Source organism: Citrobacter braakii (assembly GCF_002075345.1).
Lineage (GTDB): Bacteria > Pseudomonadota > Gammaproteobacteria > Enterobacterales > Enterobacteriaceae > Citrobacter > Citrobacter braakii.
The window spans coordinates 1-57,120 of sequence record NZ_NAEW01000013.1; the positions used below are offsets into that span (position 1 = coordinate 1).

51 protein-coding genes, 1 rRNA gene and 1 pseudogene (1 of these 53 only partly in view) are annotated in these 57,120 nt (G+C 54.1%); 32 read left to right on the plus strand and 21 right to left on the minus strand.

The genetic code is table 11. The features are described from left to right. The first annotated feature begins 9 nt into the window (after window positions 1–9). Together rrf and BZK42_RS20770 are read left to right on the plus strand one after the other, a co-directional pair. A 5S ribosomal RNA gene (rrf, locus tag BZK42_RS20765) occupies window positions 10–125 on the plus strand. Between the two features lie 284 nt (window positions 126–409). Then, complete coding sequence (locus BZK42_RS20770; RefSeq protein WP_016154060.1) at window positions 410–1,708, plus strand: MFS transporter; 1,299 nt, start codon at window positions 410–412, stop codon at window positions 1,706–1,708. Here the strand turns inward: BZK42_RS20770 and BZK42_RS20775 are convergent. The 5 genes from BZK42_RS20775 to trxC form a co-directional block, all read right to left on the minus strand. Beyond that, entirely contained in the window at window positions 1,705–2,040 is a 336-nt protein-coding gene (locus BZK42_RS20775) for a YfiM family lipoprotein (RefSeq protein ID WP_202633508.1), read from the minus strand. The genes BZK42_RS20770 and BZK42_RS20775 overlap by 4 nt on opposite strands. 32 nt (window positions 2,041–2,072) lie before the next feature. Further along, window positions 2,073–3,428 carry a CDP-diacylglycerol--serine O-phosphatidyltransferase gene (gene pssA, locus BZK42_RS20780; RefSeq protein WP_003835350.1) on the minus strand — a complete coding sequence of 452 codons (1,356 nt, stop codon included), beginning with the start codon at window positions 3,426–3,428 and terminating at the stop codon, window positions 2,073–2,075. A gap of 114 nt (window positions 3,429–3,542) precedes the next feature. Next, window positions 3,543–6,203 carry a bifunctional acetate--CoA ligase family protein/GNAT family N-acetyltransferase gene (locus BZK42_RS20785; RefSeq protein ID WP_016157179.1) on the minus strand — a complete coding sequence of 887 codons (2,661 nt, stop codon included), beginning with the start codon at window positions 6,201–6,203 and terminating at the stop codon, window positions 3,543–3,545. Between the two features lie 36 nt (window positions 6,204–6,239). Beyond that, window positions 6,240–6,938 (minus strand): tRNA-uridine aminocarboxypropyltransferase, encoded by a 699-nt coding sequence (tapT, locus tag BZK42_RS20790; protein ID WP_080860009.1) that lies wholly within the window; start codon window positions 6,936–6,938, stop codon window positions 6,240–6,242. Between the two features lie 69 nt (window positions 6,939–7,007). Beyond that, window positions 7,008–7,427 (minus strand): thioredoxin TrxC, encoded by a 420-nt coding sequence (gene trxC / locus BZK42_RS20795; RefSeq protein ID WP_003037559.1) that lies wholly within the window; start codon window positions 7,425–7,427, stop codon window positions 7,008–7,010. A 207-nt stretch (window positions 7,428–7,634) separates the two neighbouring features. On the opposite strand from trxC, the gene BZK42_RS20800 reads away from it, so the two are divergent. Beyond that, window positions 7,635–8,714, plus strand: a complete 1,080-nt coding sequence (locus tag BZK42_RS20800) for a tRNA/rRNA methyltransferase (protein ID WP_080860011.1) — start codon at window positions 7,635–7,637, stop codon at window positions 8,712–8,714. Window positions 8,715–8,747: 33 nt separating this feature from the next. Here BZK42_RS20800 and ung read toward each other — a convergent pair whose 3' ends face one another. Next, window positions 8,748–9,437 (minus strand): uracil-DNA glycosylase, encoded by a 690-nt coding sequence (gene ung, locus BZK42_RS20805; RefSeq protein WP_016154055.1) that lies wholly within the window; start codon window positions 9,435–9,437, stop codon window positions 8,748–8,750. 317 nt (window positions 9,438–9,754) lie between these two features. Here ung and grcA point away from each other — a divergent pair, with 317 nt between their 5' ends. Then, entirely contained in the window at window positions 9,755–10,138 is a 384-nt protein-coding gene (grcA, locus tag BZK42_RS20810; RefSeq protein WP_003037563.1) for an autonomous glycyl radical cofactor GrcA, read from the plus strand. A 112-nt stretch (window positions 10,139–10,250) separates the two neighbouring features. Here grcA and srmB read toward each other — a convergent pair whose 3' ends face one another. Continuing rightward, entirely contained in the window at window positions 10,251–11,579 is a 1,329-nt protein-coding gene (srmB, locus tag BZK42_RS20815) for an ATP-dependent RNA helicase SrmB (RefSeq protein ID WP_016157176.1), read from the minus strand. A gap of 130 nt (window positions 11,580–11,709) precedes the next feature. On the opposite strand from srmB, the gene trmN reads away from it, so the two are divergent. Then, the gene (trmN, locus tag BZK42_RS20820; RefSeq protein WP_016154053.1) at window positions 11,710–12,447 is read left to right on the plus strand and encodes a tRNA(1)(Val) (adenine(37)-N(6))-methyltransferase TrmN; all 738 of its coding nucleotides are present in this window, start codon (window positions 11,710–11,712) and stop codon (window positions 12,445–12,447) included. Here trmN and nadB read toward each other — a convergent pair. Further along, window positions 12,432–14,054: an L-aspartate oxidase gene (gene nadB, locus BZK42_RS20825; RefSeq protein ID WP_080860013.1), complete on the minus strand. Its 1,623-nt coding sequence runs from the start codon at window positions 14,052–14,054 to the stop codon at window positions 12,432–12,434. The two genes, trmN and nadB, sit on opposite strands and share 16 nt — an antisense overlap. 305 nt (window positions 14,055–14,359) lie before the next feature. Here nadB and rseD point away from each other — a divergent pair, with 305 nt between their 5' ends. From rseD to acpS, 12 genes are all read left to right on the plus strand, one after another. After that, window positions 14,360–14,482, plus strand: a complete 123-nt coding sequence (rseD, locus tag BZK42_RS28420; protein WP_223306697.1) for a rpoE leader peptide RseD — start codon at window positions 14,360–14,362, stop codon at window positions 14,480–14,482. Further along, window positions 14,479–15,054, plus strand: a complete 576-nt coding sequence (rpoE, locus tag BZK42_RS20835; protein ID WP_003037573.1) for an RNA polymerase sigma factor RpoE — start codon at window positions 14,479–14,481, stop codon at window positions 15,052–15,054. Before rseD ends, rpoE begins: the two co-directional genes overlap by 4 nt. A 31-nt stretch (window positions 15,055–15,085) precedes the next feature. After that, window positions 15,086–15,736: an anti-sigma-E factor RseA gene (gene rseA, locus BZK42_RS20840; RefSeq protein ID WP_019077408.1), complete on the plus strand. Its 651-nt coding sequence runs from the start codon at window positions 15,086–15,088 to the stop codon at window positions 15,734–15,736. Continuing rightward, on the plus strand, window positions 15,736–16,692 hold the full coding sequence (rseB, locus tag BZK42_RS20845) for a sigma-E factor regulatory protein RseB (RefSeq protein WP_016154050.1): 957 nt from the start codon (window positions 15,736–15,738) through the stop codon (window positions 16,690–16,692). The genes rseA and rseB overlap by 1 nt, the downstream gene beginning before the upstream one ends. Then, window positions 16,689–17,153, plus strand: a complete 465-nt coding sequence (rseC, locus tag BZK42_RS20850) for a SoxR-reducing system protein RseC (RefSeq protein WP_080860016.1) — start codon at window positions 16,689–16,691, stop codon at window positions 17,151–17,153. Before rseB ends, rseC begins: the two co-directional genes overlap by 4 nt. A gap of 215 nt (window positions 17,154–17,368) precedes the next feature. Continuing rightward, window positions 17,369–19,168: a translation elongation factor 4 gene (lepA, locus tag BZK42_RS20855; RefSeq protein WP_003037577.1), complete on the plus strand. Its 1,800-nt coding sequence runs from the start codon at window positions 17,369–17,371 to the stop codon at window positions 19,166–19,168. Window positions 19,169–19,183: 15 nt separating this feature from the next. Continuing rightward, entirely contained in the window at window positions 19,184–20,158 is a 975-nt protein-coding gene (gene lepB / locus BZK42_RS20860) for a signal peptidase I (RefSeq protein ID WP_016154048.1), read from the plus strand. A 269-nt stretch (window positions 20,159–20,427) separates the two neighbouring features. Further along, entirely contained in the window at window positions 20,428–21,108 is a 681-nt protein-coding gene (gene rnc, locus BZK42_RS20870; RefSeq protein WP_003037579.1) for a ribonuclease III, read from the plus strand. Next, a complete protein-coding gene (era, locus tag BZK42_RS20875) occupies window positions 21,105–22,010 on the plus strand; it encodes a GTPase Era (protein WP_003037581.1) in 906 nt (301 codons plus the stop codon). Before rnc ends, era begins: the two co-directional genes overlap by 4 nt. Window positions 22,011–22,142: 132 nt before the next feature. After that, window positions 22,143–22,871 (plus strand): DNA repair protein RecO, encoded by a 729-nt coding sequence (gene recO, locus BZK42_RS20880; protein WP_016154047.1) that lies wholly within the window; start codon window positions 22,143–22,145, stop codon window positions 22,869–22,871. Between the two features lie 15 nt (window positions 22,872–22,886). Next, window positions 22,887–23,618 carry a pyridoxine 5'-phosphate synthase gene (pdxJ, locus tag BZK42_RS20885; RefSeq protein ID WP_016157172.1) on the plus strand — a complete coding sequence of 244 codons (732 nt, stop codon included), beginning with the start codon at window positions 22,887–22,889 and terminating at the stop codon, window positions 23,616–23,618. Further along, window positions 23,618–23,998 (plus strand): holo-ACP synthase, encoded by a 381-nt coding sequence (gene acpS / locus BZK42_RS20890; protein ID WP_003037588.1) that lies wholly within the window; start codon window positions 23,618–23,620, stop codon window positions 23,996–23,998. The genes pdxJ and acpS overlap by 1 nt, the downstream gene beginning before the upstream one ends. A 40-nt stretch (window positions 23,999–24,038) precedes the next feature. On the opposite strand, the gene BZK42_RS20895 is transcribed toward acpS, so the two are convergent. Together BZK42_RS20895 and BZK42_RS20900 are read right to left on the minus strand one after the other, a co-directional pair. Beyond that, window positions 24,039–24,299, minus strand: a complete 261-nt coding sequence (locus BZK42_RS20895) for a YfhL family 4Fe-4S dicluster ferredoxin (RefSeq protein ID WP_003037590.1) — start codon at window positions 24,297–24,299, stop codon at window positions 24,039–24,041. A gap of 55 nt (window positions 24,300–24,354) precedes the next feature. Beyond that, complete coding sequence (locus tag BZK42_RS20900; RefSeq protein ID WP_016154045.1) at window positions 24,355–25,203, minus strand: MurR/RpiR family transcriptional regulator; 849 nt, start codon at window positions 25,201–25,203, stop codon at window positions 24,355–24,357. A 117-nt stretch (window positions 25,204–25,320) separates the two neighbouring features. On the opposite strand from BZK42_RS20900, the gene murQ reads away from it, so the two are divergent. The 4 genes from murQ to tadA are packed head-to-tail and all read left to right on the plus strand — an operon-like array spanning window position 25,321 to window position 28,781. Then, complete coding sequence (gene murQ / locus BZK42_RS20905) at window positions 25,321–26,214, plus strand: N-acetylmuramic acid 6-phosphate etherase (protein ID WP_016154044.1); 894 nt, start codon at window positions 25,321–25,323, stop codon at window positions 26,212–26,214. Window positions 26,215–26,223: 9 nt separating this feature from the next. Next, window positions 26,224–27,588, plus strand: a complete 1,365-nt coding sequence (locus BZK42_RS20910) for a PTS transporter subunit EIIC (protein WP_016157168.1) — start codon at window positions 26,224–26,226, stop codon at window positions 27,586–27,588. A gap of 3 nt (window positions 27,589–27,591) precedes the next feature. Then, the gene (gene yfhb / locus BZK42_RS20915) at window positions 27,592–28,227 is read left to right on the plus strand and encodes a phosphatidylglycerophosphatase C (protein ID WP_080860018.1); all 636 of its coding nucleotides are present in this window, start codon (window positions 27,592–27,594) and stop codon (window positions 28,225–28,227) included. Window positions 28,228–28,244: 17 nt separating this feature from the next. After that, window positions 28,245–28,781 carry a tRNA adenosine(34) deaminase TadA gene (tadA, locus tag BZK42_RS20920; RefSeq protein WP_080860020.1) on the plus strand — a complete coding sequence of 179 codons (537 nt, stop codon included), beginning with the start codon at window positions 28,245–28,247 and terminating at the stop codon, window positions 28,779–28,781. A gap of 48 nt (window positions 28,782–28,829) precedes the next feature. On the opposite strand, the gene mltF is transcribed toward tadA, so the two are convergent. Beyond that, complete coding sequence (mltF, locus tag BZK42_RS20925) at window positions 28,830–30,380, minus strand: membrane-bound lytic murein transglycosylase MltF (RefSeq protein WP_080860023.1); 1,551 nt, start codon at window positions 30,378–30,380, stop codon at window positions 28,830–28,832. Between the two features lie 257 nt (window positions 30,381–30,637). On the opposite strand from mltF, the gene purL reads away from it, so the two are divergent. From purL to glnB, 5 genes are all read left to right on the plus strand, one after another. Then, window positions 30,638–34,525, plus strand: a complete 3,888-nt coding sequence (gene purL / locus BZK42_RS20935; protein ID WP_080860025.1) for a phosphoribosylformylglycinamidine synthase — start codon at window positions 30,638–30,640, stop codon at window positions 34,523–34,525. 578 nt (window positions 34,526–35,103) lie between these two features. Beyond that, window positions 35,104–36,534: a two component system sensor histidine kinase QseE/GlrK gene (qseE, locus tag BZK42_RS20940; protein ID WP_049282310.1), complete on the plus strand. Its 1,431-nt coding sequence runs from the start codon at window positions 35,104–35,106 to the stop codon at window positions 36,532–36,534. Between the two features lie 22 nt (window positions 36,535–36,556). Continuing rightward, the gene (gene qseG, locus BZK42_RS20945) at window positions 36,557–37,300 is read left to right on the plus strand and encodes a two-component system QseEF-associated lipoprotein QseG (protein ID WP_049041523.1); all 744 of its coding nucleotides are present in this window, start codon (window positions 36,557–36,559) and stop codon (window positions 37,298–37,300) included. Then, entirely contained in the window at window positions 37,300–38,634 is a 1,335-nt protein-coding gene (glrR, locus tag BZK42_RS20950; RefSeq protein WP_304412487.1) for a two-component system response regulator GlrR, read from the plus strand. The genes qseG and glrR overlap by 1 nt, the downstream gene beginning before the upstream one ends. Window positions 38,635–38,694: 60 nt before the next feature. Continuing rightward, on the plus strand, window positions 38,695–39,033 hold the full coding sequence (gene glnB, locus BZK42_RS20955; protein WP_002914032.1) for a nitrogen regulatory protein P-II: 339 nt from the start codon (window positions 38,695–38,697) through the stop codon (window positions 39,031–39,033). Here glnB and BZK42_RS29725 read toward each other — a convergent pair. Continuing rightward, a pseudogene (locus BZK42_RS29725) lies at window positions 39,030–39,125 on the minus strand (hypothetical protein); the annotation flags it as partial. The gene glnB and the pseudogene BZK42_RS29725 overlap by 4 nt on opposite strands. Window positions 39,126–39,128: 3 nt before the next feature. Next, the gene (gene hmpA / locus BZK42_RS20960) at window positions 39,129–40,319 is read right to left on the minus strand and encodes an NO-inducible flavohemoprotein (protein ID WP_019077398.1); all 1,191 of its coding nucleotides are present in this window, start codon (window positions 40,317–40,319) and stop codon (window positions 39,129–39,131) included. A 326-nt stretch (window positions 40,320–40,645) separates the two neighbouring features. Between hmpA and glyA the strand changes: the two genes are divergently transcribed. Next, entirely contained in the window at window positions 40,646–41,899 is a 1,254-nt protein-coding gene (gene glyA / locus BZK42_RS20970) for a serine hydroxymethyltransferase (RefSeq protein WP_003835277.1), read from the plus strand. A 78-nt stretch (window positions 41,900–41,977) separates the two neighbouring features. Here glyA and hcaD read toward each other — a convergent pair whose 3' ends face one another. From hcaD to hcaE, 5 genes are read right to left on the minus strand one after another with little or no spacing between them, the layout of a single operon-like run. Next, window positions 41,978–43,180, minus strand: coding sequence for a phenylpropionate dioxygenase ferredoxin reductase subunit (gene hcaD / locus BZK42_RS20975; RefSeq protein ID WP_080860027.1), 1,203 nt, complete (start codon window positions 43,178–43,180; stop codon window positions 41,978–41,980). Between the two features lie 9 nt (window positions 43,181–43,189). Next, entirely contained in the window at window positions 43,190–44,002 is an 813-nt protein-coding gene (hcaB, locus tag BZK42_RS20980) for a 3-phenylpropionate-dihydrodiol/cinnamic acid-dihydrodiol dehydrogenase (RefSeq protein ID WP_019077395.1), read from the minus strand. Continuing rightward, complete coding sequence (gene hcaC / locus BZK42_RS20985) at window positions 43,999–44,319, minus strand: 3-phenylpropionate/cinnamic acid dioxygenase ferredoxin subunit (RefSeq protein WP_016154025.1); 321 nt, start codon at window positions 44,317–44,319, stop codon at window positions 43,999–44,001. Before hcaC ends, hcaB begins: the two co-directional genes overlap by 4 nt. Continuing rightward, window positions 44,319–44,837 (minus strand): 3-phenylpropionate/cinnamic acid dioxygenase subunit beta, encoded by a 519-nt coding sequence (gene hcaF, locus BZK42_RS20990; protein ID WP_016154024.1) that lies wholly within the window; start codon window positions 44,835–44,837, stop codon window positions 44,319–44,321. The genes hcaC and hcaF overlap by 1 nt, the downstream gene beginning before the upstream one ends. Further along, a complete protein-coding gene (gene hcaE / locus BZK42_RS20995; RefSeq protein ID WP_046275229.1) occupies window positions 44,834–46,195 on the minus strand; it encodes a 3-phenylpropionate/cinnamic acid dioxygenase subunit alpha in 1,362 nt (453 codons plus the stop codon). The genes hcaF and hcaE overlap by 4 nt, the downstream gene beginning before the upstream one ends. A 135-nt stretch (window positions 46,196–46,330) precedes the next feature. Between hcaE and hcaR the strand changes: the two genes are divergently transcribed. Next, complete coding sequence (gene hcaR / locus BZK42_RS21000; protein WP_046275228.1) at window positions 46,331–47,224, plus strand: DNA-binding transcriptional regulator HcaR; 894 nt, start codon at window positions 46,331–46,333, stop codon at window positions 47,222–47,224. A 3-nt stretch (window positions 47,225–47,227) separates the two neighbouring features. On the opposite strand, the gene BZK42_RS21005 is transcribed toward hcaR, so the two are convergent. Beyond that, window positions 47,228–48,421 carry an ROK family transcriptional regulator gene (locus tag BZK42_RS21005; protein WP_046275227.1) on the minus strand — a complete coding sequence of 398 codons (1,194 nt, stop codon included), beginning with the start codon at window positions 48,419–48,421 and terminating at the stop codon, window positions 47,228–47,230. A gap of 114 nt (window positions 48,422–48,535) precedes the next feature. Between BZK42_RS21005 and BZK42_RS21010 the strand changes: the two genes are divergently transcribed. The 4 genes from BZK42_RS21010 (at window position 48,536) to BZK42_RS21025 (ending at window position 55,393) form a co-directional block, all read left to right on the plus strand. Then, entirely contained in the window at window positions 48,536–51,802 is a 3,267-nt protein-coding gene (locus BZK42_RS21010) for a DUF5107 domain-containing protein (RefSeq protein ID WP_080860029.1), read from the plus strand. A 72-nt stretch (window positions 51,803–51,874) separates the two neighbouring features. Beyond that, entirely contained in the window at window positions 51,875–53,314 is a 1,440-nt protein-coding gene (locus BZK42_RS21015) for a sugar porter family MFS transporter (RefSeq protein ID WP_046275225.1), read from the plus strand. Further along, on the plus strand, window positions 53,314–54,156 hold the full coding sequence (locus tag BZK42_RS21020; RefSeq protein ID WP_080860031.1) for an aldose 1-epimerase: 843 nt from the start codon (window positions 53,314–53,316) through the stop codon (window positions 54,154–54,156). The genes BZK42_RS21015 and BZK42_RS21020 overlap by 1 nt, the downstream gene beginning before the upstream one ends. 88 nt (window positions 54,157–54,244) lie before the next feature. Next, a complete protein-coding gene (locus BZK42_RS21025; protein WP_016154017.1) occupies window positions 54,245–55,393 on the plus strand; it encodes a 3-phenylpropionate MFS transporter in 1,149 nt (382 codons plus the stop codon). On the opposite strand, the gene csiE is transcribed toward BZK42_RS21025, so the two are convergent. Then, a complete protein-coding gene (csiE, locus tag BZK42_RS21030) occupies window positions 55,388–56,665 on the minus strand; it encodes a stationary phase inducible protein CsiE (RefSeq protein WP_080860033.1) in 1,278 nt (425 codons plus the stop codon). The genes BZK42_RS21025 and csiE overlap by 6 nt on opposite strands. A 247-nt stretch (window positions 56,666–56,912) precedes the next feature. Beyond that, window positions 56,913–57,120: the 3' end of a KpsF/GutQ family sugar-phosphate isomerase gene (locus BZK42_RS21035; RefSeq protein WP_047358248.1), read on the minus strand. The gene runs 392 nt beyond the window's last position; the window shows 208 of its 600 coding nt (coding positions 393–600); its start codon lies off the right edge, out of view — the gene reads right to left on this strand; it ends in the stop codon at window positions 56,913–56,915.

Sequence of the window (57,120 nt, forward strand, 5' to 3'; positions counted from 1 at the left end):
CAGAATTTGCCTGGCGGCTGTAGCGCGGTGGTCCCACCTGACCCCATGCCGAACTCAGAAGTGAAACGCCGTAGCGCCGATGGTAGTGTGGGGTCTCCCCATGCGAGAGTAGGGAACTGCCAGGCATTAAACAAGTGAAGAAGCCCATCCTGCCGGATGGGCTTTTTTGCGTCTGCAGGGAATGAGAACTGCCGGATGCAGCGTACCATTTTATCCAGCCCATAAAAGCCCACTCTATTTCAAACCGATTTTTCTCTTTCTCGAACATATCTGAATCCTTTCTCTGCTAATGAAAACCGTGATCTTTCTCTCATAATAAATTATAACAATTATATAACATTTATTTCACCAAAAAAGACACAACCACCATTGATAAATTAATGCAATCGTTGGCAGGGGTACAATTCTAATGGCTGATAGCAGTGTAACTGAGAACGGGGCGCTGGCAGACGGCGATACTCGGCGTCGTATATGGGCGATTGTCGGAGCATCATCAGGGAATCTGGTCGAATGGTTTGATTTCTATATCTATTCTTTCTGCTCTCTCTATTTTGCTCATATCTTTTTTCCATCAGGAAACACCACCACGCAACTCTTACAAACAGCCGGAGTTTTTGCTGCAGGCTTTCTGATGCGACCGATTGGCGGCTGGCTGTTTGGTCGCATCGCGGATAAGCACGGGCGTAAAAAGTCGATGCTGCTGTCAGTTTGTATGATGTGTATGGGATCGCTGGTGATCGCTTGTCTTCCGGGATATGAAACCATCGGTACCTGGGCTCCTGCTCTATTGCTGCTGGCTAGGTTATTTCAGGGGCTGTCTGTCGGTGGTGAATACGGGACCAGCGCTACCTATATGAGTGAAGTAGCCGTTGAAGGGAAGAAAGGTTTTTATGCTTCCTTCCAGTACGTGACGTTAATCGGCGGGCAGTTACTGGCACTGCTGGTTGTGGTCATATTACAGCAAACGTTAGAAGACTCAGCGCTAAGATCGTGGGGTTGGCGTATTCCATTTGCGTTGGGCGCCGTACTGGCTATTGTTGCGTTATGGCTGCGTCGACAGTTGGATGAAACCTCGAAACAGGACGTTCGCGCGCTGAAAGAAGCTGGTTCTCTGAAAGGTCTGTGGCGTAATCGCAAAGCCTTCATCATGGTGCTTGGCTTTACCGCTGCTGGCTCGCTGTGTTTTTACACGTTCACAACCTACATGCAGAAGTACCTGGTTAACACTGCCGGTATGCATGCCAACGTAGCCAGTGGGATTATGACGGCGGCACTGTGTGTGTTTATGCTGGTGCAACCGTTGTTCGGTGCCTTGTCAGATAAAATTGGCCGACGTACTTCAATGCTGTGTTTTGGCGCGTTGGCCGCGATTTTCACCGTCCCCATTCTGACAGCGTTGCAAAGCGTGACGTCCCCGTATATGGCGTTTGCTCTGGTGATGTGTGCCTTGCTGATTGTGAGTTTCTATACGTCAATCAGCGGTATTCTGAAGGCCGAGATGTTCCCGGCACAGGTGCGCGCTCTGGGGGTTGGATTATCTTATGCGGTGGCCAATGCTCTGTTTGGTGGCTCAGCCGAATATGTTGCGTTATCCCTGAAGTCTGTCGGTATGGAAACAACATTCTTCTGGTACGTTACAGCACTGGCAATAGTCGCATTTTTGGTATCGCTGATGCTGCATGGGAAGGGGAAAGGTCTGCGCCTCTAGTGATGTGCCAGTTGCCAGACCGCATAACCGGTAGACGCACCTGCAACATCCCAGGCGAAGTCTTTCCAGCTCCAGCCGCTCCCAGCGGGACGGCTGTCCCATAGCTCTTTTGACGCGCCCAGGCTGACTGAGAACATCAGGCCGATAGCCGCGCTGCGATCGCGGCTGTTGCCCTGATGTTGAGCATATTCGTTTCCAGCTGCGGAGAGCATAGCGGAGGCGATAAAGTGTTGAGCCTTGTCTTGTCCGCTCCAGCGGTCGTTTGCCATGTGGCTGCAGCCAGAAATGGCCATGATACTGAAAAGAATAAACAAGCGCACCGTTGCCTCCATAGGAAAAACCCCGTCACTGGACGGGGTCTTGGTTACAGAATACGGCTAATTAATCTGTCGATACGGATACGGCGTAGTCGACGGATGAGCTTACGCACTTTGACTGGATAGTCGGCAATGCTTTGCAGGTCGCGATAGTGCTTAACGACGGTGGTATGCGTGCGAATAAGCTCCAGCTCTTTATCGCGCTGGGGAGTCAGCTCTTGCTTCGGATCGTGGATAAGGATGGCGTTTTCCAGATCCAGACGCCAGGCGCGAGGGTTAAGGTTGTTGCCGGTGAGCAGCATCCATTTATCATCAACCCACATGCCTTTCAGATGATAGGTGTTGTCATCATCTTTCCATAAGCGCACGACCAGTTGGTCGGTATTCACATAATATTGCAGTCTGCTCAGGAAACGGCGCAGGTTAATTTCATACAGGTAGGGCAGCGCGCCGATGATTTTAAATGGCTCATCTTCTGGAATGAAAAAGTCGTTGGCGGTTTTATCACCGACAATGATCTCGACCTTTTTGCCTTCACGCAGCAGCTGAATGATATTGCGCACCAGTATAGCGGGCAGGTTGAAATAAGGGGTACAGATTGTGAGCTTGTGCTCCGCGCAGGGCATAAGGTGGAAAATGGTCTTATTTAACAGACTGGATTTTCCAAGGCCTACCAGAGGCGTTACCGAGAGCTGTTCATTATCCGCATCACCCTGAAAATGGAATGACGCATCGCGCAGTTCCTGACGGTAAAGGCGGATGTCGTTTTTAATTTCCGGGCTTTTAGGGCGATTAATATCATCAAGGCGATTAACGCCGCGACCGTTCATCAGGTTCTGCGTGACCCAATCGAACATGATATCGGCCATTTGAGCATTGCGAATCAATTGATAACGGTCATAGCGATATTTATCATGCTGATGCAGATAAACATCATTCAGGCTGGCCCCGCTATACAGGACGCTGTCATCGATGATAAAGCCTTTAAAATGCAGGACGCCAAGCGCTTCTCGGGTGTTAATCGGAACACCGTAGACAGGAATATCAATACCTGGGTTTTCTTGTGCCATTCGGCAATACCAGTCAGCGTTGGTATTCGATGCCGCAGCACCAATACGTCCGCGCTGGGCTCGGTGCCAGTCGACAAGCACCCGGACATCCAGTTCAGGACGCTGCCGTTTTGCCGCATAGAGCGCGTCGAGTATGCCTTTGCCACCGTCATCCTGTTCCAGGTACAGCGCAATAATGCAGATCCGTCGCGTCGCGCTGGCTATTTTTTCCAGCAGAGTCTCCCTGAAATTAGCGGGAGCATAAAAGAAATCTACATCATCAACTGACTGAGAAATCTTGGGTAGTTGGGCAAGGTGTTGTTGATGTTTATTACGCTTAAATTTTGACAACATCACAGTGCATTTCTTCTCTGTTCATTGAAGGGTCCTCTGTGCTATGCAGACGACATAAGCGTGTAATGATACCACCAGTACCTATTAATGTGGTCAACATTTCCAGTACCTTACTCACGATTCCTCAAATTGGGCCAGATTAAGCGTTAGCCCAACAATTCCCTCTTCGAGTTGGACGTCAACAGCGAACCCGAGTTTCCGGGCCAGGGCGACCATCCCACGATTGTTTGGCATCGTAATACCATTCAAACGTCTAAGTCCGTGATCTCGGGTATATGCAATTAATTTTTCCATCAACCGGCGACCCAGTCCAAGCCCTTTGAGATCTGAACGAACCAGCACGGCGAACTCGGCGTCAATGTTATCAGGATCCGAGATTGCTCGCGTTACGCCGAGGATCTCTTGCTGATTGTTTTTACAGCGTACCGCAACAAAGGCCATTTCCCGATCGTAGTCGATCTGCGTCATATTGGCTAAATCTTCGTGGGTAAATTCGTTGATCTCACTGAAATAGCGATAATAAAGATCTTCTTTTGTTACCTGAGAAATGAACTGCTGCAGATGAGGTTCATCCTCGGGCAAAATAGGGCGGAACAAGCAACGCTCGCCGTTCTTCAACTCCACCCATTCTTCAAGCTGATGGGGGTAGGGGCGTATAGCCAGCCTGCTTTCGTTATCGCCCGTGAAAGGGGCAATGTCCAGCGTGACATCCAGCGCGGTAAATTCACCGGCGGAGGCCAACAGCGGATGAATATCCAGACGCTGAATTTCCGGACAATCGACGATCAGATTGGAGACCTGCACCAGAAGCTGACTTAACCCGGCGATATCCAATGGGCGTAATGCGCTGCGAGCGCGGATCTTTTTATTTTTGATCCCCTGGATCACCAGATAACGCGCCAGATTCATGTTCAATGGCGGCAACGCCACCACGGCTTGCTCTTCTGGTCGCCACTCAACTCCGCCTTCACCAAGCATAATCAACGGGCCAAATACCGGGTCATGTTCAACGACGACGCGCAGCTCCTGAGCGCCAGCGCGATTCGCCATACTTTGTACTAATAAACCGTGAATGCGCGCCTGCGGCCAGGCCATTTTTACCCGATCAAAAATCGCATTGGCTGCCTGCTGCACCTCTGTTGCCGTTCGCAGGTAGAGCATTACCCCCTGAACTTCTGATTTATGTGGGATATCAGGAGAACGCAGCTTTAGCGCCACCGGGTAACCGATTTGCTCCGCGATGTGTACGGCTTCAGCGCTGTCGCTGGCGATCCACGTCGGCAGTGTGTGTAAGCCATAGGCTTGTAAAATCGGCTGCACTTCATGGGTATCCAGCGACGTTGCTCCTTCAGCAATCGCCTGCTGTAACAGATTATGCGCCTCGGCGGTATTGGTGGTCAGGTAGTCGGGCAGCGCAGGGGTTTCCCGCAGTTGCTTCTGGTTACGCCGGTACTCCACCATATGCATAAACGCGGTGATGGTGCCTTCTGGCGTGCGGTAGGTAGGTAATCCGGCTTCGCTAAACAGTCTACGGGCTTCCTGGGAGGAAAACTCTCCGCACCAGTTGGTCAGTAACGAGACGAACTTACCGCGGGGATGACGTTTTACCGCCTCGATTAACGCTTGCGCGCTTTCTGTTCCCGGGGCGGCTGCGCTGGGTGAGTGAATCACCATCAGTGCGTCGAAATCCTGGCTGGCGAGCAAGATATCCAGCGTCTTAACGTAGTGTTCGCTGCTGGCGTCGTCACGCAGATCCAGTGGGTTGGCGATATCAATATGTTCAGGTAGCGCATCGCGTAATTTCTGGCAGGTATCTTCACTCAATGTCGCCAACTTGCCATTTTTTGACCACAGCTCATCTAATGCCAGTGCGGCAGGCGCGGCCCCATTGCTGATGATCATCAGCCTGTCGCCGCGCAGTGGACGCATGTGGCTCAGGGTTTCTACCGCAGAGAACAGCTCGTGAGTGTCTTGTACGCGTAATAAACCGGCGCGCTGGATAGCTGCGTCCCACGCAGGGTCCATCCCTGCACTGGTATGCAGTAAACGCTGTGCAGCCGGACTGCGACCACTCTTAATCACCAGAATGGGTTTATTGCGCGAGGCGCTACGGGCGGCGGAGACAAAGCGCCGGGCATCACTTAAATGTTCGAGATATAGCAATATCGCGCTGGTTTTACTGTCGCGCGCCAGGTAATCCAGTAGTTCATCAACGTCGATATCCAGGCTGTCGCCCAGCGCGATAAACCAGGAAAAACCCATGTCGCGCTGCTGCGCCCAGTCCAGAATGGTGTTGGAAATCGCCGCTGACTGGGAAATAAATGCCAACTTACCGCGCTTGATGGGGACGGGGGAAAAGCTGGCGTTAAGCCCCTGCCAGGGCGCGAGAAGTCCCAGGCTGTTGGGGCCGAGGAGACGTATGTTGTAGCGTGCGGCGCAGGCCAACAATTCCAGGTGCTGCGATGCGGGAGCTGAAAGAATAATGCAGGTTTTACAGCCTTTCTCGCCAAGCGCTTCGAGTAATGCCAGGTTGCGGCTGGCATTGGTGCACAACACGGCAAGGTCTGGGCTAAAAGGCAGGCTGTTGATATTGGGCCAGGCCAGGACGCCCAACACCGCTTTCCATGCTGGCGTCACTGGTAAAACAGGTCCATTGAAACCGCCGGCAAGCAGGTTACGCATCATCAGGTAACCTGCGCGATTAGGCTTCATTGACGCCCCAATCACCGCAATGGATTTCGGTCGCAGTAGTGCTTCCAGACCACGCTGACTCATATCGGCTTCCTTAATGACACCAGTGACCGAATGATTTTAAACGCTTTCTGGCGAGTCTGCTGTGACGCTTCCCTGATGTTGAGTTTTTCCTGCCAGGTAGCGGGTTTTAAAGCGAGTGAAATGTTCGCTCAACCCCTCCGCAGCTTGCGTATCGCCCGCCAGATCCAACAACGCGATGGCCACTTCGGCAGTACAGTATTGCCCTTCGGCGTGAATGCCACGCAGGCGGTAAGCGGAAAGTCGCGATAAATCAACGGAGATCACCGGCAGGTTATCAAGGTACGGGCTTTTGCGGAACATTTTACGCGCTTCAGGCCAGGTACCATCAAGCATGATAAACAACGGTGGTTTACCGGCTGGAGGCGCGAAAATCACTTCACGCTCTTCGCCCGCATAGGATGCCGGGAATACAACCATAGGCTGGTAATCCGGATTTTTCACCAGTTCGAGCAGCGCCTGTGGCGGTTCGGTGCGTGACCACTGAAAAGCCGTGGTATCGGGCAAAATATCGGCAATCAAACGTCCCGTATTGCTGGGCTTCATCGGCTCGGTATCAAACATCACCAGACAAAAGCGGCTTTTGGCCTCAGACGACACCAGCGTTGCGCACAAGCAGAGCTTCAGAGGCAGCAGGCAGCGCTGACAGCGGCGAATGCGATTACCTCGGGCAAGGAAAGGACGCGTGGCGCGCGCGAGGCGCTCAGCGCGTAACTGAAGAACAGCGTTATCGGTCATGGGAGAACACGTTGAAAAACGCTATTGTCGCAGAGGTGAAAACGGGGCACAAGATGCGCCCCGTAGAGATTATAATGATTCGTTAAGCCAGCTATCAAACGGGGCTTTAGGTACGGCGCCATTAAGCATGTCGACGATTTCACCTTTTCTGAAGATCATAATGGTCGGGATGCTGCGGATACCGAAACGGGCGCTGAGTTCACGCTCGGCTTCTGTATTCACTTTAACAAAACGCACTTTACCGCTACGCTCTTCCGCGACATCTTCAAAAATCGGGGCGAAGTTACGGCATGGACCACACCAGGGGGCCCAAAAATCAACCACCACCGGGAGATCGTCTTTTAACAGTTTATCCAGTGTTTCACCGGTCGCATTGATCACCTCCCCATCAAACAGGTCGTGACCACAGCGTCCGCATTTAGCCGCTTCCTGGACACGATCGTCGGGGATGCGGTTGATAGCCTGGCAGCTGGTACAAACGGTATTCATAACTAACCTCTGGATGAGTGGAGTGGACTTCACGGCAGTAACGCCAATATGTTTCTATTATGTTACATATTATCGGGGAGTCTGTTCTAAACAACAATGCGTTTTATTCAATGAGTACAATAGTCCTTAGCTTTTAAATGAAATAATGGCTAACGACGTGCACATCGGGTAATCTTCGCGCTTCGCGCAGAGCAGGTGGAGAAAAACATGAGCGACGAACTGAAGAATAAAAACGGCAAGGTCAAAGTGATGTACGTCCGCAGTGACGATGACTCGGACAAACGCACCCAAAATCCACGTACTGGTAAAGGCGGCGGTCGCCCCGGTACTTCCCGAGCCGAAGGCGGTCGTCGCCCTGCCCGTGATGACAGAAAGGGTCCGAACAGCGAACGTGGTCGTGAACGTGGTCGTGGCCGCGATGTAGAACGCGACCGTGGACGTGAAGATTCACCATGGCGTACCGTGTCCCGCGCACCGAATGAGGATGCAGCAGACAAAGCCGATCACGGTGGTATCAGCGGCAAAAGCTTTATCGATCCTGAAGTATTACGTCGTCAGCGCGCGGAAGAAACCCGCGTTTACGGTGAGAATGCCTGTCAGGCTCTGTTCCAGAGTCGTCCGGACGCTATTGTTCGCGCCTGGTTTGTTCAGAGCGTAACCCCGCGCTTTAAAGAAGCATTACGCTGGATGGCGGCGAACCGCAAAGCCTACCACGTGGTTGACGAAGCCGAGCTGGCGAAAGCCTCCGGCACTGAACACCATGGCGGCGTCTGTTTCCTGATCAAGAAACGTAACGGTACCACTGTTAAGCAGTGGGTTGGTCAGGCCGGGGCGCAGGATTGCGTGCTGGCCCTGGAAGACATTGCTAACCCGCACAACCTGGGCGGCATGATGCGTAGCTGCGCGCACTTCGGTGTGAAAGGCGTAGTGGTACAGGATGCGGCGCTGTTGGAATCAGGTGCGGCTATCCGCACTGCTGAAGGCGGAGCTGAGCACGTTCAGCCGATCACCGGTGACAGTATTGTCGATGTGCTGGACGACTTCCGTAAAGCGGGTTACACGGTAGTGATGACCTCAAGCGTGAAAGGCAAGCCGCTGTTTACTACCACGTTGCCGGAAAAAATGGTGCTGGTATTAGGGCGTGAGCGTGAGGCTCTGCCAGAAGCAGCATGCTCAGCCGACGACCTGTGCGTGGCGATAAACGGTACGGGCAACGTAGAAACGCTCAACGTTTCTGTCGCGACCGGCGTGCTGCTCGCGGAGTGGTGGCGTCAGAACAAAGCCTGATAATAAAAATGCCAGCGATTCGCTGGCATTTTTTTACTCGCTTTCTGCTGGCAATACCGGCGTCCAGTCAATCGGCTTTTCACCTCGCTGTTCCAGCCACTCATTAGCCAGTACAAAATGATTGCAGCCAAAGAAACCGCGATGCGCAGAGAGCGGTGATGGGTGCGGCGCTTTCAATACATGGTGACGCTGCGCATCAATAATCGCACCTTTCTTTTGTGCGTGTGAACCCCAGAGCAGGAATACCACGCCTTCCCGATGTTGGTTAATCAGGCTGATGACTTTATCGGTAAATGTTTCCCATCCCAGACTGGCGTGCGAATGTGCCTGCCCGGCACGGACGGTAAGCACGGTGTTGAGTAACAGCACACCCTGGCGTGCCCAGCTTTCCAGATATCCGTGCGTTGGGCGTGTGAAGCCAGGAATCGTTGCTTCCAGCTCTTTGTACATGTTCAGCAACGAGGGCGGGGTGGCAATACCGGGGCGGACAGAAAACGCGAGACCGTGTGCCTGGCCCGGACCGTGGTATGGATCCTGCCCCAGGATGACGACTTTCACGTCGCCAAGTTCGGTAAAGCGAAAAGCGTTGAATACATCTTTTTGTGGCGGATAAATTGTCATCCCCGACTGACGCTCGCCCGCCACAGTATGCAGCGTGTTAACAAAATAAGGCTGCTGTTTCTCTTCTGCCAGCACATCGTGCCAGGTTAATTCGGTGGCCATCTCGCTCTCCTGCGAATTTTCAATCCCCCTAGCTTAACTGCTTCTTTCGACGTCGCAAAATTCTGTACGTTTCTCAAGGGTCTACCCCTTAAAGATAGTTGAAAGTTTATGTAAAAAGTTTAGCTGCGCATGTGGCGTAAGTTGATGTAAAACAATAAAATCCACCTATCACCACTTTTCATGTGTGGTTTTTATTGATTTAAATCAAAGATTCAAGGGGGTGTGAGGGGTATATATACACTCAAGCAACAATGGTTTTACCAATTGGCCGGATGACGGCCAGCCGAAATCAAATAATTTTGCCGGGGAGGCATCAAATGATTACAGGTATCCAGATTACTAAAGCTGCAAACGACGACCTGCTGAACTCTTTCTGGCTGCTGGACAGCGAAAAAGGCGAAGCACGCTGCATCGTTGCGAAAGCAGGTTTCAATGCTGATGAAGTCGTTGCTGTCAGCAAACTGGGTGAAATCGAATACCGTGAAGTACCGGTAGACGTACAGCCGGAAGTCCGTGTGGAAGGTGGTCAGCACCTGAACGTGAACGTTCTGCGCCGCGAAACTCTGGAAGATGCGGTTAAGCATCCGGAAAAATATCCGCAGCTGACCATCCGTGTTTCTGGTTATGCCGTGCGTTTCAACTCTCTGACGCCAGAACAGCAGCGCGACGTTATTGCTCGTACCTTTACTGAGAGCCTGTAAGGTTCACGGGGAATAACCCCGTCTGGCAGAGAATCTGAAAGCGGAAGATGCCAACGTATCTTCCGCTTTTTTGTGCACAAAAAATGCCGGGCTAAACGGCCCGGCATTCGGTTTACTCTTTGTCGGACTGCTGGGTAGCAGCTCCGCTCGGCTTACGGCGTTTGCCGACATTTTTGGCGTCGCGGTGACGTTTTTTCACCCGCGGTTTCTCTTTCTCTTTTGCTTTTTGCTCGGCGCGCTTCGCCAGCACTTTCTTGGATGGCTTACCGTTAGATTTCTCACTTGGCGCGCGCGTGGTTGGACGCAGTTCGTCGATGACGCGTGCTTTCAGTGGCTCGTCAATATAGCGGCTCGCTTTGCCGAGCAGCAGATGGTCGTGGGCTTCAACCAAAGAGATCGCAGTACCTTTACGGCCTGCACGACCGGTACGGCCAATGCGGTGCAGATAGGCATCGCCACTGCGCGGCATGTCGAAGTTAAACACGTGGCTGACGTCAGGAATATCGATCCCACGAGCGGCAACGTCGGTTGCTACCAGTACGTTCACACGACCATCGGTCAGGCGTTTGATCGCTTCATTACGTTTGTTCTGCACCATCTCGCCTTCGAGATAGCAGTTATTAATGCCCGCCTGGCGCAGCCAGCCTGCCAGCTCGTGCACACGCTCGCGTTTACGTACGAAGACAATCGAGCGGGTCGCTTCCGGCTGTTTTAACAAATGGATCAGCAGGGCAGTTTTGTGCTCGATGTCATCGGCACGGTAGTAAAACTGATGAATCTTCTTGCGTTCGCGGGTAGACGGATCCGCCGAAACTTCGACCGGATCCTCCAGCAGACGCTCAGCAAAATCTTTGATCGCATCGCCTTCCAGCGTGGCGGAGAACAGCATAGTTTGCTTACGCCAGCGGGTTTCTCCAGCGATATGCTCGATGTCCTGGGCAAAGCCCATGTCCAACATGCGGTCTGCTTCATCGAGGATTAGTGTCTCAACCGCATGACAGTCGAAGTTTTCTTCTTTAATGTACTGCAGCAGACGACCGGTAGTGGCGACCACGATGTCCTGGTTTTCGCTAAAGACTTCCATGTGGTTCATGTAAGCCACGCCGCCGGTAATCGTGGCGATATCCAGATGCGTATTCTTCGCCAGTTCACGGGCGTGTTCGGCAACCTGCATCGCCAGTTCGCGCGTCGGTGTCAAAATCAAAATGCGCGGCGGGCCAGATTTCTTGCGCGGGAAGTCGAGCAGGTGCTGCAACGCTGGCAGCAAATATGCCGCCGTTTTACCGGTGCCTGTCGGCGCAGAACCGAGTACATCACGGCCATCGAGCGCAGGCGGAATGGCGGCAGCCTGAATGGCGGTCGGGCGAGTGAAACCTTTTTCCTGGAGGGCATCCAGAAGGCTTTCATCGAGTTCAAGTTCGGAAAAAGTCGTTACAGTCATGTTCTACCTCTGAGTGGGGCGCTGATTATAGACGTTACGGCTGCAATCTTCATCTGTTTGTATGGATATACCTTCTCAGGTATTGTTTTTATCCTATGTTATCGTTTTTTTTCCAGGAAGGTTGTTCTTCATGCCCCAGTCTACATCCGTACTTAGACGTAATGGATTTACTTTTAAGCAGTTTTTTGTGGCACACGATCGTTGTGCAATGAAAGTCGGAACGGACGGCATTTTATTGGGGGCCTGGGCCCCTGTTGCTGGCGTAAAGCGGATCCTGGATATTGGTACCGGGAGCGGCCTGTTGGCGCTGATGCTGGCCCAGCGCACAGATGAAAACGTCATCATTGACGCTGTGGAGCTTGATGTTGATGCCGCGCAGCAGGCGCAGGAGAACATCGCGCAATCCCCGTGGATGCATCGCGTGAACGTTCATACGGAAGATGTGCAGCAGTGGGTACCGCGCCAGACCGTGCGCTTTGATTTGATCATCAGCAACCCTCCCTATTATGAACAGGGAGTGGAATGTGCCACGCCGCAGCGCGAGCAGGCTCGCTACACCACCACGCTCGATCATCAAGTATTGCTGACGCTGGCGGCAGACAGCATTACGGAAGAAGGTTTTTTCTGTGTGGTGCTGCCCGAACAGATTGGTAACGCATTTTCCCAGCAGGCACTGGGCATGGGCTGGCATCTGCGATTGCGCACGGATGTAGCAGAAACCGAGGCCCGACTACCGAATCGGGTACTGCTGGCATTCTCCCCGCAGGCCGGGGAGTGCTTTAGTGACAGGCTGGTGATCCGTGGGCCAGACCAACGTTACTCTGAAGGTTACACGGCGCTGACCCAGGCGTTTTATCTGTTCATGTGATGACTTAGCGGCGAGAGAATGGACGGGCCTGCCTCTGGAAGCTGTTCAGGATAATCCAGCGTATAGTGCAGGCCCCGACTCTCTTTACGCATCATCGCGCAGCGGACAATCAGCTCAGCAACCTGCACCAGATTGCGCAGTTCCAGCAAGTTGTTCGACACGCGGAAATGAGCGTAATACTCGTCGATTTCCTGTTGCAACATGGTGATACGGCGTAGGGCGCGCTCCAGACGTTTAGTTGTGCGCACGATACCGACGTAATCCCACATAAATAGCCGCAGCTCATGCCAGTTATGCTGAATCACAACCAGTTCATCCGGGTTTTCTACCCGGCTTTCATCCCAATCCGGGAGGGTGCTGACGCTGCGAGCATAAGGCATTCGCCTGTCGATATCTTCAGCCGCGGACCAGCCGTAAACCAGGCACTCCAGTAATGAGTTTGACGCCATCCGGTTGGCTCCATGCAGGCCGGTGTAACTCACTTCGCCGATCGCATACAGCCCGTCGACATCCGTACGGCCAAAGTCATCCACCATCACGCCGCCGCAGGTATAGTGCGCGGCAGGAACGATGGGAACCGGCTCTTTGGTCAAATCGATGCCCAGTCCCAGCAATTTTTCATAAATCATCGGGAAATGCTGACGAACAAATTCTTCCGGTTTATGGCTGATGTCGAGAAACATGCAGTCAGCGCCCAGGCGCTTCATTTCGTGGTCAATGGCGCGGGCAACAATATCGCGGGGAGCCAGTTCGCCACGCTCGTCAAAATCGGGCATAAAGCGCGAACCGTCCGGGCGCTTCAGATGTGCGCCTTCGCCACGCAGCGCCTCGGTTAGCAGAAAGTTGCGCGCCTGCGGATGATACAGCGCCGTCGGGTGAAACTGGTTAAATTCCAGATTGGCGACACGGCATCCCGCGCGCCAGGCCATCGCAATCCCATCACCCGAGGAAATATCTGGATTGGTGGTGTATTGGTACACCTTTGACGCGCCGCCGGTGGCCAACACTACTGACTTGGCATGGCAGGTTTCTACGGCTTCTTTATTACGGTTCCAGATCCAGGCTCCGACAACCCGACGCGTTCCCGGCAGACCGATTTTATCGGAGACAATCAGATCGACGGCATTACTGCGCTCAAGAACCCGTATGTTGGGGTGATTTTGTGCCTGGCTGACGAGGGTGGTTTCGACTTCTTTACCGGTGGCATCCGCAGAGTGCAGAATGCGTCGATGGCTATGACCACCTTCACGGGTCAGGTGATAGCTCTCCTCACCGTTGGGCTGAACCTGCGTATCAAATAAGACGCCCTGATCGATAAGCCACTGAACGCAGGTGCGGGCATTGCTGGCGACAAATTCAACCGCATGGCGATCGCACAGGCCGGCCCCGGCAATCAGAGTATCTTCAACGTGGGAGTTGATGCTGTCGGTTTCATCAAACACCGCGGCAATACCGCCCTGGGCATAAAATGTCGAGCCTTCGCTGACCGGACCTTTGCTCAGGACAATAACCTGATGTTTTTCGGCCAGGCGCAGCGCCAGTGAGAGTCCGGCAGCCCCGCTGCCAATGATCAGCACGTCACAGGATAATTCAGGAGTCGTATTCATGATTTTTGTTTAATTTACTAAACAGTGTTTGGTCACCATAGCACCACATTGCGCGATACTGCACGTTTTATTTTTAAATGTGTTGCAGTGACTAAACATGAAAAAAAAGCATGACGAGGACGAAATGAGCAAAAATATTTTGTGAAGCAGGCCGTTAGCACCAGATTATGTGATGAAATTAAGTGGCCGTTGGGTTACTCTGCAAGCGGTGAAATGGGCATTTCTAAACAGATAGTGCGTCGATCGGATTATGTAGACTTATAATGAGAGATAAGACCTGTCTACAACATGACAAACAAAAAACAATGCGTAACGGAACTTTACGAAACTTGAGCACTCTAAGCATTTGCTTGCTCATAGTGAAGCTGATGGAGTGGCGTTTCGAAGGCGCGTGGAAATTTGGTTTGGGGAGACTTTACCTCGGATGAGCGAGCAGTTAACGGACCAGGTCCTGGTAGAACGGGTCCAGAAGGGAGATCAGAAAGCCTTTAACCTACTGGTAGTGCGCTATCAGCATAAGGTGGCGAGTCTGGTTTCTCGCTATGTACCGTCGGGCGATGTACCCGATGTAGTACAAGAAGCATTTATCAAGGCCTATCGTGCGCTGGACTCGTTCCGGGGAGATAGTGCTTTTTATACCTGGCTGTATCGTATTGCAGTCAATACAGCGAAGAATTACCTGGTCGCTCAGGGGCGTCGTCCACCTTCCAGTGATATTGATGCGATTGAAGCAGAAAATTACGAAAGTGGCGGTGCGCTGAAAGAAATTTCGAACCCTGAGAACTTAATGTTGTCAGAAGAACTGAGACAGATAGTTTTCCGGACTATTGAGTCCCTCCCGGAAGATTTACGCATGGCAATAACCTTGCGGGAGCTGGATGGCCTGAGCTATGAAGAGATAGCCGCTATCATGGATTGTCCGGTAGGTACGGTGCGTTCACGTATCTTCCGAGCGAGGGAAGCTATTGATAATAAAGTTCAACCGCTTATCAGGCGTTGACGATAGCGGGATACTGGAAAAGGTATTAGGCATGCAGAAAGAAAAACTTTCCGCTTTAATGGATGGCGAAACGCTGGATACTGAGTTACTCAAAGAGCTGACTCAGGACCCGGAAATGCAAAAAACCTGGGAGAGTTATCACCTGATTCGCGATTCCATGCGAGGTGATACCGCCGACGTTCTCCATTTCGATATTTCCGCCCGCGTAATGGCTGCCATCCAGGATGAGCCAGTACGTCAGACGGTGCCATTGATTCCTGAGGCCCAGCCAGCACCGCACCAGTGGCAGAAAATGCCATTCTGGAAAAAAATGCGTCCATGGGCCGCGCAGCTTACCCAAATGGGTGTGGCCGCGTGTGTATCACTTGCAGTTATTGTTGGCGTCCAGCACTATAATGGGCAATCTGAAACGTCCCAGCAGCCCGAAACGCCGGTATTTAATACATTACCGATGATGGGTAAAGCCAGTCCGGTAAGCTTGGGTGTACCCTCTGACGCGACGGCCAGCGGCGGTCAGCAACAGCAGGTACAGGAGCAGCGTCGTCGTATTAATGCCATGTTGCAGGACTACGAACTGCAACGTCGACTGCACTCTGAACAGCTTCAGTTTGAGCAGGCCCAAACACAGCAAGCCGCTGTGCAGGTGCCAGGAATTCAAACTTTAGGAACGCAATCGCAGTAATGAAGCAACTTTGGTTTGCCATGTCACTTGTGGCTGGTAGCCTGTTTTTCTCTGTAAACGCCTCGGCCAATCCTGCGTCCGGGGCGTTGTTGCAGCAGATGAATCTGGCCAGCCAGTCGCTAACCTATGAGCTGTCATTTGTCAGCATCAATAAGCAGGGTGTTGAATCCCTACGTTATCGCCATGCCCGCTTGGATAACCGTCCGCTAGCGCAACTGTTGCAAATGGATGGACCGCGCCGGGAAGTGGTGCAGCGTGGCAATGAAATTAGCTATTTTGAGCCTGGTCTCGAACCGTTCACGCTGAACGGCGACTATATCGTTGACTCTCTGCCCTCTCTGATTTACACCGACTTCAAACGTCTTGCTCCCTACTATGACTTTATCTCAGTAGGTCGCACCCGCATTGCCGATCGGCTCTGTGAAGTGATCCGCGTAGTCGCCCGTGACGGTACGCGTTACAGCTATATCGTCTGGATGGACACGGAGACTAAGCTGCCGATGCGCGTCGATCTTCTCGACCGTGATGGTGAGACGCTGGAACAGTTCCGTGTTATCGCGTTTACCGTAAACAACGGCGTTAGCGATAGCATGCAGGCGCTGGCGAAAGCCAATCTACCGCCGTTGCTGTCAGTTCCTGCGGGTGAGAAAACCAACTTCAACTGGAGTCCGTCGTGGTTGCCGCAAGGCTTCAGCGAAGTTTCCAGCAGTCGACGTCCGCTGCCGACGATGGATAACATGCCGATCGAATCGCGCCTATATTCTGATGGCCTGTTCAGTTTCTCCGTGAACGTAAACCGTGCGATGCAAAACAGCGCCGATCAGCTGTTGCGAACCGGGCGTAGAACGGTTAGCACCAGCGTGCGTGATAACGCAGAAATTACGATTGTGGGCGAGCTTCCACCGCAAACGGCGAAGCGTATCGCGGACAATATTAAGTTCAGGGCTGCACAATGATTAAAGAGTGGGCGACAGTCGTCTCCTGGCAAAATGGTCTGGCGACGGTCAGCTGTGATGTTAAAGCATCATGTAGCAGCTGTGCTTCGCGGGCCGGATGCGGGAGCCGCGTGCTGAACAAACTTGGGCCGCAGACCACGCATACCATTGTGGTGCCCAGCGACGAACCCTTAGCGCCCGGTCAAAAAGTTGAACTGGGTATTGCCGAGGGTAGCCTGCTGGGTTCAGCGATGTTGGTCTACATGTCTCCGTTGGCGGGGCTCTTTCTCTTCGCGGCGTTATTCCAGGTGCTGTTTGGTTCCGACCTTGCGGCATTAAGCGGTGCCGTGCTGGGGGGCGTGGGCGGATTCCTGATTGCCCGTGGATACTCTCGTAAGCTTGCTGAGCGCGAAGCCTGGCAGCCGGTCATTCTGAACGTTGCTCTCCCACCCGATCTCATTCGCGTCGAAACCCCACAGTGATAGCTTTGCCTGATGGCGCTTGTGTCGCCATCCGGCAAAAGTTTCACCGACTTTGCAAAGTTGTTTCCAGTTCCCGCTATCCTTGCTCTATGAACATTTCCTCGCCTCAGCGTTGTAGTGTAGAATGCGGCGTTTCACTTAAACAGACGTTAAGCTCAGATCAGCGACTTCTCAGAGCCTGCTCAGGCGGGCGTAAGGCACAATAATTACACTATATGAAGAACATACGTAACTTTTCAATCATAGCTCACATCGACCACGGTAAATCGACGCTGTCTGACCGTATTATCCAGATCTGCGGTGGCCTGTCTGACCGTGAAATGGAAGCGCAGGTTCTCGACTCGATGGATCTTGAGCGTGAGCGCGGTATTACTATCAAAGCGCAGAGCGTGACGCTCGATTTCAAAGCATCTGATGGTGAAACCTATCAGCTTAACTTTATCGACACCCCGGGCCACGTTGACTTCTCGTATGAAGTTTCCCGCTCGCTTGCCGCCTGTGAAGGCGCACTGCTGGTGGTTGATGCCGGACAGGGCGTCGAAGCACAGACCCTGGCTAACTGCTATACCGCCATGGAAATGGATCTGGAAGTGGTGCCGGTACTGAACAAAATTGACCTGCCAGCCGCCGATCCTGAGCGTGTGGCGGAAGAGATCGAAGATATCGTCGGTATCGATGCGACGGATGCCGTTCGCTGTTCGGCGAAAACCGGCGTAGGCGTCACTGACGTTCTTGAACGTCTGGTGCGCGACATCCCGCCGCCGGAAGGCGACCCGGAAGGTCCGTTACAGGCGCTAATCATCGACTCCTGGTTCGATAACTACCTGGGCGTCGTGTCACTGGTGCGTATTAAAAACGGCACCATGCGTAAAGGCGACAAAATTAAAGTGATGAGCACCGGTCAGGTCTATAACGCTGACCGTCTGGGCATCTTCACGCCAAAACAGGTTGACCGTACCGAGCTGAAATGCGGCGAGGTGGGTTGGTTGGTTTGTGCGATTAAAGACATCCTGGGCGCACCGGTTGGCGATACCCTGACGCAGGCGCGTAACCCGGCGGACAAGCCGCTGCCAGGCTTTAAAAAAGTGAAGCCGCAGGTTTACGCCGGTCTGTTCCCGGTGAGCTCTGACGACTACGAAAACTTCCGTGACGCGCTCGGCAAGCTGAGCCTCAACGATGCCTCCCTGTTCTATGAACCGGAAAGCTCAACCGCGCTGGGCTTCGGCTTCCGCTGTGGCTTCCTCGGTCTGCTACACATGGAGATCATTCAGGAACGTCTGGAACGTGAATACGATCTGGATCTGATCACTACCGCGCCGACCGTAGTCTACGAAGTCGAAACCACGGCGAAAGAGACGATCTACGTCGATAGCCCGTCCAAGCTGCCGCCGTTGAACAACATTTACGAACTGCGAGAGCCGATTGCTGAGTGTCACATGCTGCTGCCGCAGGCTTACCTCGGTAACGTCATCACGCTGTGTATCGAGAAGCGCGGCGTACAGACCAACATGGTTTACCACGGTAACCAGGTGGCGCTGACCTATGAAATTCCGATGGCGGAAGTGGTACTCGACTTCTTCGACCGTCTGAAGTCAACTTCTCGCGGCTATGCGTCGCTGGACTATAACTTCAAACGTTTCCAGGCGTCTGACATGGTGCGCGTTGATGTTCTCATCAACAACGAACGTGTCGATGCGCTGGCGCTGATTACCCACCGCGACAACTCCCAGAGCCGTGGTCGTGAACTGGTCGAGAAGATGAAAGATCTGATCCCTCGCCAGCAGTTTGATATCGCGATCCAGGCGGCCATTGGTACGCACATCATCGCGCGTTCAACGGTTAAGCAGTTGCGTAAAAACGTTCTGGCGAAATGCTACGGTGGCGATATCAGCCGTAAGAAAAAGCTGCTGCAAAAACAGAAAGAGGGTAAAAAGCGCATGAAGCAGATCGGTAACGTCGAACTGCCACAGGAAGCCTTCCTCGCCATTCTGCATGTCGGTAAAGACAGCAAATAATCTTAAGGAGTTGGCATGGCGAACATGTTTGCCCTGATTCTGGTGATTGCCACACTGGTGACGGGCATTTTATGGTGCGTAGATAAATTCATCTTCGCGCCTAAACGCCGGGAGCGTCAGGCAGCAGCGCAAGCTGCTGCAGGTGATTCACTGGATAAAGCAACGCTGAAAAAAGTGGCCCCTAAGCCAGGCTGGCTGGAAACCGGGGCATCCGTTTTCCCGGTTTTAGCTATTGTGCTGGTGGTGCGTTCATTTATTTATGAGCCGTTCCAGATCCCGTCTGGTTCGATGATGCCGACACTGCTTATCGGTGACTTTATCCTGGTGGAGAAATTCGCCTACGGGATTAAAGATCCGATTTACCAGAAAACGCTGATCGAAACCGGCCATCCGAAACGCGGTGATATCGTGGTGTTTAAATACCCGGAAGATCCGCGTCTGGACTACATCAAACGTGCTGTCGGTTTACCGGGAGACAAAGTGACGTACGATCCGGTGGCGAAAGAGGTAACTATTCAGCCAGGATGCAGTTCCGGTCAGGCGTGTGAAAACGCGCTGCCGGTAACGTACTCTGATGTTCAGCCAAGTGATTTTGTGCAGACATTTGCGCGTCGTAACGGCGGTGAAGCGACCAGCGGCTTCTTTGAGGTTCCGCTGAATGAAACGAAAGATAACGGTATTCGCCTCTCCGAGCGTAAAGAAACGCTGGGTGAGGTAACGCACCGCATTCTGACCGTGCCAATCGCGCAGGATCAGGTGGGGATGTATTACCGCCAGCCAGGCCAGCAGTTGGCAACCTGGATCGTCCCGCCGGGACACTACTTCATGATGGGTGATAACCGTGACAACAGCGCGGACAGCCGTTACTGGGGATTTGTGCCGGAAGCGAATCTGGTTGGTAAAGCAACCGCTATCTGGATGAGTTTCGATAAGCAAGAAGGCGAATGGCCGACCGGTGTGCGCTTAAGCCGTATTGGTGGCATTCACTAATCGCTGATAATCGTTCACGTTGTCGTCATTATGGCGACAGCGTGAATTATTTCTCGGATAAATTCCCGCAGACTAACGACATCCCTTGTCGTTGTGTATAGAATATTCCCCCGAAGTTTGAGGTTGGCACCGACAGGTTGCCACGGCACACGAAACAGCGTTGGTTTGTGTATAAATGCATTCAGCCGAAGCGGGATGGCTAAGCGAAATGCGTATATCAGGTCTGTTTCGTGTGCTGAATTGTTGACGCATTCATTTATTGGTATCGCATGAACCCCATCGTAATTAATCGGCTTCAACGGAAGCTGGGCTACACTTTTAATCATCAGGAGCTGTTGCAGCAGGCATTAACTCACCGTAGCGCCAGCAGCAAACATAACGAGCGTTTAGAATTTTTAGGCGACTCTATTCTGAGCTTTGTTATCGCTAATGCGCTGTATCACCGTTTTCCGCGTGTGGATGAAGGTGATATGAGTCGCATGCGCGCGACGCTGGTTCGCGGCAATACGCTGGCTGAATTAGCCCGTGAGTTTGACCTCGGTGAATGTTTACGTTTGGGGCCAGGCGAGCTGAAAAGCGGCGGTTTCCGTCGTGAATCGATCCTGGCAGATACCGTTGAAGCTTTGATCGGCGGCGTCTTCCTCGACAGCGATATTCAAACCGTTGAACAACTGATCCTGAACTGGTATCAGACTCGTCTGGATGAAATTAGCCCAGGCGATAAACAAAAAGATCCGAAAACGCGCCTGCAGGAATATTTGCAGGGTCGCCACCTGCCGCTACCGTCCTATCTGGTGGTGCAGGTTCGTGGTGAAGCACACGATCAAGAATTTACTATCCACTGCCAGGTCAGCGGCCTGAGTGAACCGGTGGTTGGCACAGGTTCGAGCCGTCGTAAGGCTGAGCAGGCTGCCGCCGAACAGGCGTTGAAAAAACTGGAGCTGGAATGAGCGAAGAGAAAACTTACTGCGGATTTATTGCCATCGTCGGTCGCCCGAACGTCGGCAAATCCACCCTGTTGAATAATCTGCTTGGGCAGAAGATTTCCATTACCTCACGTAAGGCTCAGACCACACGTCACCGTATTGTTGGCATCCATACCGAAGGTGCGTATCAGGCGATTTATGTTGATACCCCGGGCCTGCATATGGAAGAAAAACGGGCGATCAACCGCCTGATGAACAAAGCGGCAAGCAGCTCGATTGGTGATGTTGAACTGGTTATTTTCGTTGTGGAAGGCACCCGCTGGACGCCGGACGACGAAATGGTGCTCAACAAGCTGCGCGACGGTAAAGCCCCGGTTATTCTGGCTGTGAACAAAGTTGACAACGTTCAGGAAAAAGCCGATTTACTGCCGCACCTGCAGTTTCTGGCAAGCCAGATGAACTTCCTTGATATTGTCCCGATTTCTGCCGAAACCGGCCTGAATGTTGATACCGTTGCGGGCATCGTGCGTAAGCACCTGCCGGAAGCCATTCATCACTTCCCGGAAGATTACATCACCGACCGTTCTCAGCGCTTTATGGCGTCTGAAATCATCCGTGAAAAGCTGATGCGTTTTCTGGGGGCTGAACTGCCGTACTCCGTTACCGTGGAGATTGAACGTTTTATCTCTAACGAACGCGGTGGTTACGATATTAACGGGCTGATCCTCGTTGAACGTGAAGGGCAGAAGAAGATGGTTATTGGCAACAAAGGGGCCAAAATTAAAACCATCGGCATCGAAGCGCGTAAAGACATGCAGGAGATGTTCGAAGCGCCCGTTCACCTCGAGCTGTGGGTGAAAGTGAAATCCGGCTGGGCCGATGACGAGCGCGCGCTGCGTAGCCTCGGTTACGGCGACGACGTCTAATTTTTCATAGGTTATGGCTTTCGAGGTGCAGGAAGGCGGCAAGACCGCAGATCCTCGGGAGCTTACTCAAGTGAGTGACTGGGGTGAGTGGGCGCAGCCAACACACCTGCAGCTTGAAAGACGGCGGGTATGATGGAAGGATGGCAACGCGCTTTTGTCCTGCATAGCCGCCCGTGGAGCGAAACCAGTCTCGTGCTGGACGTCTTCACGGAAGAATCGGGTCGTGTGCGCCTGGTGGCTAAAGGCGCGCGCTCCAAACGTTCTAATCTCAAAGGCGCGCTCCAGCCTTTTACTCCGTTGTTGCTTCGCTTTGGTGGACGTGGTGAGGTCAAAACCTTACGCAGTGCCGAAGCCGTTTCTCTGGCTCTCCCCCTTAGCGGTATCACACTGTACAGCGGCTTGTATATCAACGAGCTTATCTCTCGCGTACTTGAGTATGAGACCCGCTTTTCTGAACTCTTTTTCGACTACCTCAACTGTATTCAGGCGCTGGCTGGCGCGACGGGTTCGCCAGAGCCTGCGCTGCGTCGCTTTGAGCTGGCCTTACTTGGACATCTGGGGTACGGCGTCGATTTTACCCACTGTGCGGGTAGTGGCGAGCCGGTGGACGACACCATGACCTATCGTTACCGGGAAGAAAAAGGGTTTATCGCAAGCGTAGTGATTGATAACGCCACCTTTACCGGACGCCATCTGAAAGCACTCGAATCGCGGGAATTTCCGGATGCTGATACGCTTCGCGCCGCGAAACGCTTTACCCGCATGGCGTTAAAGCCGTATCTTGGTGGTAAGCCGTTAAAAAGCCGGGAACTGTTCCGGCAATTTATGCCAAAACGCGCAGTAAAAACAAAAAATGATTAACGAGGATGGATTGCCATGGCCGAATTACTGTTAGGCGTCAACATTGACCACATTGCCACTTTACGTAATGCACGTGGCACCGCATACCCTGACCCGGTTCAGGCGGCGTTTATCGTTGAGCAGGCGGGCGCAGACGGCATTACCGTGCACCTGCGTGAAGACCGTCGCCATATTACCGATCGCGACGTGCGCATTTTGCGCCAGACGCTGGATACGCGTATGAATCTGGAAATGGCGGTAACCGAAGAGATGCTGGCGATTGCCGTTGAGACTAAGCCGCATTTTTGCTGCCTGGTGCCGGAAAAACGTCAGGAAGTGACGACTGAAGGTGGCCTGGATGTCGCGGGTCAGCGTGACAAGATGCGTGATGCCTGCAAACGCCTGGCGGACGCAGGCATTCTGGTTTCGCTGTTTATCGATGCTGATGACGAACAGATTAAGGCCGCTGCTGAAGTCGGCGCGCCGTACATCGAAATTCACACCGGCTGTTACGCCGATGCGAAAACCGACGCTGAACAGGCCAGCGAACTGGCGCGTATCGCCAAAGCGGCGACCTTTGCCGCCAGCCTTGGTCTGAAGGTGAATGCGGGGCACGGCCTGACGTACCACAACGTTAAAGCCATCGCGCGGATCCCGGAAATGCACGAGTTGAACATTGGCCATGCCATTATCGGCCGCGCGGTGATGAGCGGTCTGAAAGATGCAGTAGTCGAAATGAAGCGCCTGATGCTGGAAGCGCGTGGCTAATGGCGATTCTGGGATTAGGTACGGATATCGTGGAGATTGCCCGCATCGAAGCGGTGATCTCCCGTTCCGGCGACCGTCTGGCAAGACGCGTGCTCAGCGACAACGAATGGGCAATCTGGGAGACGCATCAGCAACCGGTGCGCTTTCTGGCGAAGCGTTTTGCGGTCAAAGAGGCGGCAGCAAAAGCCTTTGGTACAGGTATTCGCAACGGTCTGGCGTTTAATCAGTTTGAAGTCTTTAACGACGAACTCGGTAAGCCGCGTCTGCGGTTATGGGGGGAGGCGTTAAAACTGGCGGAAAAACTCGGCGTCGCACATATGCATGTGACGCTGGCCGATGAGCGTCACTACGCCTGCGCCACGGTGATTATCGAGAGCTAACGTTTTGTCGACCTGATAAGCATCGCGTCATCAGGCAACGTTACAGCTTATCGGCGTGGTGCATCAGTACAAACTTATCCCACAGCTGCTCTTCCGTTTCGACATGTGCCGGATCTTTCAAAATAGTATTGGGGATCGGGCACACCTTCTGACAGGTTGGTGTGTCGTAATGGCCTACGCATTCCGTACACTTGTCGCTGTTAATCTCGTAAATGCTGTCACCCATCGAAATCGCCTCATTCGGGCATTCGGGCTCGCACATATCGCAATTGATACACTTTTTAGTGATTAACAGGGCCATCAGGAAACTCTCAAAACATCACAAATCGGGCGGGCATTATACGCGCATTCTTTGCTCAGACCAGTTTTTTTACCAGTGCTTCGCTGTGGCGAATGCGTTCCGGAGCATGCTCCAGATCTTGCTGCACCAGCGCCATAAACAGTAAATCAGTGAGCATCATTTGCGCATGGGTAGAGGAAATCGCTGCGCTGCGCGTGGCCTGTTCTTCAGCTATCGTGTACAGACAATGAGTTGCGCGCTGTTGCAGGGCGTTAGGGGTAAATCCGGTGATGGCGAGAATTTTGGCTCCGGCGCGCAACGTTTCATCCGCAGCCAGGTTGAGTTCGCGGCGTTCTCCGGTATACGAAATGGCCAGCAGCAGATCGTTGGGTGAAAGCGCCTGCACCGCCGCCAGCAGGGCGTGCATATCGCGTTCAACCACCGCGTTAAACCCAATCTTTAGCAGTTTCCAGGCAAAATTCTGCGCTACCAGACCCGATGCGCCAATCCCGGTCAGGATAATGCGCCGGGCTGAGCGCAGCATCGTGACGCTCTCTATCAGTTTCTCTTCGCTGTTGACGTCCAGCGTCGCATGCATCGCCGCCACGTTCTCTTTAATCAGCTTTTCGCCCACCATACGCATGGGGTCGTCACCGCGAATCTGATTATGCACCGGAATGGAATGAGGGTTGGGATTGCTGGCCAACGCTTCGCTAATCGCCAGTTTCAGCGCCGGAAACCCTTTAAAGCCCATCTTTTGCGCGAACTTCACCACGCTGGACTGGCTGACGCCTGCTTCAAAGGCCAGTTGCTGTGAGCTGAGATGACGCGCGGTATCCGGCTGAGCAAGAAGATAATCCGCAAGTTTTTTATCGCTTTGCGCGAGGTCCGGGTAACGCTGACGAATGCGAATTAAACAGTTCATGCTGTCTCCTGGCGAAAACGTGATGGCGATTGCAAAACAAAATTTCACTCGCCTGGATGAATATAATATTCCATTATGACAGATTATTATGAATTAAAAATTCCTAAGGAACAAAAAATGAATCTCGGTGCATTAGTTTCAGAAACCCGCAATCCACAGACCATGGATCTGGATGCGCTCTCAACGTTGGAGTTGGTTCATCGATTTAATCAACAGGATACGCTGGTAGCGGAAGCAGTAAAAGCAACTCTGCCTCAAGTTGCGTGCGCGGTCGATGCGGCAGCCAACGCGTTAAAAGCCGGTGGACGCATTATTTACATGGGCGCAGGTACCAGCGGACGTCTTGGAGTGCTGGACGCGTCTGAGTGCCCACCGACCTTCGGTGTACCGCATGGTCTGGTGGTTGGGCTGATTGCCGGGGGGCCGGGCGCGCTGCTCAAGGCGGTAGAAGGCGCGGAAGATAACCCGCAGTTAGGCGAGGACGATCTGCGCGCACTCAACCTTACCGCACAGGATCTGGTGGTTGGTCTGGCGGCTTCAGGTCGCACGCCGTATGTGATTGGCGGGCTGAAATATGCGCGTTCGGTGGGTTGTACGACGGCGGCTATTTCCTGCAATCCGGATTCTCCTGTCGCGCATGAAGCGGATATTGCTATCTCCCCGGTGGTGGGGCCGGAGGCGTTGACCGGGTCAACGCGACTGAAATCCGGCACCGCGCAAAAACTGGTGCTCAATATGATCTCCACCGGTGCGATGGTGAAATTTGGCAAGGTGTACCAGAACCTGATGGTGGATATGCAGGCAACCAACGTCAAACTGGTCGATCGAGCGTGCCGTATGGTGGTTGAAGCCACCGGCATTGCGCGTGAACAGGCGCAAGCGCTGTTAAAGCAGACTGATTTTGACGTTAAGCCAGCGATTTTAATGGCGCTCACCGGCCTGGATGCCGCTGCCGCCCGTGAAAAGCTTGCCGCTCACCAGGGTTTTTTACGCGCGGCGTTAGAACACTAAGAGGTGTATATGGATAAGACGGCGGTGCTGGCCAGCGACATTCTGCTGGGCGTAGGCGGAGAGCAAAATATTCTGCGCCTGGAAAACTGTATGACCCGCGTCAGGGTGGAAGTTCAGGATGACGATCAGATTGATATTCCCCGTCTCAGGCAACTGCCCGGTGTTAGCGGTTACGTGAAGCAGGGCGCGCAGCATCAGATAATCGTCGGCCCCGGTAAAGCTGCCAAGGTGGTGGATGCCATGCGCTCCCTGATTGCCGGTGGCGGCGAGCGTGCAGATGTGAATAATATCGAGCGCACCAAATCAGAGGCCAAAGCGAAGTACAAAGCGCCAATGAGCGATGCGCTGCGCAAGCTGGCGAACGTCTTTATCCCTCTTATTCCGGCGTTTATCGCCTCCGGTTTGATTACCGGCATTATTAACATCCTTAAGCGACCGGATATCGTGGGGGATTTTGCGACCCATTATCCGAATATGCTGGGGCTGATGGGCATATTTGGTAGCGCCGTGTTTGCCATCATGAATATTCTGGTTGGGGTGAATACCGCCAAAGTCTTCGGCGGCTCTCTGGCGATGGGTGGGGTGATGGCGGGGATCCTCTCCAGTCCGCAGCTGGCGCAGATTACCCTGTTTGGCGAAGCGTTGCAGCCGGGGCGCGGCGGGGTGATCGCAGTACTGCTGGTGGTTGCGCTGATGTGTTGGATCGAGCGCAAATTCCGCGAGCTGTTGCCGGAATCGCTGGAGCTTATCCTTAACCCGCTGCTGACCACCATCATTACCGGGGCCATCGCGATTGTGGCGCTGCAACCGCTTGGAGGCTGGATTTCTGAATCTATCGCTCACGGCGCATCCTGGGCTATCGACCGCGGCGGTTTCCTGGTTGGTGCGATACTGGCGGGAACTTTCCTGCCATTGGTGCTCACCGGACTTCATCAAGGGTTGGTGCCCATCCACGTTGAGCTGGTACAGGCACACGGTTATAACGCGCTCTTTCCTATCCTGGCGATGGCAGGCGTTGGACAAGTAGGGGCTGCGATAGCGGTGTTGATGAAAACCCGTAATGCGCGGCTAAAGAAAGTGATCAAAGGAGCGCTGCCGGTCGGGCTGCTGGGCATTGGCGAGCCGCTTATTTTTGGCGTCACGCTGCCGTTGGGTAAACCGTTTATCGGTGCCTGCCTTGGCGGAGCGGTAGGCGGGGCGCTGATTAGCTACTGGAAGGTGGCGACGGTTATCACCTTTGGCATCTCCGGTTTGCCGCTGGCACTGACGATTGTTGCCGGAAAAGTGATGTTCTATCTGTTAGGCTATCTGGTAGCAGTTATCGCCGGGTTCCTGTTTACCTGGCTATTGGGGTTCAACGATCCAGAGGAATAAGGTTTGACCAATCACCAGCGCCGCGTTGTTTTTTTTGATTTGGATGGCACGTTACATCAGCAGGATATGTTCGGTAGCTTTATACGTTATCTGCTGCGTCGCCAGCCGCTGAACGCGTTGCTTGTGCTGCCTCTGCTACCGGTGATTGCGCTGGCGCTGCTGATACAAGGGCGCGCCGCCCGCTGGCCAATGAGCCTGCTGTTGTGGGGATGCACTTTTGGTCGTAGCGAGGCGCGCCTGAAAGGGCATCAGGCTGACTTTGTGCGCTGGTTTCGCAGTAACGTGACGGCCTTTCCGCTCGTTCAGCAGCGGCTGACAACCTACCTGTTAAGCTCTGACGCCGAAATCTGGCTTATTACTGGCTCCCCGCAGTCGCTGGTCGAGCAGGTGTACTTCGACACGCCGTGGCTACCGCGTGTCAATCTGATCGCCAGTAAAATGGCGTGGGGATTCGGCGGGTGGGTGCTGCCTCTGCGCTGTCTGGGCCATGAGAAAGTGACGCAACTGGAACGCCACATTGGTGCGCCGCTTCAGCTTTACAGTGGCTACAGCGACAGTAATCAGGACAATCCTCTGCTCTCTTTTTGCCAGCATCGCTGGCGCGTCACGCCGCGCGGAGAGCTGCAACAACTCGAATAGAGTAAACGATAGCGTCTGTGTATAATGCGCCCGCTTTGATTACTGGAGTTACCCCTTTGTCTGAAGTTGAATTTAGCCACGAATACTGGATGCGTCATGCTTTAACGCTGGCTAAGCGCGCCTGGGATGAGCGTGAAGTCCCGGTGGGCGCGGTATTGGTACATAACAACCGCGTGATTGGCGAAGGCTGGAACCGTCCGATTGGTCACCATGATCCGACTGCCCACGCTGAAATTATGGCGCTGCGTCAGGGTGGCCTGGTGCTGCAAAACTATCGTCTGTTGGATACCACGCTGTATGTCACTCTGGAGCCGTGTGTGATGTGCGCAGGCGCGATGGTGCACAGCCGTATCGGCCATGTCGTTTTTGGCGCGCGCGATGCGAAAACGGGGGCTGCCGGGTCATTAATGGATGTACTGCATCACCCTGGAATGAATCATCGGGTGGAGGTGACCGAAGGGGTGCTACGGGATGAATGCGCCACGTTGCTCAGTGATTTCTTCCGCATGCGTCGTCAGGAAATCAAAGCGCTGAAAAAAAACGCCAATTTGTAAATGCCGGTCTGATTGCCTGATGACGCTGCGCTTATCAGGCTTCCGAGGCTACTTGCCCTCTTTTTTCTGCGGTGAAAACAGCAGGGAAGGGGAGTGCGACAGGTAATTTGACGACGTCTGAGACAAAAACGCCGAAAGCGGCAATTCATTTTTACCTATTAGCTCTGCCGGCGTCACCGCCGGGTAATCCTGCGCCAGTTGCTGCGTTTCAAGCGCCCGTTTTTCTTTCTCCTGCAGATACCCCACCAGGCTAATCTGGTACTTACGGATATTTTCTACATAAGCGTAGGCTTCGTGGCCTCGCGCATAACCATAGGTCAGCTTGTTGTAATACGGCTTTTGGCTGAGCAGCGGCAGACGCTGTTTTACGTCGGACCAACTGTTCGGATTGCCTTTGGTTTTCACTGTCAGCGCCCGTGCATCCAGCATGTGCGCATAACCCATGTTGTAGGCTGCGAGCGCAAACCAGATGCGTTCCCCTTCGGGGACGGTATCGGGCACTTTACTCATCATATCCTGCAAATACCGTGCGCCGCCGCTGATGCTTTGTTCGGCATCGGTACGGTCAGTCAGTCCGAGACTTTGAGCGGTATTTTTGGTCAGCATCATCAACCCGCGTACGCCGGTCGGGGAAGTGGCCTGCGCGTCCCAGTGTGACTCTTGATAAGAGATTGCGGCGAGCAGTCGCCAGTCTATCTCCTGAGCATATTTCTCAAACAGCGGCTTAAGGTCCGGCAATACGCTGTCTACGGCGCGTAAAAAGGTGCGGGTATCAACATAGTCAAAATCATCGCCATGTCCGAGATACTTTTCTTCTAGCCGTGCCAGAGAGCCGTCTTCATTCATGGTGTTAAAAAAATCCAACAGGGCGGCAGACAGCGTGTTGTCATCGTCCAGGCGACTAAACCAGGTCACCGGCTGTTCGTCAGATACGTCCAGCGCTACGGCCAGTTCAGGATGTACGCGTTGGTATAAGCTGATGGCGACGGAATCGGCAATGGTGTAATCCAGCTTCCCGGCGATAACATCATCAAGCAGTTCAGTAGTGCCCTTTTTGTCATCCACCTTCCAGCTCAGATCGGGAAATTTATTCTCTTTAAGCAACTGGAGATCGTTAACCACCACGTGTCCCGGGGCGATGGTCAGTTGATTTTCGTTCACGGTGGCAAGAGTGCGCGGGCGGTATTGCCCAACCCGATACACCAACTGTTGTGAAACCGAATAGTAGGTCGGACCTGGCTGGTAATTTTTCACCCGCTCGCTGTTATATACCAGGCCTGCGGCTAACAGATCGGCATGACCGTTATCCAGGTCGTCAAAGAGCTGGCTGATGTTCTGGCGCACGGTGACTTTTAACTTCACGCCCAGGTAGTTGGCGAACGCCTGAGTCAGTTCATAATCCAGGCCGAATTTCTTGCCGTTGAGGGTCGCGTAAGTTAATGGCGAGTCGAGGGTACTGACGCGCAGTTCTCCCCGCGACTGAATGGCGGCGATACGATTTTCGGCTTTACCGAACCAGGGAATAGATGGCCAGAGGGCCGCTGCCAACAACAGCGTTAATATGCCGATGAACAGATAATTAATCTTTAATTTTTTCAATTAGTTAATTCTCTGAACCGTACGTTGTCTCTGCCTGCTGTGGTGATGATTAAGAAGTGAAGTCGTCATTAATGAGCGGCATTTTGCTTAAACTTGCGTCAGTTGGCAACTTATTCAGAAACCAGACCGCATTTGATGATAAGAGACGGTCGTGATTTTATTTCGACGCAAACGGTTTCGTCGGCGCGGTAGATTCTTTATAATGACGCCCGTTTCCCCCACTTGGGCACACCGAAAGCTTAGAAGACGAGAGACTTATGATGGAAATTCTGCGTGGTTCACCTGCACTGTCTGCATTCCGTATTAACAAACTGCTGGCACGTTTTCAGGCTGCCAACCTCCAGGTCCACAATATTTACGCCGAGTACGTCCATTTTGCCGATCTGAATGCACCGTTGAATGAGGATGAGCACGCCCAGCTTGTACGCCTGCTGAAATATGGTCCTGCTCTTCACAGCCATGCCCCTGAAGGCAAACTGCTGCTGGTTACGCCTCGCCCTGGTACCATCTCCCCGTGGTCTTCTAAAGCGACTGATATTGCCCACAACTGCGGCCTGCAACAGATTAGCCGTCTGGAACGTGGCATTGCCTGGTATGTAGAAGCCTCTACGCTGACCGCTGAGCAGTGGCAGATGGTTGCCGACGAACTGCACGACCGCATGATGGAAACGGTTTTCTCTGCGCTGAACGATGCCGAAAAACTGTTTGTCCATCACCAGCCTGCGCCGGTCTCCAGTGTTGATCTGCTTGGTGAGGGACGCCAGGCGCTGATCGACGCTAACCTGCGTCTCGGTCTGGCGCTGGCGGAAGACGAAATCGACTATCTGCAGGATGCGTTTACCAAACTGGGACGCAACCCGAACGACATTGAACTGTACATGTTTGCGCAGGCTAACTCCGAGCACTGCCGCCACAAAATTTTTAACGCTGACTGGGTTATCGACGGTAAACAGCAGCCGAAGTCGCTGTTCAAGATGATCAAAAACACTTTCGAAACCACGCCGGACCACGTGCTGTCTGCCTATAAAGACAACGCCGCGGTCATGGAAGGTTCTGAAGTGGGCCGCTACTTTGCCGACCACAAAACCGGCCGCTACGATTTCCATCAGGAGCCAGCCCACATTCTGATGAAGGTTGAAACCCACAACCACCCGACGGCTATCTCTCCGTGGCCGGGCGCGGCTACCGGCTCCGGCGGCGAAATCCGCGACGAGGGTGCAACCGGTCGCGGTGCAAAACCGAAAGCCGGGCTGGTGGGCTTCTCCGTTTCCAACCTGCGTATTCCTGGCTTTGAACAGCCGTGGGAAGAAGACTTTGGTAAGCCGGACCGTATTGTTACTGCGCTCGATATCATGACCGAAGGTCCGTTGGGCGGCGCGGCATTTAACAACGAATTCGGTCGTCCGGCGCTGACCGGCTACTTCCGCACCTACGAAGAAAAGGTCAACAGCCACAACGGCGAAGAGCTACGCGGTTACCATAAACCGATCATGCTGGCGGGCGGGATCGGTAACATCCGTGCCGATCACGTGCAAAAAGGTGAGATCGTCGTTGGCGCCAAGCTGATCGTCCTCGGCGGCCCGGCGATGAACATCGGGCTTGGCGGCGGGGCGGCCTCCTCTATGGCTTCCGGCCAGTCTGATGCCGATCTTGATTTCGCTTCGGTACAGCGCGACAACCCGGAAATGGAACGTCGTTGCCAGGAAGTTATCGACCGCTGCTGGCAGATGGGCGATGCGAACCCGATCCTGTTTATCCATGACGTTGGCGCGGGCGGTCTGTCTAACGCCATGCCGGAGTTGGTAAGCGATGGCGGTCGCGGCGGTAAGTTCCAGCTGCGCGATATTCTTAGCGACGAGCCGGGTATGAGCCCGCTGGAAATCTGGTGTAACGAATCCCAGGAGCGCTATGTGCTGGCGGTTGCCGCTGACCAGCTACCGCTGTTTGACGAACTGTGTAAGCGCGAGCGCGCGCCGTATGCGGTGATCGGTGAGGCCACTGAAGAACAGCATCTCACACTGAGCGACAGCCACTTCGATAACCAGCCGATCGACATGCCGCTGGATGTGCTGCTGGGTAAAACCCCGAAAATGACCCGCGATGTGCAGACGCTGAAAGCCAAAGGCGACGCCCTGAATCGTGGCGAAATCTCGATTGCAGATGCGGTTAACCGCGTGCTGCATCTGCCGACTGTCGCTGAGAAAACGTTCCTCGTGACGATCGGCGACCGTACCGTTACCGGCATGGTGGCGCGTGACCAGATGGTTGGTCCGTGGCAGATCCCGGTAGCCAACTGCGCGGTCACCACCGCAAGCCTGGATAGCTACTACGGTGAAGCGATGTCTATCGGTGAGCGTGCGCCAGTTGCGCTACTGGATTTCTCGGCCTCTGCGCGTCTGGCGGTAGGTGAAGCGCTGACTAACATTGCGGCAACGCAGATTGGCGATATCAAACGCATTAAACTGTCGGCTAACTGGATGGCGGCTGCGGGTCACCCCGGTGAAGATGCCGGGCTGTACGAAGCGGTAAAAGCCGTTGGGGAAGAATTATGTCCGGCGCTTGGCCTGACTATTCCGGTGGGCAAAGACTCTATGTCGATGAAAACCCGCTGGCAGGAAGGTAATGAGCAGCGTGAAATGACTTCGCCGCTGTCACTGGTGATCACCGCCTTTGCCCGCGTGGAAGACGTGCGCCACACGATAACCCCACAGCTCTCTACTGAAGACAACGCCCTGCTGCTGATTGACCTCGGTCTTGGTCACAACGCGCTGGGCGCGACGGCGCTGGCACAGGTTTATCGTCAACTGGGCGATAAGCCTGCCGACGTGCGTAACGTTGAGCAACTGAAAGGCTTCTACGACGCCATTCAGGCGCTGGTCGCGCAGCGTAAGCTGCTGGCCTACCATGACCGTTCCGACGGCGGACTGCTGGTTACGCTGGCGGAAATGGCCTTCACCGGTCACTGCGGTATTGACGCTGATATCCACTCTCTGGGTGACGATCGTCTGGCGGCGCTGTTTAATGAAGAGCTGGGCGCAGTGATCCAGGTTCGCGCTGCTGACCGTGAAGCGGTTGAGGTGTTGCTGGCACAACATGGCCTGGCAGATTGCGTGCACTATCTCGGCCAGGCGGTAACGGGTGACCGTTTCACCCTGAGCGCCAACGGTCAGCCGGTGTTCAGCGAAAGCCGCACCACGCTGCGCATGTGGTGGGCGGAAACCACCTGGCAGATGCAGCGTCTGCGCGACAACCCGGAGTGTGCCGATCAGGAACACGACGCGAAAACCAACGATGCCGATCCTGGCCTCAACGTTAAACTGTCGTTTGATACCAACGAAGATGTTGCCGCCCCGTACATCGCTACCGGCGCGCGTCCAAAAGTGGCCGTGCTGCGCGAGCAGGGCGTGAACTCCCACGTCGAAATGGCGGCTGCCTTCCACCGTGCGGGCTTTGACGCCATCGATGTGCATATGAGCGACCTGCTGGGCGGACGCATCGGTCTGGGTAACTTCCAGGCGCTGGTAGCCTGTGGCGGTTTCTCTTACGGCGATGTGCTCGGCGCAGGGGAAGGCTGGGCGAAGTCGATTCTGTTCAACAACCGCGTCCGTGATGAGTTCGAAACCTTCTTCCATCGCCCGCAAACGCTGGCGCTCGGGGTGTGTAACGGTTGCCAGATGATGTCTAACCTGCGTGAACTGATCCCGGGAAGCGAGCTGTGGCCACGCTTTGTGCGTAACCACTCCGATCGTTTTGAAGCCCGCTTCAGCCTGGTCGAAGTGACGCAAAGCCCGTCTTTACTGCTTGCTGATATGGTTGGTTCGATGATGCCGATTGCCGTTTCTCACGGTGAAGGCCGTGTGGAAGTGCGTGACCGCGCGCATCTGGCCGCGCTGGAGAGTAAGGGACTGGTGGCGCTGCGCTACGTTGATAACTTCGGTAAGGTGACCGAGACCTACCCGGCTAACCCGAACGGTTCGCCGAACGGAATTACTGCCGTTACTACTGAAAATGGTCGCGTCACCATTATGATGCCGCACCCGGAACGTGTATTCCGTACCGTGAGCAACTCCTGGCACCCGGAAAACTGGGGCGAGGACAGCCCGTGGATGCGTATCTTCCGCAACGCGCGTAAACAGCTCGGGTAATCAGCTCGATAACCCTTAAGCCCCTCCGCGTGAGGGGCTTTTTTTGTCTGTCATTTTGTATGCCGGATAAGGGAATTATGCGGCTATCCGACAATGCGTTTAAGTGTCGGGAAATCCCGACATAGGCGGGGTGATGCTGTCGTCAAAAAGAGACACTTAATTATATGATTTACAATGAATTTGTTTTTAAGTGCTGCAAGTGTTGCTGATTGGAGACAGTAAGGGTGAAAAATAGCCAAAATCATTTTTCATATGAATAAGAACATTTTCTATATTTATCATTGTGTTAATAAAGTGTTTTGAATATTGGCACAGATGCTGCATAATATAACCCAGTGGCTCATTCACCTTCTTATGTCAGCCCCTTCGGGACGTGCTACATAAACTTCGAATGACGCACAACAAGGTGCCTGCCGTCCAACATCTGATATTAGCATCGCTCATATCAACCTTCGGGCGAAACGTCGAGTTAGGCACCGCCTTATTCCACAACAAAGCCGGGTTAATCCCGGCTTTGTTGTATCTGACGTTCCCCTCAGTTAGCATCAACCTAATTCCTGTCCATTGAGAGTAACGCCTTGAAGCGCTGGTCTGTTTTCCCCCGATCTTTACGTCAATTGGTTACGTTGGCATTTTTGCTTATCCTGCTGCCGTTGTTAGTTTTGGCCTGGCAGGCGTGGCAAAGTCTGAATGCCCTGAGCGCGCAGGCGGCGCTGACGAACCAAACCACGCTGATTGACGCCAGACGCAGCGAAGCGATGACCAATGCCGCGCTGGAGATGGAGCGTAGCTACCGGCAATACTGTGTGCTTGATGACCCAACGCTGGCTAAGGTTTACCAGAGCCAACGTAAACGCTACAGCGACATGCTGGATGCGCATGCGGGCGTGTTGCCGGATACCAAGCTTTATCAGGCACTGCGTCAGGACCTCAACGATCTCGCGCAGTTACAGTGCACCAACAGTGGTCCTGATAGCGTGGCGGCGGCGCGGCTGGACGCTTTCGCCAGTGCCAATACTGAAATGGTACAAGCGACGCGCACGGTCGTCTTTTCTCGCGGGCAGCAGCTACAGCAGGAAATAGCCGAACGTGGGCAGTTCTTTGGCTGGCAGGCGCTGGTGCTGTTTCTTGTCAGCCTGGCGATGGTGTTGCTGTTTACCCGCATGATAATCGGTCCGGTGAAGGGCATAGAAAAAATGATCAATCGTCTGGGGGAAGGGCGCTCGCTGGGCGATAGCGTATTATTTACGGGACCCCGGGAGCTGCGGTCCGTGGGCCAGCGCATTATCTGGCTGAGCGAACGTCTCTCCTGGCTGGAGTCACAACGACATCAGTTTTTACGCCATCTGTCTCATGAGCTGAAAACGCCTCTGGCGAGTATGCGCGAAGGTACCGAGCTGTTAGCCGATCAGGTCGTTGGGCCGTTAACGCCAGAGCAAAAAGAGGTGGTCGGTATTCTCGATGACAGTAGCCGCAACCTGCAAAAACTGATTGAGCAACTGCTCGATTACAACCGCAAGCTGGCGGATGACGAGGTTGAGCTTGAACGTGTGGAAATCGCGCCGTTGGTGGAAAGCGTTGTTTCTGCACATAGCCTGCCGGCTCGCGCCAAAATGATACATACTGATGTTGCGCTTGCGGTGAACGCCTGCCTGGCAGAACCGATGCTATTGATGAGCGTGCTGGACAATCTTTATTCCAATGCGGTGCACTATGGCGCTGAATCCGGTAACATTTGGATCCGCAGCAGTTTGCATGGCTCAATGGTATACATTGATGTAATGAATACCGGCACACCGATTCCAGAAGCAGAACAGACCATGATCTTCGAGCCTTTTTTCCAGGGTAGCCATCAGCGAAAAGGGGCGGTAAAAGGAAGCGGGTTGGGGCTGAGCATTGCCAGAGATTGCATCCGCCGTATGCGGGGCAAACTGTATCTGGTTGATGAGCATGCGCAAAACGTTTGTTTTCGCATAGAACTGCCGCTATCTGCAGCGAAAAATCACTAAAATAAACCTAAGTCTGGTGAGTATGCCATACGTTGTTGTCCGAATGCTTAAACGACATTTTTTCCGTCGCGTCATCCTCGCAAGCCTGCCGTGTCTGGCGCTGGTTGGCTGCGTCCCGAACGCGGTGAATCATATTATCGGCGACCCCTCGCAGGAGAAAATTCCGCCTCATCAACTGGCGGACTACCTTGCAACAGACTGTAGCGATATCTGGTCGCTGTCTGGTCAGCCCACAGAGACCAATCCGCTGTACTGGCTGCGGGCGATGGATTGCGCCAATCGCCTGATGCCGGTACAGGCGCGTAGTGAAGCCAGCACGATGATGCCTGATACCTGGCAGGGGGCTTTCAGGCGCGGGATCCTGCTTGATAACGCCAACATTACGCCGCCTGAAAGGCGGGAGACGGTTACGCGCCTCGACGCATTAAGCCCGCAAATTCCGCCACAGGTACGCCCGCTGTATCAGGTCTGGCGCAGCAGTCAGACGTTGCAGCTGCAGCTGGCCGAAGAGCGTATGCGCTACAGCAAGCTTCAGCAGGCGTCAGACAGCGATCTTGATACCTTACGTCAGCAGCAACAACACTTGCAGTCTCAGCTCGATCTCACGACCCGCAAGCTGGAGAATCTAACCGATATTGAACGCCAGCTTTCCACGCGCAAACCTGCCGGTAGTTACAACCCTGATGCGCCGCACGGGAACGATAAACTCACCCCACCTGATAACGAGGAAGGCGCAGCGCCGTCTGCCGATGAGGTCACGCCATGATAAGCCGTAAGCCCGCGCATCTGCTGCTGGTGGATGACGATCCCGGCCTGTTGAAATTACTTGGAATGCGCCTGACCAGCGAAGGCTACAGCGTCGTAACCGCAGAAAGCGGGCAGGAAGGGTTACGGGTACTGAACCGTGAAAAAGTGGATCTGGTTATTAGCGATCTGCGCATGGATGAAATGGACGGCATGCAGCTGTTTACTGAAATCCAGAAAGTGCAGCCGGGAATGCCGGTTATTATCCTTACCGCTCACGGTTCCATCCCCGACGCCGTTGCGGCGACTCAGCAAGGGGTGTTCAGCTTTCTCACTAAGCCGGTGGATAAAGACGCGTTATACCATGCGATCGACGGGGCGTTGGAACAGTCTGCGCCTGCCGCTGATGACAGCTGGCGTGAGTCCATCGTCACCCGCAGCCCACTGATGCTGCGTCTGCTGGAACAGGCGCGCATGGTGGCACAATCGGACGTAAGCGTATTGATCAACGGCCAAAGCGGAACCGGGAAAGAAGTTTTTGCCCAGGCCATTCATAACGCCAGCCCGCGCAGCCACAAGCCTTTTATTGCCATTAACTGTGGCGCATTGCCGGAACAACTGCTGGAGTCTGAGCTGTTTGGTCATGCGCGCGGCGCCTTTACCGGCGCGGTGAGCAATCGTGAAGGGCTATTTCAGGCCGCGGAAGGCGGGACCCTGTTTCTCGATGAGATTGGCGATATGCCCGCGCCGTTGCAGGTTAAATTGCTACGTGTATTGCAGGAGCGAAAAGTCAGGCCGCTGGGCAGTAACCGCGATATCGATATTGATGTGCGGATCGTTTCCGCGACCCACCGCGATTTACCCAAAGCGATGGCTCGGGGGGAATTTCGCGAAGATTTGTACTATCGCCTCAACGTGGTGAGCCTGAAGATCCCAGCGCTGGCCGAGCGTACGGAAGATATTCCGCTGCTGGCAAACCATCTGCTGCGCCAGTCTGCTGAACGACACAAACCGTTCGTGCGCGCCTTTTCGACCGATGCCATGAAACGGTTAATGACCGCCAGTTGGCCTGGTAACGTGCGTCAGTTGGTTAACGTGATTGAGCAGTGCGTGGCGTTGACCTCTTCGCCGGTGATCAGCGACGCGCTGGTGGAGCAGGCGCTGGAAGGGGAGAACACCGCGCTGCCGACCTTTGTTGAAGCGCGTAACCAGTTTGAACTCAACTACCTGCGTAAGCTGTTGCAAATCACCAAGGGCAATGTGACCCATGCGGCGCGAATGGCGGGGCGCAACCGCACCGAATTCTACAAGTTGCTCTCTCGCCATGAGCTGGATGCAAACGATTTCAAAGAATAAATCTGCGGATTATGTTAGTTTTATTCGATCAAAAGACAGGCGACCTTTTCAAGGAATAGCATGAAAAAGATTGATGCGATTATTAAACCCTTCAAGCTGGACGACGTCCGCGAAGCGCTGGCTGAAGTCGGCATTACCGGTATGACTGTAACAGAAGTGAAAGGGTTTGGCCGTCAGAAAGGCCATACTGAGCTGTACCGTGGTGCGGAATATATGGTGGATTTTCTGCCGAAGGTAAAAATTGAAATTGTGGTCACCGACGACATCGTCGATACCTGCGTCGACACCATTATTCGTACTGCCCAGACCGGTAAAATCGGTGACGGTAAGATTTTTGTCTTCGACGTGGCACGCGTGATTCGTATTCGCACCGGTGAAGAAGACGACGCGGCAATCTAAGCCGCGCCGTGCTTGCCGGATGGCGGTGTAAACACCTTATCAGGCCTACAATATCCCGTAGGCCTGATAAGCGCAGCGTCATCAGGCATGAGTAATTACAAGACTTTATGCGGGCCGAAGCATTCGTAATGAATGTTCTCGTTTTTCACGCCCAGGCCGACCAACTGCTTCGCGGCAAACTGCATAAAGCCAACCGGACCGCACAGATAAAACTGCATCGCCGGATCGCTGATTGCGCCTTCCAGTTTGTTCAAATCCATCAGACCAACGCTATCAAACGCACCTTTCGCGCGATCGGCTTCGGTTGGCTCACGATACCAGGTGTGTGCGCTAAAGCGTGGCAGCGTTTTGCCCAGTTCATTCACTTCATCGGCAAAGGCATGTACATCGCCATTTTCTGCCGCGTGGAACCAGTTAACCTGCGCCGTATGATTCGCTTTTGCCAGCGTATCCAGCATCGCCAGCATCGGGGTTTGACCCACGCCTGCTGAAATCAGAGACACTGGGGTATCGGTCGCGACGTCCATAAAGAAATCGCCCGCAGGTGCGGCTAAGTGAACGATGTCGCCAACATTCGCATGGTTGTGCAGCCAGGTGGAAACCTGACCACCGTCTTCACGCTTCACAGCAATACGGTAGCCTTTGCCATCGGGTTTACGGGTCAGTGAGTACTGACGAATTTCCTGATGCGGGAAACCTTCCGGCTTCAGCCAGACGCCCAGGTATTGCCCCGGATGATATTCAGCCACTGCGCCACCGTCGACAGGTTCAAATTCAAAGCTGGTGATAAGCGCACTGCGTGGGGTTTTTGCCACGATGCGGAAAGGACGGGTACCTTCCCAGCCGCCATTTTTATTGGCATTTTCGCTGTAGATCTGCGCTTCACGGTTGATGAAAACGTTCGCCAGCACGCCGTATGCTTTGCCCCATGCATCCAGAACTTCCTGGCCTGGGCTGAACATTTCGTCCAGCGTTGCCAGCAAATGGCCACCTACGATGTTGTACTGCTCCGGTTTAATCTGGAAGCTGGTATGCTTCTGCGCGATTTTCTCAACGGCAGGCAACAGCGCCGCCAGGTTCTCGATATTGCTGGCATACGCGGCAATAGCGTTAAACAGCGCTTCCCGCTGATCGCCATTACGCTGGTTACTCATGTTGAAGATTTCTTTCAGCTCTGGGTTATGCGTAAACATGCGATCGTAGAAATGGGCGGTCAGCTTCGGGCCTGTTTCAACCAGCAGGGGAATGGTGGCTTTCACTGTAGCGATGGTTTGTGCGTCAAGCATACGGTCTTCCTTTATCTGAAATTTTAATGATGTATGTCAAATGCATCTTATAAAAAATACCCCTGCATTGTAAATGGTTCTTTGTCACTTTGCGTTGTAAAGGTTACATCGTGAAAAATATGCATCACAAACCTGAAAAGAAATCCGTTGAAATTCAGCAGACCTTTGTTCTCCAAAGCCTTGCGTGCCGTGAAGGTAATCGTTTGCGTAAAATCCTTTGTCAAGACCTGTTATCGAAGAATGATTCGGTTATACTGTTCGCCGTCGTCCAACGGGACTGCCTTTTTAGGCCGAAATTCTATTGTTAGCTGAGTCAGGAGATGCGGATGTTAAAGCGTGAAATGAACATTGCCGATTATGATGCCGAACTGTGGCAGGCTATGGAGCAGGAAAAAGTACGTCAGGAAGAGCACATCGAACTGATCGCCTCCGAAAACTACACCAGCCCGCGTGTTATGCAGGCGCAGGGTTCTCAGCTGACCAACAAATACGCTGAAGGTTATCCGGGCAAGCGCTACTACGGCGGTTGCGAGTACGTTGATATCGTTGAGCAATTGGCTATCGATCGTGCAAAAGAGCTGTTTGGCGCTGACTACGCTAACGTACAGCCGCACTCCGGCTCCCAGGCTAACTTCGCTGTTTACACCGCTCTGCTGCAACCGGGTGATACCGTTCTGGGTATGAACCTGGCGCAAGGCGGCCACCTGACTCACGGTTCCCCGGTTAACTTCTCTGGCAAGCTGTACAACATTATTCCTTACGGTATTGATGAGTCCGGTAAAATTGACTACGAAGATATGGCTAAGCAGGCCAAAGAGCACAAGCCGAAGATGATCATCGGCGGCTTCTCTGCTTACTCCGGCGTTGTTGATTGGGCAAAAATGCGTGAAATCGCCGACAGCATTGGCGCATACCTGTTCGTTGACATGGCTCACGTTGCGGGCCTGATCGCCGCAGGCGTTTACCCGAACCCGGTTCCACACGCACACGTAGTGACCACCACCACCCACAAAACCCTGGCAGGTCCGCGCGGCGGCCTGATCCTGGCGAAAGGCGGTGACGAAGAGCTGTACAAAAAGCTGAACTCCGCGGTGTTCCCAAGCGCGCAGGGCGGCCCGCTGATGCACGTGATCGCGGCGAAAGCCGTGGCGCTGAAAGAAGCGATGGAGCCTGAGTTTAAGGTTTACCAGCAGCAGGTTGCCAAAAACGCCAAAGCGATGGTGGAAGTGTTCCTGAACCGTGGCTACAAAGTGGTTTCTGGCGGTACTGAAAACCACCTGTTCCTGCTGGATCTGGTTGATAAAAACCTGACCGGTAAAGAAGCTGACGCCGCGCTGGGCCGCGCTAACATCACTGTTAACAAAAACAGCGTGCCGAACGATCCGAAGAGCCCGTTTGTGACTTCCGGTATCCGTATCGGTTCTCCGGCTGTGACTCGCCGTGGCTTTAAAGAAGCGGAAGTGAAAGAGCTGGCTGGCTGGATGTGTGACGTTCTGGACAACATCAATGACGAAGCCGTTATCGAGCGCGTCAAAGGTAAAGTTCTGGATATCTGCGCACGCTTCCCGGTTTACGCGTAATTCTGCTTAACGCAAAACGAAAGGCCGCTGATGCGGCCTTTTTTAATGCCTGATAGCGCTGCGCTTATCAGGCTGCTATCACAACGACTTCAGCGGCACGCTTTCATTGCACAGTGCTTCCTCGCTTACTACTCGTCCTGAATGAATTAACTTACGCAGTGCGCGCACTTCGCGTCCGTTGTTGAGCGCTACTGCGCCAATTAGCTTCCCATCATGCAGTTGGAACCAGATAGCCTTGCTGTCATCCGGATTGCCACGACATAGCCATGTTTGCCCTTGCATATCGCCAACAAATTGCAGATTGTCATTAAATTGGTCAGTCCAGAACCAGCCTGGCGTCTTCTCCGGCAACGGCAGGTTGAGCATTGCGGCAGCGGCAATCTGTGCCTGGTTATTGGCATTTTCCCAACTTTCTACCCGTTCTAACGAACCGTCGGGCTGGCGCGTTATCGCCACATCACCAGCGGCAAAAATCGCGGGTTCGGAGGTGATGCAGGCGGAGTCAACGATAATACCGTTAGCCGTCTCCAGCCCCGCTTCGCGAGCCAGCGCATCATTCGCCACGATGCCGATGCCATAAACCAGCGCATCGGCCTGTAGCGTCTCGCCGTTTTGCAGGGTAAGCGAGAGAAACTCTCCCGCTTCAGCGTGCTCAATGGCGCTGTTGAGCAGCACCCGCACCCCTGCCTGTCGGTGGCGGTTTAGCAGATAGTCGCGCACCGGAGCAGGGGCGTTGCGGCCCATTACCGTTGAGGCCAGCTCCACTAACGTCACCCGACAGCCGCGTTGGATCGCGCTGGCCGCTAATTCCAGGCCAATGGTGCCCGCACCGACAATCACAATCGACTTGCCCGGCAGCAAGGCACCGCGCAGACGCTCGGCATCTGTGGCGTGACGCAGGGTAAAGCAACGTTCGCCCAGTTTATCCAGTAGCGGCAGCGGTCTGGCGGCGGCCCCGGTCGCCAACAGCAACTGCGACCAGCGGTAGGACTGACCATCGGCGAGCATCAGCGTGCGCGAGGTGCGGTCAATCTGACGCAGCGTGACGCCAAGATGCAGCTGTACGTTGTTCTCCCGCCACCAGTCAGCGTTCAGGATCGGCTGTCGTTGTGGATTTTCGTCCAGTAGCATCGCTTTGGAGAGCGGAGGGCGTTCATAGGGCTGATACGGCTCATCGGAAAACAGATGCAATTCGCCGTTAAATCCTTGCTGACACAGTGCGACGGCGGCCATTGCCGCAGCCTGACCACCGCCGACGATAGCGATAATTTTAGGGCTCATAACGCCTCCTCAGAGATCCAGTCCGGCGGCAACGTGACGAATACCGCGAATGCCCAAACCGGCATCGGCATTGATCATCACGCCACTCAATGTGCGATTGTTGCGCTTTGACGCCAGCATCACATACGGGCCGGTAAAATCCGCTGGCTCAGGAAAAAACTGCAACGGCAAAATGGCGGCGATTTTTTCCGGCGTCAGCGACTGCATAATCGACGTATCGCCCTGGCCCAGCGCCTGTGGGCCGCGCAGATCGGTCGCCATGCCGCACGGACCGACGCCGTTGACGCGCACCTTTGGCGCCAGCTCGTAGGCTAACTGGCGAATCAACCCGGTGGCGGCATGTTTAGAGGCGGTATACAACGGACCGCCGCCGCCGGGATACCACGCCGCGTTGGAAAGGGTAAAGATGATGTTGCCTTCGCTGGCGATAAGCGCAGGGGCGCAGGCTTTTGCGCCCAGCAGATAGCCCAACACGTTGACGTTAAACAGCTCATGAAAGCCGCTCTCCAGCGCGTCCGCTGGCGTATTGACCAGCGAGGCGTTGTGATCCCATATCCCGGCGTTGCCGATCAAACAGTCCAGCGTGCCGTAGCGCGCCAGAATTTGATCCACCGCGCGCTGATAGTCGGCGTAGCAGGTGACGTTGCCTTCTACTGCCAGCACATGTTCGCCAAAACGTTGGCGCAGGCTGGCGACTTTGGCTGGCGAAAGTTCCAGCGTGGCGACCCGCGCGCCTTCCTCAATGAAACGCTCGACCAGCGCCAGGCCAAGACCGGAGCCGCCGCCGGTGATAAAGACCACGTTATCGCGTAAATCGCTCATCTCGCGTCCTCTGGAATATCAACGAACACATCACTACCTTCCACGTACACCGCGTAGGTGGTCAGCGGATCGGTGGCAGGTAAACACAACGCCTTACCGGTTTTCAGGCAGAAACTGGCGGCATGTAGCGGGCATTCCACCGTCGCGTCGTCTTCCAGATAACCTTCCGACATCGAGGCATTACCGTGGCTACAGCGATCGTTAATGGCATAAAACTCGCCGCCAACGTTGAACAGCGCGATGACAGGCGAGGTGTCGAGCCGGAGCGCTTCACCCTCCGGCAAATCCCCTACGGGGCAGGCATAAATACGACTCATCAGAACAATACACTCAGGTTATGGGAGGTGATCACCGCTTGATCCAGCACGATCTCACGCTCCAGTAAGCGCCACTCATCGCCCGGTAAACGGCGCACTTTGTCCATGCGCATGCCGACGTAAAAGGTTTCATCGCGCTCTTTTTGCGCGCGATACAGCAGATAGTTAAGGCGCACGGCGAACACATCCGGCACTTCGGTTTCACTGACCTGACAGTTGCTGATCAGGTGCCGGGTACGCGACGGCGGCTCCTCTGCCCAGGCCATTCCGGTTTCCAGTCGCGCAATACGGCGTTCAAGCTGATCTTTATTGTCGTTAAAAATCCAGGTGGTTGGCGGCTGCACGCCTTTGCGACGATCGCGCGTCTGGGCATTGACCGTTGTGCGCATGGTATAGCGAATGTCGTCATCCAGCTGTGCCAGCCAGTCGCGAAACTGCCAGTCATCCAGCAGGCTGGCTTCATGGTAGAGAAACTGCGTAATGCGGTGATGCAGTTCCAGGGAAACTAAAGCACTCATTTCATCACCTCCTGCTGGTAAGCGGCGGTTTTTTCCTGCACTTCCTGCCAGCTTTCGCTGCTGAGTAAATCAGCCCAGCGCTGATACATGCCGCGGGCGGCGGTTTCTGAGAAGATGTAGTTGGTGATCCCCGGAATGCCGTCTTCACGACGTCTCTCCTGACCTAACCCCATTTCCAGGCACAGTTTGCTATTACGCGCCCGATGGCCCTTCAGCAGTTTTTGAATTTCACACCAGTTTTCCGAGTCGTCCTGTTCAAGGAATCCGGCGGGGCCAAAAGCGCGCGTAGCGCTGTTTTCAAATGCGGCTTTCACTTCATCAGAGGCGGCTTTATCGGTAATACAGAACGCCCACACTTCAACCTGATCAGGACCGCGCGGATGCCAGACGCGCAACGTAGCGGTACCATTGAGCCAGGAAAGCGTTGGAAAAATGTTGTTGTGACCGGCCAGACGCAGGGCACGAACCTTACCCAGACGCTGTTCAGCTTCCGCGTAGGTGTCGCGGTAGTAGCTGGAGACTTCGCCGTCGACCCACACGTTGGCATCCGGCTTTTCAGTAAAGAAGAAGCCGCTGCCGTGCCCGTCCTGGCCGAACTGTAGTGCATCTTTGGCAGTTTCCCACACCGGGCGAGCGGTTTGTCCGTCACCGAGGCGTTTATCGCTACCGTCGTCTTTTGCCCCCAACACCTGCACAGCGGAGGCATGACTGAACAATGCGTGATACTGATCGCTGGCAAACTGTTCGGCGGGGAATTTCCAGTTACAGTCGATGGTCCACTTCTGTACGCCGCCGACGATTTCTGTGCCGCCTTCGCGGCGGTCAAGCACACCGTCGAGATACCACGCGATGTCGCCGAGATAATCGCGTAGCGTGGGCGCGGTGGTGTCCCAGTTGCCGAAAATCAGCCCTTTATAGCTCTCTACGCCAGGAACTTCGTTCAGTCCCCAGTGCGATTTGCATAGCCCTTGCGGGTAAGCGCGAGGCTCCAGCGGAACGTCGATCAGCTCGCCATTGATACCGTACGACCAGCCGTGATACGGGCAGGTAAAGGCGCGAGTGTTCCCGCAGTCGGCGTAGCTGACGCGCATCGCCCGGTGGCGGCACTGGTTGAGAAACGCTTTGATGCTGCCGTCTTTCTGGCGAACCACCACGACCGCATCCTCGCCCATGTAGGTGTTAAAAAAATCACCGGCTTTGGGGATTTGGCTTTCGTGGGCGAGAAATAGCCAGCAGCGCCCGAAGATGCGTTCCAGTTCCAGTTGGTAAATTTCTGGGTCAGTATAAATCCGTGGGGTTACACGACCGTTTTGCGTGTCGATCAGTTGGTAGATGTCTAAATTTGAGGGTGTGGTCATATTTTTTAATCCTGAAAGATAAGATGTATTGACCTTCTATTTTTGTGCCATAAGGATGTTGCTGGTTAGTTATCAATCTGTGAAATAGTAAATTTCTACCAGTTGAGACATTTTTTCGATAACAAGGAGAAGGGCATGGAACTGAGGCACTTACGCTATTTTGTGGCGGTGGCGCAGGCGCTGAATTTCACCCGGGCGGCAGAAAAGCTGCATACCTCTCAGCCGTCATTAAGCAGCCAGATCCGCGATCTGGAAACCTGCGTGGGCGTTCCGTTACTGGTGCGGGACAAGCGAAAAGTTGCGCTGACGGCGGCCGGGGAGTGCTTTTTACAGGATGCGCTGGCGATCCTTGAGCAGGCGGAAAATGCCAAAGTTCGCGCCCGTAAAACGGGGCAGGAAGATAATCATTTCGCTATTGGTTTTGTCCCTTCCGCTGAGGTGAATTTGCTCCCGAAGGTGCTACCCTTATTTCGTTTAAAACAACCGGATACACACATTGAGCTGGTAAGCCTGATAACCACCGAACAGGAAGAAAGGATCCTCAACGGAGAACTGGACGTGGGCTTAATGCGTCACCCGGTGTACAGCCCGGAGCTGGATTATCTGGAGCTGATTCATGAGCCGCTGGTCGTGGTGTTACCGGTGAATCATCCGTTAGCCAATGAGCAAGCGATCTCCGCAGAACAGTTACACGGCGTAAATTTTGTCAGTACCGATCCCGCTTATTCCGGGGCGCTAGCGATGATTGTCAAAAACTGGTTTCAGCAGCAGGAAAGCCAGCCCAATATTGTGCAGGTAGCGACCAATATTCTGGTGACCATGAATCTGGTCGGCATGGGGCTGGGGGTGACTTTGATACCCGGTTATATGAATAATTTTAATACCGGGCAGGTGGTTTTTCGGCCTATTGTTGGCGATGTTCCGACCATTGCCCTGCTGATGGCGTGGAAAAAAGGGCCAATCAAACCGGCATTGACCGATTTTATCGCCACTGTGCATGAACGTTTAGCCGTGAGCCTGGCGGAGTAATGACTACAGCTCGCTAAGCTGTGATTCGACATAAAGATAGCCAATTCCCATGAGTTGCTGAGGGCGATTAAGCTGACCGAAGCTTATCTGAGTTGCTCTGGCACGCGGGTTATCGCCGTGATCGAACGGATTAAACCCGGTTTGCTGTACCAGCGTATTGAGCCAGCTATCGCCAAATGCACAGCTACGACCATACAACCATATTTGATTAATGTTCAGTATATTCAAAAAATTATAAAGACTCAGGCCGATGGCGCTGGCGGCATGTTCGGCCCAGGCCTGAATGCGAACATCTCCGTGTTGCCAGGCAGTTATAAGCTGGTCGGTGGTGAGCGTTTCCGGGTCGTAAAGGGATGTCGGCTGCGATTTCATCCACACGCGGGCCTGCTTTTTCAACGCGCTCAATGACGCCACTGTTTCCAGACAGCCATAACGGCCACAGTCACAGGCGATCCCATCGGGATGAATGATGGTATGTCCAATCTGACCGCTGCCATACAGACTCCCGCGCCAGATGTTATCGTTAATCACAAACGATGAGCCAATACCGTAATCAACGTTAATCACGCAAAAATCACCGTTAGCCGCCGGGTTTTGCCATTTTTCCGCCAGCGCCAGCATCACGCAGTCATTATCCAGCCGGACCTGTACGCCGAGCATCTCCTCCAGCAGATATTTTATTTCCACCGGTGTTTTCCACGGCGCCTGAGGCATGGTTTTTGATGCGCCGGTTATCGGATCAACCTGACCGTGAACGCCAAGCGCCAGATTAATCGTGACCTCGGGAAATTGTCGACGGTATTCCCGCCAGTGCGCCGCCAATGCTGTCAGCAGCGCTTTTGGCGATTCGGGGTTGATGACTTCATGCTGCCAGTCGCCGACGGCAACCAGCCGAGCATCCGCCAGTTGACTGGTGATGCTGGTGGGGGTGACGTTGATACACAGCGTCCAGGCACCTTTTTCTGGCAAATGGTAGCTGCCACTGCTCAAACCGCGCTGGCTTAAAGTTTCTCGCGAATGGCTGATTCTTCCTTCATCCATCAGTTCTTCGAGGATATTGCTAACCGCCGGGATCGACAGGCTGGTGAGCTGCGCCAGCTGTGACTTGCTGAGCTGCTTTTCTCGCCACAGATGTGACAAAAAAATCTGTTTATTCGCCTGACGTACCCTGGCGTTGTTGAACCCCGAACGCTGCATTCACTTAACTCCCTTAACTATATTGCGTGAGCATTGTGCATTTTAACGCCACTTAACTGCCGCAGAATAGCATCAAGTTGAATTTTTACTTTTGTTTATTAAGTGGAGCGCGGCATGTACGGTTCAGTAAAAGTTTGGCAGGAAACGATCACCCTCCCCACGTGGACAGCGGGTGAAGAAGACGCCAACCCAATGTTTCTGGAAAAGCGAGTTTATCAGGGGTCTTCAGGAGCGGTTTATCCCTATGGCGTGATTGATACGCTGACCGGCAAACGTGAAATGCGCGACTATCAGGCGGTATGGATGGAGAATGACTTCATTCGCATCATGCTGCTGCCGGAGTTAGGCGGACGCATTCATCGAGCGTATGACAAAGTGCAGCAGCGCGACTTCGTCTACTACAACGAAGTGGTAAAACCTGCGCTGGTCGGTCTGCTTGGGCCGTGGATCTCTGGCGGCATTGAGTTTAACTGGCCGCAACATCATCGCCCGACCACCTTTATGCCGGTGGATTTTACGCAACAGCAGGGTGAGCAGGGCGAATACACCGTCTGGATGGGCGAGGTAGAGCCCATGCGTGGTTTACAGGTCATGACCGGATTCACGCTGTATCCGGATCGCGCGTTGATCGAGATAACCGGGAAGGTTTTTAACGGTAACGCTACCCCGCGCCACTTCTTATGGTGGGCGAATCCGGCGGTGAAGGGCGGCGACGATCACCAGAGCGTGTTTCCACCGGATGTGACGGCGGTATTCGACCACGGTAAGCGCGATGTCTCTGCGTTTCCCATCGCCACCGGCACATACTACAAAGTGGACTATTCGGCTGGCGTGGATATCTCGCGCTACAAAAACGTACCAGTGCCGACCTCCTATATGGCTGAAAAATCTGATTATGATTTTGTTGGTGCCTGGCATCACGGCGAGCGCGGTGGGTTGCTGCATGTGGCCGATCACCACGTTTCGCCAGGGAAAAAACAGTGGACTTGGGGTTATGGCGACTTTGGCGTTGCCTGGGATCGTAATCTCACTGATGACAACGGTCCGTATATCGAACTTATGACCGGGGTCTTTACCGATAACCAGCCGGATTTCACCTGGCTTGCGCCGTACGAAGAGAAAGTCTTCGTGCAAAACTTCCTGCCTTACAGCGAACTGGGTATGGTGCAAAACGCCAGCACGCAGTTGGCGCTTCGTCTGGTGCGTGAGAGTCGCCAGCTTTCTGTGGGCATTTATGCGATTGCGCCGTTACGCGATGTTCAGGTTACGCTTGCCGCACACGGGCAGCCATTCTATGAAAATACACTCACTCTGGAGCCGGGACAGAGCTGGCTGACTGATGTGTCAGACAATGACCATACCCGGGTGACAATGACCGTCACTAACGCCGATGGTGCTACGCTTTTGCAGTACGAAGAGCACATCGCGCAAGAGTTACCGCTGCCTTCGGCGGCCGTCGCGCCAGCACAGCCAGAAGCACTCTCTAATACCGATGAACTCTATTTTATTGGTCAGCATCTGGAGCAGTACAACCATGCCAGCCGCTATGCTGAAGATTATTATCGCCGCGCGCTGGATGTTGATCCGCTGGATTACCGCAATAATGTGGCCCTGGGGACGCTGGCGCTAAACCGCGCGGACTGGGCGCTGACGGCGCATTGTGCGAGTAAGGCGCTGGAACGGGCGCATAAGCTCAATAAAAATCCGCGTGATGGCGAGGCGAGCATGCTGCTGGCCGCCGCACAGGAACGTCAGGGCGACGATGACAGTGCTTGGGATCATTATTATAAGGCCAGTTGGAGCGGCAACTGTCGGGATGCGGCTTTCTGGTCGTTAGCGCGTCTGGCGATGAAGCGTCAGGACTACGTTGGCGCGTTGGAAAAGGTCGAGCAGAGCCTGCGCTTTAACGGCAGTAATAACCTGGCGATGGGACTGAAAGCGCTGGCGCTGGCAAAACTTGATCGCATTCCGCAAGCCCTGGACTACATTCGCCAACAGCTGGTTGATTATCCTCTGAGCTACACCCTGCACTATGCGCGCTGGGCCATATGTCAGGACGAGGCGACGGCGCAAGCGCTGATCTCGATTACCGGGCGGCGCGGAACCAACGCGTGTGAACTGGCAGGCTGGCTGATCTCATTGGGGCAAAAGGATGCTGCCCGTGGCGTGCTGGAACTGCTCGACAGCCAGGAAACGCTGCCTATGCTGTGGCGCGCCTCGCTAAGTGACAACCCACAACCCTTCATCGAACGTGCCCGCGAATGCCTGCAAAACCGCGTTCGTTTCCCCAATACGCTGGATGAAGTGCAGATGCTGCAAACCCTCGAACAGAGCGCTTTTGCCCGCTATTTACTTGGCTGTTTCTGGTACAGCAAACGGCGTTATGCCGAAGCGGTATCCTGCTGGCAGTTTACCCTTGCGCAGGAAGCGGACTTCGCTCCTGTACACCGCTTACTGGGGATCTATGCCTGGAACAAACTGCATGATGCGCAGCAGGCGATGCAGTATCTGTCGCAGGCCGTGGCACTGGAGCCGCAAAATGCCCGTTTCCTGTTTGAACTCGACTATCTCAAGAAGCTGATGGCGCAACCGGCTGAGCTGCGCCTGCAGCGACTGGAAGCCAGCAAAGAGATTGTCTTCCATCGTGACGATCTGACGGTGGAACTGCTCAGTCTGTGGAATGGATTAGGGCGTTACGACGATGCCGCAGCAGTATTACGTGAGCGCGTGTTCCATCCGTGGGAAGGTGGTGAAGGCAAAGCCACCGGGCAATATTTGCTGAATCAGATGCATCGTGCGCTGGCTGCCATTCAGTCCGGCGACCCGCAAACCGCCATCGCGCAGTTGCAACAGGCGTTGCACTACCCGCAAAACCTCGGGGAGGGGCGTTTACCCGGACAAACGGATAACGATATTTGGTATTTACTGGGACATTGCGCGCAGCAGCAGGGGTGTTTTGATGAATCCCAGCGTTACTTCTCCCGTGCGACACGCGGCGGTAGCACACTGGATGCTGGCCGTTACTACAACGACCAGCCTGTGGATTATCTCTTCTGGCAGGGTATGGCGCAGAGAAAACTTGGCGATGATGCTCAGGCGAACGCTCTGTTTAATAGCTTCCTGCAATGGGTTGAATCGCATCGCGACAATGTCCCGGATGTCGATTTCTTTGCCGTATCGCTACCCGATCTGGTGGTACTGGATACCTCAGCACAAGCAAAACACCAGCAACACTGCCTGTTTATCAGTGTGCTCGGGCATCTGGGGTTGGGAAATAGTGCTGCTTGCCAGCGCGATCTTGACGCACTCCTGCAGCTCAATCCGGCGCATGACAAGGCATTACTGCTACGTCACGCCATTAACGTAAGGCTTTTCCAGTAACACCCGAAATGGGTGGGGGCAACCTCACCCGAAACCTACTGTCCCCTGCGTTTCCCTGAAAGAGGAATCATAATGAATAACGCGCAGACACATTTAAAGATTGGTTACGTCTGGACTATCTGCCTGGTTGCGGCCTGCGGTGGTTTACTGTTTGGCTATGACTGGGTGGTGATCGGTGGGGCAAAACCCTTCTATGAAGCCTATTTCTCGATTACCGATCCGGCGCAATCCGGCTGGGCGATGAGTTCGGCTTTGGTCGGTTGTATCTTTGGCGCGCTGATTTCCGGATGGTGCGCCGATAAGTTTGGCCGAAAGATGCCGCTGATTCTCTCGGCGATCCTCTTTAGCGCTTCCGCCTGGGGAACTGCCGTCGCCAGTAATTTCGACATGTTTATTGTTTATCGCATCGTTGGAGGCGTGGGGATTGGTCTGGCGTCTGCGCTAAGCCCGTTGTATATCGCCGAGGTTAGCCCGGCTGAAAAGCGTGGGCGCTTTGTTGCCGTTAACCAGCTCACTATCGTGATTGGCGTACTGGCGGCGCAGCTTATCAACCTGATGATTGCCGAACCTGTAGCCTCAGGCGCTACGCAGCAGGCGATTGTGGAAAGCTGGAACGGTCAGACGGGCTGGCGTTGGATGTTTGGCGCTGAATTAGTGCCCGCGATAATTTTCCTGGTACTGATGTTCTTTGTACCTGAATCGCCGCGCTGGCTGGTGAAAGCAGGCAAAGCCGATCGTGCGCGTACCATGCTGCAGCGCATTGGTTCGGCGGAATATGCTGGTCAAACGCTGAAAGAGATTGAACATACGTTGCAAAAAGATAATCACAAGGTCGCGTGGTCAACGCTGTTACAACCGCAGATCAAACCGATCGTGATTATTGGAATGGTGCTGGCAGTGTTCCAGCAGTGGTGTGGGATCAACGTTATTTTCAACTATGCGCAGGAGATCTTCGCCTCTGCCGGATTCGACATCAACGGTACGTTAAAATCGATCGTGGCGACAGGGATCATCAATCTGGTCTTTACCCTTGCCGCTCTGCCGTTAGTAGACAAAATTGGTCGCCGTAAACTGATGTTGTTCGGGGCGTCAGGATTAACGGTTATCTATATGCTGATTGCCGGGGCGTACGGGTTGGGCATTATGGGCTGGCCGGTTCTGGTTCTGGTGCTGGCGGCGATCGCTATTTATGCCCTGACGCTGGCCCCGGTGACCTGGGTGCTGCTGTCTGAAATTTTCCCTAACCGCGTCCGCGGGCTGGCGATGTCGCTCGGTACGCTAGCGCTGTGGATTGCCTGCTTCCTGCTGACCTATACTTTCCCGCTGCTCAATGCGAGTCTGGGCGCGTCGGGAAGCTTCCTGTTGTACGGTGTGATTTGCGCGATGGGATTCATGTATGTTCTGCGTAATGTTCCGGAAACCAAAGGCGTGACGCTGGAAGCGCTGGAAGAGCAGCTGGCGGCGCAGCATACGAAAGTTGGCGCATCAGCCCAACAACGAAGCGCTCGCTAATGGATGGTCTGCTGATGCTACAAAACGCACATCTGCGGATGTGCGTAGATCCGCAGGGCGGTTCGCTATTAAGTCTGGTTTCGTTACAACATCAACAGGCAATTTTACGCGAAGGTCATGGTCAGCAGCCCGGTGATTGCGGCCTGTTCCCGATGCTGCCGGTCGCGAATCGGGTGGCGGGAAATCGTTTTATGCTGCGCGGTGAAGAGGTGGTGTTACCTCAACATGGCGCAGATGACACCTTTTTCCTGCACGGTGACGGCTGGCTGCAACGCTGGCAGGTTATCACCGTGACCCAAAGCGGTTGTTTGCTGCAGTTGCGCAGTTGGCATCCCTGTGGCTATGACTATACGGCGCAACTTTGCTATCAACTGGAAACCTCAAGCCTGCACGTCTCGTTGACGCTCACCCATTGCGGTGAACAGCCGATGATTTATGGCTGTGGGTTCCATCCGTTTTTCGCTTTTGATAAGCACAGCACGGCGCAATTCACCACCAGCGGCTACTGGCCGGAGGGGGAACAGCATCTGCCGCTGGAATGGCAACGTGAAATCCCTCCAGCGGCGGATTTCATGTACGCGCAATACGGCGAGGATAGCTGGCTAAATGTTGGATATTCTGGCTGGAGCGGACGGGCCGTTATTCAGCGAGATGTGATGAAAGTCACGATTTTAGCGCAAACTCCATGGTTGATGCTGTTCAGAATGTCGGGTGAGGAGTTCTTGTGCCTGGAGCCGCAAACGCATCCGGTGAATGCCCACCACATGCAGGGGCAGCCGGGATTGCAGGTTTTAGCGCAGGGAGAACGCTGCCATTTTGTGATGCAGATTTGCGTCGAATAGGGCAAAAATCATGTTATCTGCCTGTTAATGCTCTCTTGCGCCAGCCTACGTTTGTCGCCAGACTATCGCCTCCAAACGGGAGGGATTCATGGCTTTGCATTCCACGCGCTGGCTGGCGCTCGGTTATTTCACCTACTTCTTTAGCTACGGTATTTTTCTGCCTTTCTGGAGCGTCTGGCTCGAAGGGCTGGGGCTGACGCCGGAAACCATCGGTTTACTGCTGGGCGCGGGGCTGATTGCCCGTTTTCTCGGCAGTTTGCTGATTGCGCCGCGCGTAAGCGATCCCTCTCGTCTGATCTCCGCTTTACGTATTCTGGCCCTGTTGACGCTGGTGTTTGCGCTGGCCTTCTGGGCGGGCACCAACGTGGCGTGGCTGATGGTGGTGATGGTCGGCTTTAACCTGTTTTTCTCGCCGCTGGTGCCGTTGACCGACGCGCTGGCCAACACCTGGCAAAAACAGATAACCATGGACTACGGTCGGGTAAGACTGTGGGGATCCGTTGCCTTTGTGATTGGCTCCGCGCTGACCGGCAAGCTGGTGAGCCTGTTTGACTATCGGGTGATCCTGGTCCTGCTGTCGCTTGGCGTCGCGTCGATGCTATTGGGGATGATGATCCGCCCGAGCGTGCAGCCAGCAGGGGAAAACCGTCAGCAGGAGAGCGCTGGATGGCCCGCCTGGCGCGTGTTGATAACCCAAAGCTGGCGTTTTCTTGCCTGTGTGAGTCTGTTGCAAGGTGCGCATGCCGCTTATTACGGTTTCAGCGCCATCTACTGGCAGTCTGCCGGATATTCCGCTTCGGCGGTGGGCTATTTATGGTCATTAGGCGTGGTGGCGGAAGTGATTATTTTCGCTCTCAGTCACAAGCTATTCCGCCGCTTTAGCGCGCGCGATTTGCTGCTGCTTTCCGCCGTTTGCGGCGTGGCACGTTGGGGGTTGATGGGCTGGAGCACTGAGCTACCGTGGCTGATTGTGGTGCAAATCCTCCATTGCGGAACCTTTACCGTCTGCCACCTGGCGGCAATGCGCTATATCGCGACGCGCCAGGGCAGCGAAGTGATACGTTTGCAGGCGGTGTATTCTGCGGTGGCGATGGGCGGCAGCATCGCCATCATGACCGTATTCGCAGGCTACCTGTACCAGAATCTGGGCAACGGCGTATTCTGGGTGATGGCGCTGGTGGCGCTACCGGCAATCTTTCTGCGCCCGAAGGTGGTGGCGCAGCCTGCAACGTTATGATTCGAGGATTTTGCGGATCTGCTGCTGCTGATGCGGCGTAAGTGCCAGATCCGCATGAATCAACGGCGGTGAAAACAGCGGCAGCGGCGTGGTATACGGCGTAATAATCAGAGTGACTCCGCGCGGCGAACCCTGTTTTTGAAAGTCCTGCATCGGCATATGTTTTACGTTGAGCGGCAGCAGCGTCAGTTCGCGCAGCTGTTGCTCAATATGCGTTTCAAGTTGTTCATTGTTGCCGGTCAGCAGGATAATCTGCTTCTCGTGCAAATCCTTCTCCTGCATCAGCCAGGCACCGAAAATAACGGCGACCAGCCCGATCTCTTCTTCTGAAAACTGCACATCGTACTCCGCTTCGAAGCCATGTATCGCCTCGCGGGTAGTACGAACCAGACGGGGATAAAGTCGGCTGAACTCCTCCGGCAGCGTGTTATCTATGCCAATGGCAAACACGCTGCGGTTAAGCGCCTGGGCAAGGTGAATATACAGCTGATCGTTCAGTCCTTGCTCATCGCTGAAGCGTACATTGCCATACTCGCGAAAACGCAGCACCAGCCGTGCAATAGCAAGACGCAGGCGACGATCCTGCTGGTGGTTATCGCGCACAGGGTCGGGGATACGGAGCATTGAGAACAACAACGCCATAAACAGCGATTCGCCCGGCGGCGCACTCTGCATGACGTGGCGCTGCCAGTGGCGGCCAATTTCCTCCGCGAGCGGATACTCTGCGCAGGATTGCGCCCAGCGTTGCTGGAGCGGATTAAATTCCGGGGTGACTCCCGCGTGATGCTGTAGCAGACAATACTGTAAATACAGGCGCAGGAACTGGATGTCACGGTACTCAAACGGCTTCTGCAAGCGCCGGGAGCACAGATTAATGAGCGCATGCAGATTGGTGTCGTCATACAGCGTACGCGCGATACCTTGTTGTTTCAGCGCCATTTTTAATGCGGGTGTGAAATGCTGGGCGATGAAAGTCGGGCAGATCCGCAGACCGCGGCGCAGCCACTGCAACAGACACAGGCGCTGATTTAGCGGGGTCCCTTCGATCGTATAGCCGCCATTCAGCGCGGTGGTAATCGCGAGTCGGTGATAGCGCTGGATTTCGAGTCCTGCGCCAATAATATCTTCCTCAACAGTGGCATCATCAACGCCATTGAGGCTACTGAAGGTTTGAGCTGTAGCGATTTGCCCTGGCAGGAAAAGCGTCAGCAGCACCTGGCAACGGCGCTGGGGAGCGGAAAGTACAGATGGTGGAGCAAGCGTTGACATCATCTGTAGGATCTCCCGTAAGTATGTTTGATAAGAATAGCTAAAGTTTGCTCATAGATTTGGAGAATGGAATGCTTTCCACCAGGAATGCTGGAGAGCGTCACAGAATTTTTAACGTGCGGAACAGATAGCAGGAGTGGAACGCAGCGCGTTAACTGGCTTTTTCACTGTTTTATCTTCTATTGAGACATAAAAAAACCCGCCTGAGGGTGACGGGTTGAGAAGACGAGTGGAAATGCGAGGTCTGTTGTTACTGCTCGCGGCTCAGCGTTAATCCCACATCACCGCCAGGATGTACAGACAATAGCGTCTCTTTTGAGTAACCGCTTTCGCTCATCAGACAGGCGCAGGCGGCGTCAAAGATAGCCAGGACCAGTAAAATTGAGGTGGTGGCCAACATGTTCAACGGGTCGGCCTCACGCTGGACGCCGGTGGAAATCACCAGCCTCGACGCTTTA

What these genes read in the sequence shown, in the direction of transcription:
- rnc (WP_003037579.1), top strand. Translation starts at nt 20,428, where the DNA reads ATGAACCCCATCGTAATTAATCGGCTTCAACGGAAGCTGGGCTACACT.
- hcaD (WP_080860027.1), bottom strand. Translation starts at nt 43,180, where the DNA reads ATGAGCCCTAAAATTATCGCTATCGTCGGCGGTGGTCAGGCTGCGGCA.
- acpS (WP_003037588.1), top strand. Translation starts at nt 23,618, where the DNA reads ATGGCGATTCTGGGATTAGGTACGGATATCGTGGAGATTGCCCGCATC.
- ung (WP_016154055.1), bottom strand. Translation starts at nt 9,437, where the DNA reads ATGGCCACCGAATTAACCTGGCACGATGTGCTGGCAGAAGAGAAACAG.
- hcaR (WP_046275228.1), top strand. Translation starts at nt 46,331, where the DNA reads ATGGAACTGAGGCACTTACGCTATTTTGTGGCGGTGGCGCAGGCGCTG.
- era (WP_003037581.1), top strand. Translation starts at nt 21,105, where the DNA reads ATGAGCGAAGAGAAAACTTACTGCGGATTTATTGCCATCGTCGGTCGC.
- murQ (WP_016154044.1), top strand. Translation starts at nt 25,321, where the DNA reads ATGAATCTCGGTGCATTAGTTTCAGAAACCCGCAATCCACAGACCATG.
- rseD (WP_223306697.1), top strand. Translation starts at nt 14,360, where the DNA reads ATGCGTAACGGAACTTTACGAAACTTGAGCACTCTAAGCATTTGCTTG.
- glnB (WP_002914032.1), top strand. Translation starts at nt 38,695, where the DNA reads ATGAAAAAGATTGATGCGATTATTAAACCCTTCAAGCTGGACGACGTC.
- lepA (WP_003037577.1), top strand. Translation starts at nt 17,369, where the DNA reads ATGAAGAACATACGTAACTTTTCAATCATAGCTCACATCGACCACGGT.
- lepB (WP_016154048.1), top strand. Translation starts at nt 19,184, where the DNA reads ATGGCGAACATGTTTGCCCTGATTCTGGTGATTGCCACACTGGTGACG.
- csiE (WP_080860033.1), bottom strand. Translation starts at nt 56,665, where the DNA reads ATGATGTCAACGCTTGCTCCACCATCTGTACTTTCCGCTCCCCAGCGC.
- tapT (WP_080860009.1), bottom strand. Translation starts at nt 6,938, where the DNA reads ATGACCGATAACGCTGTTCTTCAGTTACGCGCTGAGCGCCTCGCGCGC.
- BZK42_RS21025 (WP_016154017.1), top strand. Translation starts at nt 54,245, where the DNA reads ATGGCTTTGCATTCCACGCGCTGGCTGGCGCTCGGTTATTTCACCTAC.
- hcaB (WP_019077395.1), bottom strand. Translation starts at nt 44,002, where the DNA reads ATGAGCGATTTACGCGATAACGTGGTCTTTATCACCGGCGGCGGCTCC.
- rpoE (WP_003037573.1), top strand. Translation starts at nt 14,479, where the DNA reads ATGAGCGAGCAGTTAACGGACCAGGTCCTGGTAGAACGGGTCCAGAAG.
- BZK42_RS20800 (WP_080860011.1), top strand. Translation starts at nt 7,635, where the DNA reads ATGAGCGACGAACTGAAGAATAAAAACGGCAAGGTCAAAGTGATGTAC.
- recO (WP_016154047.1), top strand. Translation starts at nt 22,143, where the DNA reads ATGGAAGGATGGCAACGCGCTTTTGTCCTGCATAGCCGCCCGTGGAGC.
- qseG (WP_049041523.1), top strand. Translation starts at nt 36,557, where the DNA reads ATGCCATACGTTGTTGTCCGAATGCTTAAACGACATTTTTTCCGTCGC.
- BZK42_RS20900 (WP_016154045.1), bottom strand. Translation starts at nt 25,203, where the DNA reads ATGAACTGTTTAATTCGCATTCGTCAGCGTTACCCGGACCTCGCGCAA.
- rseC (WP_080860016.1), top strand. Translation starts at nt 16,689, where the DNA reads ATGATTAAAGAGTGGGCGACAGTCGTCTCCTGGCAAAATGGTCTGGCG.
- BZK42_RS20775 (WP_202633508.1), bottom strand. Translation starts at nt 2,040, where the DNA reads ATGGAGGCAACGGTGCGCTTGTTTATTCTTTTCAGTATCATGGCCATT.
- pdxJ (WP_016157172.1), top strand. Translation starts at nt 22,887, where the DNA reads ATGGCCGAATTACTGTTAGGCGTCAACATTGACCACATTGCCACTTTA.
- glyA (WP_003835277.1), top strand. Translation starts at nt 40,646, where the DNA reads ATGTTAAAGCGTGAAATGAACATTGCCGATTATGATGCCGAACTGTGG.
- BZK42_RS20785 (WP_016157179.1), bottom strand. Translation starts at nt 6,203, where the DNA reads ATGAGTCAGCGTGGTCTGGAAGCACTACTGCGACCGAAATCCATTGCG.
- hcaF (WP_016154024.1), bottom strand. Translation starts at nt 44,837, where the DNA reads ATGAGTGCTTTAGTTTCCCTGGAACTGCATCACCGCATTACGCAGTTT.
- trxC (WP_003037559.1), bottom strand. Translation starts at nt 7,427, where the DNA reads ATGAATACCGTTTGTACCAGCTGCCAGGCTATCAACCGCATCCCCGAC.
- BZK42_RS21020 (WP_080860031.1), top strand. Translation starts at nt 53,314, where the DNA reads ATGGATGGTCTGCTGATGCTACAAAACGCACATCTGCGGATGTGCGTA.
- BZK42_RS20770 (WP_016154060.1), top strand. Translation starts at nt 410, where the DNA reads ATGGCTGATAGCAGTGTAACTGAGAACGGGGCGCTGGCAGACGGCGAT.
- trmN (WP_016154053.1), top strand. Translation starts at nt 11,710, where the DNA reads ATGCCCCAGTCTACATCCGTACTTAGACGTAATGGATTTACTTTTAAG.
- BZK42_RS20910 (WP_016157168.1), top strand. Translation starts at nt 26,224, where the DNA reads ATGGATAAGACGGCGGTGCTGGCCAGCGACATTCTGCTGGGCGTAGGC.
- nadB (WP_080860013.1), bottom strand. Translation starts at nt 14,054, where the DNA reads ATGAATACGACTCCTGAATTATCCTGTGACGTGCTGATCATTGGCAGC.
- BZK42_RS21005 (WP_046275227.1), bottom strand. Translation starts at nt 48,421, where the DNA reads ATGCAGCGTTCGGGGTTCAACAACGCCAGGGTACGTCAGGCGAATAAA.
- purL (WP_080860025.1), top strand. Translation starts at nt 30,638, where the DNA reads ATGATGGAAATTCTGCGTGGTTCACCTGCACTGTCTGCATTCCGTATT.
- pssA (WP_003835350.1), bottom strand. Translation starts at nt 3,428, where the DNA reads ATGTTGTCAAAATTTAAGCGTAATAAACATCAACAACACCTTGCCCAA.
- hcaC (WP_016154025.1), bottom strand. Translation starts at nt 44,319, where the DNA reads ATGAGTCGTATTTATGCCTGCCCCGTAGGGGATTTGCCGGAGGGTGAA.
- hmpA (WP_019077398.1), bottom strand. Translation starts at nt 40,319, where the DNA reads ATGCTTGACGCACAAACCATCGCTACAGTGAAAGCCACCATTCCCCTG.
- hcaE (WP_046275229.1), bottom strand. Translation starts at nt 46,195, where the DNA reads ATGACCACACCCTCAAATTTAGACATCTACCAACTGATCGACACGCAA.
- rseA (WP_019077408.1), top strand. Translation starts at nt 15,086, where the DNA reads ATGCAGAAAGAAAAACTTTCCGCTTTAATGGATGGCGAAACGCTGGAT.
- BZK42_RS21010 (WP_080860029.1), top strand. Translation starts at nt 48,536, where the DNA reads ATGTACGGTTCAGTAAAAGTTTGGCAGGAAACGATCACCCTCCCCACG.
- srmB (WP_016157176.1), bottom strand. Translation starts at nt 11,579, where the DNA reads ATGACTGTAACGACTTTTTCCGAACTTGAACTCGATGAAAGCCTTCTG.
- rseB (WP_016154050.1), top strand. Translation starts at nt 15,736, where the DNA reads ATGAAGCAACTTTGGTTTGCCATGTCACTTGTGGCTGGTAGCCTGTTT.
- BZK42_RS20895 (WP_003037590.1), bottom strand. Translation starts at nt 24,299, where the DNA reads ATGGCCCTGTTAATCACTAAAAAGTGTATCAATTGCGATATGTGCGAG.
- BZK42_RS21015 (WP_046275225.1), top strand. Translation starts at nt 51,875, where the DNA reads ATGAATAACGCGCAGACACATTTAAAGATTGGTTACGTCTGGACTATC.
- grcA (WP_003037563.1), top strand. Translation starts at nt 9,755, where the DNA reads ATGATTACAGGTATCCAGATTACTAAAGCTGCAAACGACGACCTGCTG.